44 protein-coding genes (2 of these 44 cut by a window edge) are annotated in these 57,671 nt (G+C 64.6%); 24 read left to right on the top strand and 20 right to left on the bottom strand.

All coding sequences use genetic code 11. The features are described from left to right. Positions 1-614, top strand: partial view of an SDR family NAD(P)-dependent oxidoreductase gene (locus RBT42_RS06970; protein ID WP_320363481.1) — the 3' portion only. 181 nt of this gene lie to the left of the window's left edge; only the last 614 of its 795 coding nucleotides appear in the window; the start codon falls outside the window, past its left edge; the stop codon is at positions 612-614. Here the strand turns inward: RBT42_RS06970 and RBT42_RS06965 are convergent. The 3 genes from RBT42_RS06965 to RBT42_RS06955 all read right to left on the bottom strand — a co-directional run bounded on the left by RBT42_RS06965 (position 590) and on the right by RBT42_RS06955 (position 5,816). Next, the gene (locus RBT42_RS06965; protein WP_320363479.1) at positions 590-1,498 is read right to left on the bottom strand and encodes a phosphate/phosphite/phosphonate ABC transporter substrate-binding protein; all 909 of its coding nucleotides are present in this window, start codon (positions 1,496-1,498) and stop codon (positions 590-592) included. The two genes, RBT42_RS06970 and RBT42_RS06965, sit on opposite strands and share 25 nt — an antisense overlap. Then, positions 1,495-3,852, bottom strand: coding sequence for a putative bifunctional diguanylate cyclase/phosphodiesterase (locus RBT42_RS06960; protein ID WP_320363476.1), 2,358 nt, complete (start codon positions 3,850-3,852; stop codon positions 1,495-1,497). Before RBT42_RS06960 ends, RBT42_RS06965 begins: the two co-directional genes overlap by 4 nt. A gap of 119 nt (positions 3,853-3,971) precedes the next feature. Beyond that, positions 3,972-5,816, bottom strand: a complete 1,845-nt coding sequence (locus tag RBT42_RS06955) for a TolC family outer membrane protein (protein WP_320363474.1) — start codon at positions 5,814-5,816, stop codon at positions 3,972-3,974. Between the two features lie 347 nt (positions 5,817-6,163). Between RBT42_RS06955 and RBT42_RS06950 the strand changes: the two genes are divergently transcribed. After that, positions 6,164-6,727, top strand: coding sequence for a transglutaminase-like cysteine peptidase (locus tag RBT42_RS06950; RefSeq protein WP_320363472.1), 564 nt, complete (start codon positions 6,164-6,166; stop codon positions 6,725-6,727). 13 nt (positions 6,728-6,740) lie between these two features. Then, positions 6,741-8,657, top strand: coding sequence for an EAL domain-containing protein (locus RBT42_RS06945; RefSeq protein WP_320363471.1), 1,917 nt, complete (start codon positions 6,741-6,743; stop codon positions 8,655-8,657). Positions 8,658-8,738: 81 nt separating this feature from the next. On the opposite strand, the gene RBT42_RS06940 is transcribed toward RBT42_RS06945, so the two are convergent. From RBT42_RS06940 to RBT42_RS06920, 5 genes are all read right to left on the bottom strand, one after another. Then, positions 8,739-14,867, bottom strand: a complete 6,129-nt coding sequence (locus RBT42_RS06940) for a tandem-95 repeat protein (RefSeq protein ID WP_320363469.1) — start codon at positions 14,865-14,867, stop codon at positions 8,739-8,741. Between the two features lie 317 nt (positions 14,868-15,184). Beyond that, on the bottom strand, positions 15,185-16,627 hold the full coding sequence (locus RBT42_RS06935) for an HlyD family type I secretion periplasmic adaptor subunit (RefSeq protein WP_320363467.1): 1,443 nt from the start codon (positions 16,625-16,627) through the stop codon (positions 15,185-15,187). A 19-nt stretch (positions 16,628-16,646) separates the two neighbouring features. Continuing rightward, complete coding sequence (locus RBT42_RS06930) at positions 16,647-18,827, bottom strand: type I secretion system permease/ATPase (RefSeq protein WP_320363465.1); 2,181 nt, start codon at positions 18,825-18,827, stop codon at positions 16,647-16,649. Between the two features lie 21 nt (positions 18,828-18,848). Next, entirely contained in the window at positions 18,849-19,394 is a 546-nt protein-coding gene (locus RBT42_RS06925; protein ID WP_320363463.1) for an NUDIX hydrolase, read from the bottom strand. Positions 19,395-19,456: 62 nt separating this feature from the next. Then, on the bottom strand, positions 19,457-20,056 hold the full coding sequence (locus RBT42_RS06920; protein ID WP_320363461.1) for a chorismate--pyruvate lyase family protein: 600 nt from the start codon (positions 20,054-20,056) through the stop codon (positions 19,457-19,459). 35 nt (positions 20,057-20,091) lie between these two features. On the opposite strand from RBT42_RS06920, the gene pgeF reads away from it, so the two are divergent. Further along, entirely contained in the window at positions 20,092-20,934 is an 843-nt protein-coding gene (gene pgeF, locus RBT42_RS06915; RefSeq protein ID WP_413785866.1) for a peptidoglycan editing factor PgeF, read from the top strand. Here the strand turns inward: pgeF and RBT42_RS06910 are convergent. Further along, positions 20,866-21,201: a hypothetical protein gene (locus tag RBT42_RS06910; protein WP_320363459.1), complete on the bottom strand. Its 336-nt coding sequence runs from the start codon at positions 21,199-21,201 to the stop codon at positions 20,866-20,868. The genes pgeF and RBT42_RS06910 overlap by 69 nt on opposite strands. A gap of 225 nt (positions 21,202-21,426) precedes the next feature. Here RBT42_RS06910 and RBT42_RS06905 point away from each other — a divergent pair, with 225 nt between their 5' ends. The 3 genes from RBT42_RS06905 to phbB are packed head-to-tail and all read left to right on the top strand — an operon-like array spanning position 21,427 to position 25,353. Further along, positions 21,427-23,355, top strand: coding sequence for a class I poly(R)-hydroxyalkanoic acid synthase (locus RBT42_RS06905; RefSeq protein ID WP_320363457.1), 1,929 nt, complete (start codon positions 21,427-21,429; stop codon positions 23,353-23,355). Positions 23,356-23,402: 47 nt separating this feature from the next. After that, entirely contained in the window at positions 23,403-24,581 is a 1,179-nt protein-coding gene (locus tag RBT42_RS06900; protein ID WP_320363455.1) for an acetyl-CoA C-acetyltransferase, read from the top strand. Positions 24,582-24,615: 34 nt separating this feature from the next. Then, positions 24,616-25,353, top strand: a complete 738-nt coding sequence (gene phbB / locus RBT42_RS06895; protein ID WP_320363453.1) for an acetoacetyl-CoA reductase — start codon at positions 24,616-24,618, stop codon at positions 25,351-25,353. A 157-nt stretch (positions 25,354-25,510) separates the two neighbouring features. Here the strand turns inward: phbB and RBT42_RS06890 are convergent, their stop codons facing one another. Beyond that, on the bottom strand, positions 25,511-25,846 hold the full coding sequence (locus RBT42_RS06890) for a hypothetical protein (protein ID WP_320363451.1): 336 nt from the start codon (positions 25,844-25,846) through the stop codon (positions 25,511-25,513). 123 nt (positions 25,847-25,969) lie between these two features. Further along, a complete protein-coding gene (gene lexA / locus RBT42_RS06885; RefSeq protein WP_320363449.1) occupies positions 25,970-26,674 on the bottom strand; it encodes a transcriptional repressor LexA in 705 nt (234 codons plus the stop codon). Positions 26,675-26,784: 110 nt separating this feature from the next. On the opposite strand from lexA, the gene RBT42_RS06880 reads away from it, so the two are divergent. Next, on the top strand, positions 26,785-27,813 hold the full coding sequence (locus RBT42_RS06880; protein WP_320363447.1) for an asparaginase: 1,029 nt from the start codon (positions 26,785-26,787) through the stop codon (positions 27,811-27,813). Positions 27,814-27,963: 150 nt separating this feature from the next. Here RBT42_RS06880 and RBT42_RS06875 read toward each other — a convergent pair whose 3' ends face one another. Further along, positions 27,964-28,713 carry an SDR family oxidoreductase gene (locus RBT42_RS06875; RefSeq protein WP_320363445.1) on the bottom strand — a complete coding sequence of 250 codons (750 nt, stop codon included), beginning with the start codon at positions 28,711-28,713 and terminating at the stop codon, positions 27,964-27,966. Between the two features lie 78 nt (positions 28,714-28,791). Between RBT42_RS06875 and RBT42_RS06870 the strand changes: the two genes are divergently transcribed. From RBT42_RS06870 to RBT42_RS06860, 3 genes are read left to right on the top strand one after another with little or no spacing between them, the layout of a single operon-like run. Next, a complete protein-coding gene (locus RBT42_RS06870; protein ID WP_320363514.1) occupies positions 28,792-29,997 on the top strand; it encodes an efflux RND transporter periplasmic adaptor subunit in 1,206 nt (401 codons plus the stop codon). A gap of 4 nt (positions 29,998-30,001) precedes the next feature. Further along, a complete protein-coding gene (locus tag RBT42_RS06865) occupies positions 30,002-31,984 on the top strand; it encodes a MacB family efflux pump subunit (RefSeq protein ID WP_320363443.1) in 1,983 nt (660 codons plus the stop codon). Between the two features lie 34 nt (positions 31,985-32,018). Then, positions 32,019-33,437, top strand: a complete 1,419-nt coding sequence (locus tag RBT42_RS06860) for an efflux transporter outer membrane subunit (protein ID WP_320363441.1) — start codon at positions 32,019-32,021, stop codon at positions 33,435-33,437. Here RBT42_RS06860 and RBT42_RS06855 read toward each other — a convergent pair. The 4 genes from RBT42_RS06855 to RBT42_RS06840 form a co-directional block, all read right to left on the bottom strand. Then, entirely contained in the window at positions 33,425-33,697 is a 273-nt protein-coding gene (locus tag RBT42_RS06855; RefSeq protein WP_320363439.1) for a DUF2789 domain-containing protein, read from the bottom strand. The genes RBT42_RS06860 and RBT42_RS06855 overlap by 13 nt on opposite strands. Positions 33,698-33,786: 89 nt before the next feature. Next, entirely contained in the window at positions 33,787-34,665 is an 879-nt protein-coding gene (locus RBT42_RS06850) for a universal stress protein (protein ID WP_320363437.1), read from the bottom strand. A 61-nt stretch (positions 34,666-34,726) separates the two neighbouring features. Beyond that, positions 34,727-35,518 carry a PaaX family transcriptional regulator C-terminal domain-containing protein gene (locus RBT42_RS06845; RefSeq protein WP_320363435.1) on the bottom strand — a complete coding sequence of 264 codons (792 nt, stop codon included), beginning with the start codon at positions 35,516-35,518 and terminating at the stop codon, positions 34,727-34,729. A 117-nt stretch (positions 35,519-35,635) separates the two neighbouring features. Beyond that, positions 35,636-36,151, bottom strand: coding sequence for a hemerythrin domain-containing protein (locus RBT42_RS06840; RefSeq protein ID WP_320363433.1), 516 nt, complete (start codon positions 36,149-36,151; stop codon positions 35,636-35,638). 144 nt (positions 36,152-36,295) lie between these two features. Between RBT42_RS06840 and moaA the strand changes: the two genes are divergently transcribed. From moaA to RBT42_RS06825, 3 genes are all read left to right on the top strand, one after another. After that, complete coding sequence (gene moaA, locus RBT42_RS06835) at positions 36,296-37,276, top strand: GTP 3',8-cyclase MoaA (RefSeq protein WP_320363432.1); 981 nt, start codon at positions 36,296-36,298, stop codon at positions 37,274-37,276. Between the two features lie 62 nt (positions 37,277-37,338). Next, positions 37,339-39,381, top strand: a complete 2,043-nt coding sequence (locus RBT42_RS06830; RefSeq protein ID WP_320363431.1) for a type IV pili methyl-accepting chemotaxis transducer N-terminal domain-containing protein — start codon at positions 37,339-37,341, stop codon at positions 39,379-39,381. Beyond that, positions 39,378-40,133 carry a response regulator gene (locus RBT42_RS06825; RefSeq protein WP_320363430.1) on the top strand — a complete coding sequence of 252 codons (756 nt, stop codon included), beginning with the start codon at positions 39,378-39,380 and terminating at the stop codon, positions 40,131-40,133. The genes RBT42_RS06830 and RBT42_RS06825 overlap by 4 nt, the downstream gene beginning before the upstream one ends. 80 nt (positions 40,134-40,213) lie before the next feature. Here the strand turns inward: RBT42_RS06825 and RBT42_RS06820 are convergent, their stop codons facing one another. The 3 genes from RBT42_RS06820 to RBT42_RS06810 are packed head-to-tail and all read right to left on the bottom strand — an operon-like array spanning position 40,214 to position 43,509. Then, positions 40,214-41,080, bottom strand: a complete 867-nt coding sequence (locus RBT42_RS06820; RefSeq protein ID WP_320363429.1) for a putative selenate ABC transporter substrate-binding protein — start codon at positions 41,078-41,080, stop codon at positions 40,214-40,216. Positions 41,081-41,096: 16 nt separating this feature from the next. Beyond that, the gene (locus RBT42_RS06815) at positions 41,097-42,779 is read right to left on the bottom strand and encodes a PhnE/PtxC family ABC transporter permease (RefSeq protein WP_320363428.1); all 1,683 of its coding nucleotides are present in this window, start codon (positions 42,777-42,779) and stop codon (positions 41,097-41,099) included. Continuing rightward, on the bottom strand, positions 42,754-43,509 hold the full coding sequence (locus tag RBT42_RS06810; RefSeq protein ID WP_320363427.1) for a phosphonate ABC transporter ATP-binding protein: 756 nt from the start codon (positions 43,507-43,509) through the stop codon (positions 42,754-42,756). Before RBT42_RS06810 ends, RBT42_RS06815 begins: the two co-directional genes overlap by 26 nt. 273 nt (positions 43,510-43,782) lie before the next feature. On the opposite strand from RBT42_RS06810, the gene RBT42_RS06805 reads away from it, so the two are divergent. From RBT42_RS06805 to RBT42_RS06760, 10 genes are all read left to right on the top strand, one after another. Beyond that, positions 43,783-45,045: a nitrate/nitrite transporter gene (locus tag RBT42_RS06805; RefSeq protein ID WP_320363426.1), complete on the top strand. Its 1,263-nt coding sequence runs from the start codon at positions 43,783-43,785 to the stop codon at positions 45,043-45,045. A gap of 21 nt (positions 45,046-45,066) precedes the next feature. Beyond that, a complete protein-coding gene (locus RBT42_RS06800) occupies positions 45,067-46,518 on the top strand; it encodes a NarK family nitrate/nitrite MFS transporter (RefSeq protein WP_320363425.1) in 1,452 nt (483 codons plus the stop codon). 33 nt (positions 46,519-46,551) lie between these two features. Next, the gene (locus RBT42_RS06795; RefSeq protein WP_320363424.1) at positions 46,552-50,376 is read left to right on the top strand and encodes a nitrate reductase subunit alpha; all 3,825 of its coding nucleotides are present in this window, start codon (positions 46,552-46,554) and stop codon (positions 50,374-50,376) included. Then, positions 50,373-51,896 (top strand): nitrate reductase subunit beta, encoded by a 1,524-nt coding sequence (narH, locus tag RBT42_RS06790; protein ID WP_320363423.1) that lies wholly within the window; start codon positions 50,373-50,375, stop codon positions 51,894-51,896. Before RBT42_RS06795 ends, narH begins: the two co-directional genes overlap by 4 nt. A 2-nt stretch (positions 51,897-51,898) precedes the next feature. Continuing rightward, positions 51,899-52,621 carry a nitrate reductase molybdenum cofactor assembly chaperone gene (gene narJ, locus RBT42_RS06785; RefSeq protein WP_320363422.1) on the top strand — a complete coding sequence of 241 codons (723 nt, stop codon included), beginning with the start codon at positions 51,899-51,901 and terminating at the stop codon, positions 52,619-52,621. Further along, on the top strand, positions 52,618-53,319 hold the full coding sequence (gene narI / locus RBT42_RS06780) for a respiratory nitrate reductase subunit gamma (RefSeq protein ID WP_320363421.1): 702 nt from the start codon (positions 52,618-52,620) through the stop codon (positions 53,317-53,319). Before narJ ends, narI begins: the two co-directional genes overlap by 4 nt. A 13-nt stretch (positions 53,320-53,332) precedes the next feature. Then, the gene (locus RBT42_RS06775) at positions 53,333-54,124 is read left to right on the top strand and encodes a peptidylprolyl isomerase (protein WP_320363512.1); all 792 of its coding nucleotides are present in this window, start codon (positions 53,333-53,335) and stop codon (positions 54,122-54,124) included. A 4-nt stretch (positions 54,125-54,128) separates the two neighbouring features. Further along, complete coding sequence (locus tag RBT42_RS06770; RefSeq protein ID WP_320363420.1) at positions 54,129-54,830, top strand: carbonic anhydrase; 702 nt, start codon at positions 54,129-54,131, stop codon at positions 54,828-54,830. 171 nt (positions 54,831-55,001) lie between these two features. Beyond that, positions 55,002-55,697: a Crp/Fnr family transcriptional regulator gene (locus tag RBT42_RS06765; RefSeq protein WP_320363419.1), complete on the top strand. Its 696-nt coding sequence runs from the start codon at positions 55,002-55,004 to the stop codon at positions 55,695-55,697. 164 nt (positions 55,698-55,861) lie between these two features. Then, entirely contained in the window at positions 55,862-56,122 is a 261-nt protein-coding gene (locus tag RBT42_RS06760; protein WP_320363416.1) for a hypothetical protein, read from the top strand. A gap of 12 nt (positions 56,123-56,134) precedes the next feature. On the opposite strand, the gene RBT42_RS06755 is transcribed toward RBT42_RS06760, so the two are convergent. After that, positions 56,135-57,671, bottom strand: partial view of a methyl-accepting chemotaxis protein gene (locus RBT42_RS06755; protein WP_320363414.1) — the 3' portion only. Its footprint extends 32 nt past the window's final position; the window shows 1,537 of its 1,569 coding nt (coding positions 33-1,569); its start codon lies off the right edge, out of view — the gene reads right to left on this strand; it ends in the stop codon at positions 56,135-56,137.

The raw sequence follows: 57,671 nt of genomic DNA, 5'->3' as shown, positions 1-57,671 counted from the left end.
CCGATGTGAGCAGCGAGGCTGACACGGCTCGTTTCATTGAGGCCACGGTGAGCGCGTTCGGGCAGTTGAACATTGCGGTCGCCTGCGCTGGCATCATCCGTGACGGCACGATGCTGGCGCTGGACAAGACCACGGGCAAGGTCTCGCGCAAGATGGGCATGGACAAGTGGAAGCCGGTGATCGATGTGGACCTGACCGGCACCTTCCTGACGCTGCGTGACGCGGCCGAGGCCATGGTCAATGGCGGCTGGAAGGGCTTGCTGGTGCCGATTTCGTCGGTCAACAAGATCGGCCAGATCGGGCAGTTGAACTACTCGTCGGCCAAGTCGGCCGTGGCGATGATGCCCAAGATCATCGTGGGCGAGTTCCTGCTGCGCGGCATCCGCAACATTCGTTGCGTGGGGATCGCCCCGGGCTACACCGCCACGCCCATGCTCACAGGCATGAACCAGGATGCGCTGAAGGCCATCTTGAAGGACGTGCACATCGACCGCCTGATCGAGCCTCAGGAAATTGCCGACATGATCAGCTACTGCGTGCAGAACGAGGCGCTCAACGCGACCACGATCGAGATCACCGGTGGGCTGTGCTACCCGGGCGGCATCGCCAAGTGAGCCGACTGATCCGGATAGAGCATCCGGATCTCCCGGTAGTCCTCGTCGGTGACGGGGACGAAGCCGGTCATACCCATTTCATGCAACATGCGGCGTAGCGGCTCCGCGTTACCGAGGAAGACCTGTCGGATCTGGTCTTGCAGGGCGGGGCACAGGGCCTGTCTGACGACGAAGGGGTCGTAGGGGATGGGTTTGGACCGCCACAGAATGCGGATCTCCTCGATCCGCAGGGCACCGCGTCGTACCGCGTCGTCGATGGAGGTGCTGGAGACAAAGGCTGCATCGACCCGTCCGCTGCGCACGGCTTCCAGTGAGCGGTCGTGGGAGCCTGCGAAGGTGATGCGGGAGAAGTAGCTTTCCAGCGTGACCCCCGTCAGGCCTTGCATGGCTTTGCGCGGCAGGATGGCGCCTGAGGTGCTGGCCGGATCGGTCAGGCTCAGCGTGCTGCCACGCAGCTGCCCCAGGTCTTTGGCAGGGTGGGCGTGACGCGTAATGAGCACTGAGTGATAGGCGCGAGAATCGGGTGTCGCTGGACCCTGCTGCAAGCGGAAGGATGCGACGGGTTTGATCTTCGCTCCGCGGGACATGGCAATGGCGTACGAGGCCGGCCCCATTTCGGCGAGGTCGATGTCACCAGCCAGCAGCCCTTCGATCACCGCACCGTAGGAGGTGGCTGGCACGGCCTGGACGCGGCGGCCGGTCGCCTGCTCCAACCCCTTGATCAGCGGACGATATTGGCGCGCCTGGGTGTTGGGGTCTTTGAGAGGAACCAGGGCCAGCTTCAGCGGCCGAGGGCTATCGCACTGCGTTGCGTGGCGGGGCGCAGCCTGTGCTGGGGCCAGCCACATCAGGACCAGCGAGAAGAGGGCAAGCAGTCGAATCATGTGGGGGCGAGTGACGGGCGGTTGAGCAGCGAGCTGGCCTCATCGGCGGGCACGGGGCGGCTGAAGAAGTAACCCTGTACCTGATCGCAGCCAGCGGTTTTGAGGTGCACCAGTTGATCGACCAGCTCGACGCCTTCGGCCACCACGCACATCTTCAGGTTGTGGGCCAGGGTGATGATGGAGCTGACGATCACAGCGTCGTCCGGGCTGTTGCGGATGTCGTGGATGAAGCCGCGGTCGATCTTGAGGCAGTGGATGGGCAGGGTGCGAACGTAGGCGAGGCTGGAGAAGCCGCTGCCATAGTCATCGAGCGCGATGTGGATGCCCAGCTGTTCCAGCTGATGGAGCACGGTGTTGGCGACATCCATGGATTCGACCAGACAGGTCTCGGTGATCTCCACCTGCAGCAGGGTGCCGTCCAGCTCGTAGCGGGTCAGCAGTTGTGCGATGCGCTCGGGAAGCAGGCTATCGTGCAACTGGATGGCCGAGACGTTGAAAGCGATCGGGACGAGTCGCTGCCCTTGTTTGCGCCAGCTGGCCAGCTGCTGGCAGCAGGCTTCGGCGACCCAGTCGCCCAGCTCCAGGATGGCGCCGGTGCGCTCGGCCAGGGGGATGAAGTCGTTGGGGTAGATCAGGCCGTGCTCGGGGTGTTGCCAGCGTACCAGGGCTTCGAAGCCGCTGATCTGGTAGTCACTCAGGTTGACCTTGGGTTGGAAGTGCAGCACCAGCTCGCCCTCTGCAATGGCACGGGGCAGGCGCTGTGCGAGGTTGAACAGGCGGGCATCGGCAGGGTTCAGGGAGGCGTCGTAAAACGTGTAGTGACCGCGGCCCGCGCGCTTGGACTGGTACATCGCCGCGTCGGCATTGCGGCACAGCGCGTCGGTGTCATGGCCATCGCGGGGAAAGAGGGCCACGCCGATGCTGGGGCTGGCTTGAATCTCGTGGCCATCCAGGTCGAGGTAGGGCTTGCACAACTCGCTCACGATCTTGGCCGCGACGACAGCCGCATCGTCCGCGCGCTCCAGCGCGGTCAGTAAAATGGCGAACTCGTCACCGCCCAGGCGCGCAATCAAGTCTGAGTCGCGCAAAACCGTGCGCAAGCGTTTGGAGACCGCTTGCAGCAGCAGGTCGCCCACGTGGTGGCCCAGCGTGTCGTTGACCTGCTTGAAGTGGTCCAGGTCCATGTACATCAGCGCGTAGTGCTTGCGATTGCGCTTGGCCTGTTGCAGGTGGCTGCTCAGCAACTCGTTGAACATGCGCCGGTTGGGCAGGCCAGTGAGCGGGTCATGGGAGGCCATCACGAAGGCGCGGCGCTTTTCATCTTCCAGTTGCGTGATCAGGGCGCGGTTGTCGTGGTCGGCCTGCGCCAGGGCTGCGGTGTAGCGCGCCTGGCGGCGAATGCCCTGGGTGACCCAGAGGCTGGCGCCGAGGAACAGGGCGCTGACCAGGCTGAGCACGCCCAAGAAGCGGTCGCGGGTGGCCTGGTGCACGGCCAGGATGTCACCCATCTCGCGGCTGACCACCACCCGAAACGGCATTTGATGGGGCTGCTGGTAGTTGGACAGGTGGGTGCGACCGTCGCGGTACAGGTCAGCCTCCATGGCGCCTTGGGGTTGGTTGACGGGCAACAGGTTGGGGTTGCGCGCGCCCGCGCTTTGCAGCACCAGACCTTCTTGCCGCGCCTCGGCCACGACCTGGCCATCCAAGCGGAGGACCTGGATCCTGCCGGTACGCCCGATGTCGATGTGGTGGTAGAGACGGAGAAAGTAGCCGAGGTCGAGCACCAGAAGCAGCACCCCGGCAGGCTGGTCGCGCGGTCCCAGGACGGGGACCATCAGGGGGATCTGCCAAGCCTGCTCGTTGGCCAGGGGGAGCGGGGCCAAGCCCAGGCGAGCGACGCCCTGACTCGCAGGGGTGCGCAGGAACTCCGCCATGGCGGTGAGGAGTTCAGGCTCATCGCGCCCCGATGAACTGGCATACACCTGGCGCAACTGCTCGTCGTACAGCGCCACACGCAGAAAGATGCGGTCGGCTGCGATCATCGCACTGAGTCGCGCACCGGCACCCTTGTCCTGCCCATCGAGGCAGCTTTCGGCGGTGATCGCCATCAACCTGCCGCGGTCCAGCACCTGCGTGAGGTTTTCCGAGATGATGGCCGTGAGGTTCTGTTGCTGGACCTGGGCGTTGGCCCGCGTCAGCGCTTTCTCGGACTCCAGGCGCTGCCAGGTGAAGCTCCAGACCAGGGCCAGCAAACCCAGGGACACGCTGCCACTGACGAGCAGCAGGAGGCGAGCGCGCTGGGCGCCCAGAGCATCAAGCCATGCGCGGAACGGCGAGGAAAAATGAAGGCGCACGATGAGGACACAACCAGAAAACCGCGAGTCTGCGACGTTTGTGTGTCAAGACGTTGACATGCCCTGGAACGACAAAGCGCCCGGAAAGGGCGCTTTGCAGGGCAGGCGTCAGAGCGTGATCAGCGGTTGCTTTCCTTGATGATGACCCACTTGCCGTCGATCTGCTTCCATGTCAGGACCTTGACGCTGGCGTCCTTGTAGTTGCTGGAGTTGTACTTCTGGTTGAAGCGCGTCACGACGGTGTCACCCACAGCCTGCGTCTGGATGTTGTCGAGCGTCAGCTCGATTGGGCCGGTCTTGCTGACCAGACGGCGGCGCTCCTGGACCCATTTGGCAGAGGTACTGCGGGTGGGGGTGAACTCCTTGGCATAGAAGTTCAGGTAGCCGTCCACATCCTTGGCCATCCAGGTGTCGGCCCAGTCACGCAGGCGTTGCTGAACGCTGGACACGGCCGGTGTCGCGGCGGGGGCGGGTGCAGGGGGGGCGGCCACCACGGGGGCGGGCGCCAGCGTGGGGACGGCCAGCTTGCGGGCACGGGTATCGAGCTCGCTCAGGCTGGTGGCCTTCACGTCGACGGCGGTGACGGGGCAGCGCTGTGCCGCGTCGTCGGCGGCTTGCCAGTCTTGAACCAGTTCTTGTGTGCCATCGGCTTCGCGCGACAGGCCCAGCGTGCTGGTCAGGCTGTGGCGGGCCGCCTGGGTGCGTGCGTAGGCCAGTTGCAGGTCGGATTCGGCGTTGGCGTACGAGCGCTTGGCGGTGTAGAGCTCGTTCTCGGCGTTGAGCAGGTCCAGCAGGCTGCGCTGACCGATGTCGAACTGCTGACGGTAGGCGTCGCGGGCTTTCTCGATGGCCAGCACGTTGCGGTCCAGGGCCACCAATTGGTCTTGCAGCTTGCGGATGTCGTTGTGTGCAATGGCGACGGTCTGGCGCACATCGCGGCAGGCGCGGTCACGCTGGTCGGCGGCCTGGTTGAGCAGGTCGGCGTATTGGCGCACGCGGGCCTTGTCGCTGCCACCGTTGAAGAGGTTCCAGTTCAGCAGGATCTCGGCCGAGCTGTCACGCTTTTGGTCCTGGACGCCGTCGAAGTTCTTGCCCACGCCGGTGCGCACGCGCGCTTCGACGGTGGGCTGGTAGCGGCTTTCGGCACCCTGGGCCTGGGCCTGGGCGGCACGCAGGTTCTCAATGGCGGCGCTGATGCTGGGGTGCTTGGCGAGGGCCTGGTTGATGGTGTCGACGTTGGCGGACAGGATGCCCTTGGACAGCAGTTGGTTGTCGACCCCAGCCGTGCTGGCCGGAGGCAGGTCGCCCACGATGCGCAGATAGCGGGCGCTGACATCGTGCAGGTTGGCCTGCTCGGTCGTCAGGTTGGATTCGGCCAGGGCCAGGCGGGCATTGGCTTGTTCGGCATCGACGCCGCGGCCCACACCCGCCTTGAACTTCGTCTGCAGTTGGTCGAAAGCGTATTTGTGCTGGACGTAGTTGTCTTCGGCCAGGCTCACCAGCTTGCGATAGCGTTCGACATCCAGGTAGGCACGCGTGGCTTCCAGGGCCGTCTCTTCGGTGGCGCCCAGGAACTCGAAGTAGCGCGTCAGGCGGGCGTGACCCAGGCGGGAGACTTCCTTGCTGGTGGCCAGGCCGTCCCACAGGATCTGGCTGGCGCTCAGGGCCAGGCCGGTGCGGCTCAGGCTTTGCGAAGCCGGGGTGCGCGAAGTGATGCGGTCGTTGTCCCGGCCGACGCTGGCGCTGAGGTCCACGCTGGGCAGATATTGGCCACGGGCCACATCCACCTCGTTGGCCGCGGCGCGCAAGGCGTTCAAGCGGGCGGTGACGTCGGGATTGTTGTTGATGGCCTGCTGTACGGCAGCGGCGAGACCGGTGGGTTGCGTGCTCTGCGCATGGGCAGTGACGGACAGGATGGCCAGACTCAGCGAAGACAGGCTCAGCTTGATCGTTTTATGGTTCACGTAATCCTCTGTTTCTCGTGCGCAAACACCGCCAATCTGCCCTTACGGCTGCTTGGCTGCTCCATGACACCAGGGTGCTTGTGTCATGATTTGGACATTCTGGCATCAATTATTGCTTACAAGCACTTACACCATTGGGCGTTGACCCCTCCCCACCAGAATGGGGGGGAATGCTTTGGAATGCACAACCTGGCCGAGTTCTCCGTTTGCATGTGACTTCTTTTTTGCTGTCGCTTTGTTGCTGGGATCGTGGGTGGACGATCGTGCGGCGGTGCGTGCGGCCAGCCCTGCTCGCCGTTGGGCTGGTGTGGGCGGGCATTGGTAGCCATGCCTGGATGGCGGAGCGCATGTTGACGCACGCCCAGCGCATGGGGCCATCGGCCATCGCGCGTGCTCAGGTGCTGGCTCAGGAGATCGTGGAGGCGCAGGCCTTGGAAGAAGAGACCCGGCTCAAGGGGGTGAACACCTTCTTCAACCGTGCCATTCAGTTTCGCGATGACAAGGATGTCTGGGGGCAGCTCGATTACTGGGCTTCGCCGCTGGAGATGATGAACCGGGGGCAGGGCGATTGCGAGGACTTTGCGATTGCCAAGTACTTTGCCCTGATGGCGGCCGGGGTGCCCAGCGCGAAGCTGCGTCTGGTGTATGTGCGTGCGCAGATCGGTGCGGTGACGCAGGCCCACATGGTGTTGGCCTATTACCGAGATCCGCTGGCCGAGCCGCTGATTCTCGACAACTTGTTGGGCGACATTCGCCCGGCTTCGCGCCGGCCGGATCTCAAGCCCGTGTTCAGTTTCAACGCCGAAGGCATGTGGCAAGGGGTGGGTGCGGCGAGCGCCGGTGACCCCTCGGCCCGTTTGTCACGCTGGCGCGACATGTTAACGAAAGCCAAAGCCGAAGGCTGGTGGTGAGGATGGTGCAGGTATGTCATTGATTCGTCAGATCTGGTTGCTGCTGCTGGGGACGCTGTTGCTGGCGTTTCTGGGCAGCTTTGGGGTGTGGATGGCTTCATCGCAGGGCTACCTGGAGACGCAGTTGCGCATGAAGAATGCTGACAACGCGCAGGCCTTGGCCTTGAACCTGTCGCAGCAAAAAGGCGATGCCATTGCGATGGAGCTGGCGGTCATGGCCATGTTTGACACGGGCTATTACCAGCGGATCACCTTGAAGGACGCCAGGGGCAAGGTGGTGTTCAATCAGGAGTCAGATGCCGGTAGCAAGCAGTCGGCAGTGCCCGCGTGGTTCGTGGACCTGATGCCCGTGGTGTCTGCGCCGGGTGTGGCGCAGGTGTCGGATGGCTGGCGTGCGCTGGGTTCGGTGGAGGTGGTGAGCCATTCGGCCTTTGCCCACGCGCAGTTGTGGGAGGGGGCGCTCAAGACAGCGGGCTGGCTGGCCTTGTTGGGTGGCATCTCTGGCGTGCTGGCCACCTTCGGGGTGCGGGGCATCCGTCAACCTCTGGAGGCGACGGTGGGCCAGGCGCAGGCGCTGATGGAGCGCCGCTTTATCACGGTCAAGGAGCCCAGGGTGCCGGAGCTGGCGCGCCTGTCTCAGGCCATGAACGGTGTGGTGCTGCGCTTGAAGACGCTGTTTGACGAGCAGGCCACGCAGGTGGAGACGCTGCGCAAGCAGGCGCACTGCGATCCGCTGACGGGGCTGTCGCACCGCGCCCATTTCATGACTCAACTGGCCAGTGCCCTGCGGAACGAGGAAGGGGCTGGCGCCGGCGTCTTGTATTTCCTGCGGGTGAGTGATCTGCAGGGCTTGAATCACAGCCTGGGCCACATGCAGACCGATGCCTTGTTGCAGAAGTTGGGGCAGGCCCTGACGGAAGCGACACAGTCATCAAGCGGGGCCAGTGTGGGGCGCTTGAACGGTGGTGATTTTGCCGTGTGCGTGTTGGGGGTGGATGCCTTGCGGGCTGTGGCTCCCGAGGTGTGTGTGAAAGCTTGGCAGAACGTGCTCAAGGACGAGGGCGTGGATGCCTCGTTCACCCTAGGCGGTGTGACGTGGACGCGCGGCATGTCAGAGCCCCAGGTGCTGGCTGCAGCAGATTCGGCGCTGGCGCGTGCGGAGGCACGGGGCCCATTTGCCGTGGAGATGGGGCACAGCGACGAGGGCGTCGCACAGGCGCTGGGCGAGGATGGCTGGCGCCTGAGTCTGCAGGAAGCCTTGAGCGAACGTCGGGGCCGTTTGGTGGTCTTCCCGGTGATTGACCGTGCAGGGAAGCTGGTGCACCACGAGTGTCCTTTGCGCCTGCAGCTTGAGCGCGGTGGGGCGTATGAAGTGGCATCGACCTGGTTGCCGATGGCACTGCGTACGGCACTGATGTCCCAGATTGATGCGTTGGCTGTGACCCTGGCCTTGGAGGCGATTGCCAAAGATCAGGTGCCTCGGGGTGTCAACGTGTCGCCGGCATCCTTGCTGGACAGTGGCTTTGTGCCGCGCGTACGCGCCTTGTTGATGGCCGCTCCCAAGGCCACACGCTTGCTGTGGCTGGAGGTGGCCGAGAGCGCAGCCGTGGAGCGGTTCGAGTTGGTGCGGGAGTTGTGCAAGCAGCTGCGACCCCTGGGCGCGCGCATTGGGCTGGAGCACGCGGGCGAGCGCCTGACGCGCATCGAGTTCCTGTTCGAGGCCGGGCTGGACTATGTGAAGCTGGATGCGTCTGTGATCCAGGGCGTGTCGCGTGACGCGGCGCGAGCGGCGTTCGTGCAGGCCACCGTGGGCATGCTGCATGGCCTGGGCCTGCAGGTTTATGCCGAAGGGGTGAGTGAGGGGGCGGATGTGCCGGTGTTGTTCCAGTTGGGGTTGGATGGTTTGACAGGGCCGGTGATGAAGCTGTGAGTGACCCCTTGGCCGCTCAAGGGCACCATGAGCAACGGCCCCCGAAGGGGCCGTTCTTGTTGGCGACTTCTACTTCAAGCGTCAGTCCGTGATGAGCTTGCCCGCTGCGAGCAGGTTTTGAATGATCTGATCGCTGGTGAGCGAGTTGTTGTTGCTCAGATCAACGCCCTGCAGGGTGATGGTCTGGTCGTCTTTGGATGGTGTGTAGCCACCCGATCCGTAGGCTCCGGTGCTGCTGATGTGCAGCAGGGTGTTGCTGCCCACAGTTTCGAAGCGCAGGAAACTGTCGAGGTTGCCAACGTTCGTGCCGGCGTGCAGCTCGCCTTGCAGCAGGTCGCGCAGATCCAGCACATCGCCCCCAGCGGACAGGGCCGCGGTGTTGAAGTCGGTGATGACGTCGTTGTATGGGTTGCCAGCCGTGCCAGCATCACTGAACTCCCAGCGGAAGACGTCGTTGCCATCGCCTCCAGTCAGGGTGTCGTTGCCTTTGCCTCCGACCAACTTATCGTGACCCAGTCCACCATTGAGCTTGTCGTTTCCGACACCTCCGTAAAGCACGTCGTTCCCGGCATCGCCGTTCAGGGTGTCTGCCCCAGCACCACCGTAAGCGATATCGTTGCCGGCGCCAGCGTTGATGGTGTCATTGCCAGCGTAGCCTCGGAGCAGATCGTTGCTGCTTGTCCCGTTGATGGTTTGGCTGTCCTCTCCACTCGTCGTGTAAGTGTTCGTGGTCTCCGCAATGGTGACGCTGAAGTTTTGTGATGCGCTGGCGGTCTCACCTGTCGCTGTTTCTGTCGAAGTGGCTGTGACAGTGAGGTTCAACGTTCCTTGGTAATTTTCAGGGGCCAAGAGATGCAGGTCTGCGATTTGGGCAGCCGTAAAGGTCCAGGTGCCATCGCCATTGTTCGTGCCCGCATCAAACTTGATTCCCGCAGGTACGCCGCCAATGGTGACAGTCAGCGCCTCGGAGCCATCGGTATCTCGCAGCGCTGCAATGATGGGCAACTCCACAGGCACCGTGTAGCGAGTGGCGTCGCCTGCCAGTTTGAAATGCAGGTTGTTGAGGGACAGGGAAGAGTCTTTGTAGCTGTCTCCGCTGTTCAAGACCAACCATTGGAAGGTGTGGCTTCCATCCATGGTGGAGGTGTAGCTGAAGGAGCTACTCGAGGTCCTCTGCGGGAACTTGGCTTCTGACGAGTCCACCAAGATGGATTGCTTGTTGCCCAGCGGATCCGTGACCAACAGCACGACGACGTCATTGAAGCCTCTGGACACTTCGGAAGTGTCGTCTTCGCCATTGGTAAAGGAATAGTCCCAAGTGACCGTTGTACCCGTGTGCAGGCTGAAGTGCGACTCTGAGACTTTCCCGTCAATGATGTTGACGAAGCCTGGATCGGTGACGTTCAGGCCCTTGGGGTCAAATCGGTTGTCGAGGTAGCCACTGGCGACACCCAGTTCGAGCTCCAGGTTCGCTTGTGAGACGCCTGCACCCTCCTCGTATCGTTGCACGGTGGTGTCTGAAGCGCCTGTCGAGATGGTTGTATTGCCCTCCAACAACATGTGTATGTTGTTGATGGCGTTGATGGTAGGCACATCGGCGACTGGTGTGACTTTCAAGGCAAGCAGGCCCGTGCTGGTGCCCGAACCATCGGCAGCCGTGTAGATCACAGATGGGACCGAGCCACTCCAGTTGGGTGCTGGAGTGAAGGTGTAGTCACCGTTGGAATTGATCGTGATCGTGCCAGCCGCAGCGATGTTGGCAACGCTGCCTGCAGCGTAATTTGTCCCATTGACCGAGAACTGCGTGACCGTGAGCGCACTGCCTTCGACGTCGCTGTCGTTGCTCAGCACGTTTCCTGTCGCCACAGTGTCTTCGAGGATGGTTGCGCTGTCCGACGTAACGATAGGTGCATCGTTGACCGGGGTGATGCCGACGTTGACGGTGACGGTGGTGGTGCCGCCCTTGGAGTCGGAGACCGTGACGGTGAAGCTGTCAGAGCCGTTGTAGTCAGGGTTGGGCTGGTAGGTCCAGGTGCCGTCCGGGTTGACGGAGACGGTGCCGTTGGTCGGCTGGGTGCCCGGGGCATAGCTGAGCGCATCGCCATCGGCGTCAGAGGCCACGACCTGGCCGGAGACCGGCTGGTCCTCTGGGGTGGTGACGCTGTAGCTGCCCGAAGCGGGGTCGTAGTTCGAGCTGGGGTCATTGACCACCGGTGCATCGTTGATCGGCTTGACCGTGACGCTGACGGTGGCGGTGTTGCCCTCGGCGTTGGTGTAGGTGAAGCTGTCTGCGCCGCTGAAATTGGGCTTGGGCGTATAGGTCAGGGTGCCGTCGGCGTTAATGACGACGGTGCCGTTGCTGCCCTGGGAGACGCTGGCGACCGGGCTCTTGGTGCTGTCGATGTCGGAGTCGTTGGCCAGCACGTCGATGATGACGAAGCGGTCCTCGTCGACCGAGGCAGTGTCACCGGCCACGACGGTGGCATCGTCGACCGGGGTGATGCCGACGTTGACGGTGACGGTGGTGGTGCCGCCCTTGGAGTCGGAGACCGTGACGGTGAAGCTGTCGTTGCCGTTGTAGTCAGGATTGGGCTGGTAGGTCCAGGTGCCGTCCGGGTTGACGGAGACGGTGCCGTTGGTCGGCTGGGTGCCCGGGGCATAGCTCAGCGCATCGCCATCGGCGTCAGAGGCGATGACCTTGCCGGAGACGGGCGTGTCTTCGTCGGTGGTGACGCTGTAGCTGCCCGTGGTGGGGTTGTAGCTGGAGCTGGGGTCATTGACCACCGGCACGTCGTTGATCGGCTTGACCGTGACGCTGACGGTGGCGGTGTTGCCCTCGGCGTTGGTGTAGGTGAAGCTGTCTGCGCCGCTGAAATTGGGCTTGGGCGTGTAGGTCAGGGTGCCGTCGGCGTTGATGGCGACGGTGCCGTTGCTGCCCTGGGAGACGCTGGCGACCGGGCTCTTGGCCGAGTCGATGTCGGAGTCGTTGGCCAGCACGTCGATGATGACGAAGCTGTCCTCGTCGACCGAGGCAGTGTCACCGGCCACGACGGTGGCATCGTCCACCGGGGTGATGCCGACATTGACGGTGACCGTGGTGGCGCCGCCTTGGGGGTCGGTGACCGTGACGGTGAAGCTGTCCGAGCCGTTGTAGTCAGGCTTGGGCTGGTAGGTCCAGGTGCCGTCCGGGTTGACGGTGACGGAGCCGTTGGAGGGGCCCGTGCCCGCAGCGTAGCTCAGCGCGCCGCCTTCCGGATCGGAGGCGAGGACCTGGCCGGAGACGGGCTGGTCTTCGTCGGTGGTGACGCTGTAGTTGCCGGAGTTCGGGTTGTAGTTCGGGCTGTTCGGATCGATCACCGGCAGATCGTTGACCGGTGCCACATTGACCGTGACGGTGGCGGGCTCGGAGGTCAGGGCGCCATCGGAGACGGTGTAGGTGAAGTCAGCCACGCCGGTGAAATCGGCGTTGGGCGTGAAGGTGACGGTGCCATCGGCATTGAGCACGACCGAGCCACCCTTGCCAGCGGTGACGCTGGCGATGGACAAGGTGGTGCTGTCGATGTCGGTGTCGTTGCCCAGCAGCTGAGCGGCGCTGTAGGTGGCCGCGGTGTCTTCGACAGCGGTGAGACTGTCCGGATTGGCCACCGGTGCGTCATTGACGGCGTTGACGCCGACATTGACGGTGACGGTGGTGGCGCCGCCTTGGGGGTCGGTGACCGTGACGGTGAAGCTATCCGAGCCGTTGTAGTCGGGGTTGGGCGTGTAGGTCCAGGCGCCATCGGTGCCGACGGTGACAGAGCCGTTGGTTGGCGGCGTGCCAGGTGCATAGCTCAGCGTGTCGCCATCGGCGTCGGATGCGAGGACCTTGCCGGAGACGGGCTGGTCTTCGTCGGTGGTGACGCTGTAGTTGCCGGTGTTCGGGTTGTAGTTCGGGCTGGTGGGGTCGACCACCGGCTTGTCGTTGAGGGGATTGACCGTGACGTTGACCGTGGCGGTGTTGCCCTCTGCGTTGGTGTAGGTGAAGCTGTCCGCACCGCTGAAATTGGCCTTGGGCGTGTAAATCAGTGTGCCGTCGGTGTTGATGACGACGGTACCGTTGCTGCCCTGTGTGATGCTGGCCACCGGGCTCTTGGCCGAGTCGATGTCGGCATCGTTGGCCAGCACGTCGATGACGACGGCGCTGTCCTCGTCGACCGAGGCGGTGTCGTTGACCACAACGGTGGCATCGTCCACGGGGGTGATGCCGACGTTGATGGTGACGGTGGTGGTGCCGCCTTGGGGATCGGTGACCGTGACGGTGAAGCTGTCCGAGCCGTTGTAGTCAGGCTTGGGCTGGTAGGTCCAGGTGCCGTCCGGGTTGACGGTGACGGAGCCGTTGGTTGGCGGCGTGCCAGGTGCATAGCTCAGCGTGTCGCCATCGGCGTCGGATGCGAGGACCTTGCCGGAGACGGGCTGGTCTTCGTCGGTGGTGACGCTGTAGTTGCCGGTGTTCGGGTTGTAGTTCGGGCTGGTGGGGTCGACCACCGGCTTGTCGTTGAGGGGATTGACCGTGACGTTGACCGTGGCGGTGTTGCCCTCTGCGTTGGTGTAGGTGAAGCTGTCCGCACCGCTGAAATTGGCCTTGGGCGTGTAAATCAGTGTGCCGTCGGTGTTGATGACGACGGTACCGTTGCTGCCCTGTGTGATGCTGGCCACCGGGCTCTTGGCCGAGTCGATGTCGGCATCGTTGGCCAGCACGTCGATGACGACGGCGCTGTCCTCGTCGACCGAGGCGGTGTCGTTGACCACAACGGTGGCATCGTCCACGGGGGTGATGCCGACGTTGATGGTGACGGTGGTGGTGCCGCCTTGGGGATCGGTGACCGTGACGGTGAAGCTGTCCGAGCCGTTGTAGTCAGGCTTGGGCTGGTAGGTCCAAGTGCCGTCCGGGTTGACGGTGACGGAGCCGTTGGCGGGGCCCGTGCCCGTGGCGTAGGTCAGCGCGCCGCCTTCCGGATCGGAGGCGAGGACCTGACCGGAGACGGGCTGGTCTTCGTCGGTGGTGACGCTGTAGTTGCCGGAGTTCGGGTTGTAGTTCGGGCTGTTCGGATCGATCACCGGCAGATCGTTGACCGCTGCCACATTGACCGTGACGGTGGCGGGCTCGGACGTCAGGCTGCCATCGGAGACGGTGTAGGTGAAGTCAGCCGCGCCGGTGAAATCGGCGTTGGGCGTGAAGGTGACGGTGCCATCGGCATTGAGCACGACCGAGCCACCCTTGCCAGCGGTGACGCTGGCGATGGACAAGGTGGTGCTGTCGATGTCGGTGTCGTTGCCCAGCAGCTGAGCGGCGCTGTAGGTGGCCGCGGTGTCTTCGACAGCGGTGAGACTGTCCGGATTGGCCACCGGTGCGTCATTGACGGCGTTGACGCCGACATTGACGGTGACCGTGGTGGCGCCGCCTTGAGGGTCGGTGACCGTGACGGTGAAGCTGTCCGAGCCGTTGTAGTCAGGCTTGGGCTGGTAGGTCCAAGTGCCGTCCGGGTTGACGGTGACGGAGCCGTTGGCGGGGCCCGTGCCCGTGGCGTAGGTCAGCGCGCCGCCTTCCGGATCGGAGGCGAGGACCTGACCGGAGACGGGCTGGTCTTCGTCGGTGGTGACGCTGAAGTTGCCGGAAGCGGGGTCGTAGTTCGGGCTGGTGGGGTCGATCACCGGAGCAGCATTAGCAGTTGCTTCGCCATTGATCGTCCCGCTGAGGAAGGGCTCGGTCGCGGGATCCACCAAGGCAGTTCCAAACTCAAACTCTTGTGCCCCAACCGATTCCTGCACCCGTCCCACGCGCAGGCCTTCGCCGAGCGCACCGGTTGCCCCACCGGACAAGCCAGCCGCAGGCGCATCCTCCTCGCTGGTTTGATTCAAGCGCGCAATGGCTTCGTCCAGATTGGTCTGCCCCTGAGCCAACAAGGTCGCGCGTACTTCAGCCACGTCGCTGCCTTCGCCCACACTCAGGGCTTCACCCACAGGGAGTCCGTCCGCAGGTGTCATCCACAACTGGCCATCGGCTACCGCCAACTGGAGGCTGGCGCCCACCGCAGCGATCACCGCGTCTCCCTGTTGCAGCGCGTCTCCGACTTTCAAGGCGCTGGCGGTCTTGCCGCCTGCGCGAATCACGCCAACCGAGCCCTCAATCTTGGAGACAACACCTGCAGGAATGGGGGCGGAAACGGACATGCGGACCTCTGACTGTTACATCTGTATCAATCCGAGGATACCCTATTCGAGGGGTGGGTATGCGTGCTTGACGTGCGGCATTCGTGATGCAGTTCATGCTGGACGCAACACTTTTCGGCATTTGGCGCTCTGCGCCCTGGTTCGGTCCAACTCCGACGACTCGACGCCGCTTGGACCCGGGGAGCCTGCCGCGCAAAAAATCCAAAAGCGTCGCCTCTCTGTGACCAAATAAGCAAAAGGCACCCGAAATGGGTGCCTATGCGCAGTTCTTGCTGAGCGCCTTCTCGGTGCCCGCAGCCCGTGTCTTCAGCCTTGCGTCAGCGTTCCCTCAGCGCATACGCATGCGCCTTCAGCACGGGCTTGAGCAGGTAAGACAGCACCGTCTTCTTGCCCGTCAGCACGTCCACCTCGGCCGTCATCCCCGGCAGGATCGGCATCTTCTCGCTGAAGTTGGCCGCCTTGGTGCGCACCCGCACCACATAGAAGGTCTTCTGTCCGCGCTCGTCCGTCACCGTGTCCGGGCTGATGTTTTCCACCACCGCATCCAGCCCGCCGTAAATCGAAAAGTCGTAGGCGCTGAACTTCACTGTGGCTGCTTGTCCCGGGTGAATGAAAGCGATGTCACGCGGCTCGATCTTGGCCTCCAGCACCAGTGCGTCGTCCAGGGGGACAATTTCCACGATGTCCTTGCCTGGCGTCACCACGCCCCCCACGGTGTTGGCCAGCAGCCGCTGCACGCGACCGCGCACCGGCGATTTCACCTGGGACTTGTCCACCTTGTCCACCAGCGCCACGGCACCTTCGTTCAAGGCACTCAAGCGGGCCAGCACCTCTGACAATTCCTTGCGCACCTCGTTGCGGAAGGACAGGTCGGTCTCCTGAATCTTGCGCGTTGCCTCCAGGATCGCGGCCTGCGCCCGCGCGCTTTGTGCGCCGGCTTGCTCCATGTCGCCGCGTGCGCGCGTCACATCGCGCTCCAGGCGCAGCACGTCGACTTCTGAGACGGCGCCCGTGGCCAGCAGCGGCCGGGTCTTGTTCAACTCCTGCTGCGACAGGTCGAGGCTGCGCGCAGCCGACTCCCGCTTGAAGCGGGCTTCGCTCAACTCCTGGCGACGCTGCGCCAACTGCTGCTCGCTGATGCCGATCAAGGCACTCAATTCCGAGCGTCGGGCGTCATACAACTGGCGTTCCTCGTCGACGATGCGCTGCGCTTCGGCATCGTCGGCCGCCACCTCGGGAGGGGAAAAACTGGTGCCTTCGGCCAAAGCTTTCAGGCGGGCTTGCTTGACCTGCAGCGCAAACACCTGCGCCGCGCTCTCACGCACCCCAGACGTGGCCCGGGTCTCGTCAATCTTCAGCAGCAACTGACCCGCTTCGACGACATCGCCTTCTTTGACCATGATCTGCGACACCACGCCGCCGTCCAGCGACTGCACCACCTGCAATTGGCGCGACGGAATCACCTTGGCCTCGCCCTTGGTGACCTCGTCGATCTCGGCCAGCGCCGCCCACACGATCAGCAGTACCGTCACCAGCAGGGCAGAGCGCACCAGCGTCTGGGCGCGGAAGGTTGCGCTGCGCGACATCACCGCATCGGCTTCCACTTCGAAGGCATGCATGCCTGCTTGCGAGGCCGCCTCCGGGGTGACCCGGGTGCCGCCCAGTCGGTCCAGCAAGCGGTCGGTCCACGGGGCCAGGCGCACGCGCAAGCGCTCCAACCCATCCACCAGTTTCTGGCCCATCTTGAGCAAGGTCTTCATCTCTGTGCTCCTGGCCTGATCACGCTGCGCGCGAAATGCGACCGGCTGCCAGCGCCTGCATGATGCGCTCGCGCGGGCCATCGGCCACGATCTTGCCCTGGTCGACCACGATCACGCGGTCCACGAAAGACAGCATCGACGTCCGGTGCGTCACCAGCACCACCGTCTTGCCTTCGGTGAAGGCCTGCATCCGCTGCGTCACCAGGGCCTCCGTCGAAAAGTCCATCGCGCTGGTCGGCTCGTCGAGCAAGAGCAGCGGTGCGTTGTGCAACACAGCCCGAGCAATGCCCACGCCCTGGCGCTGCCCGCCAGACAGCAACTCGCCGCGCTCGCCCACCGGCATGTCAAAACCCTGGGGGTGGCGCTGCACGAATTCGCTCAGGCCGGCAATGTCGGCCGCCGCAACGATGGCATCGTCACGCGCATGCGGCATCCCGAAGGTGATGTTCTCGCGCAGCGAGCCGTAAAACAGCGTGATGTCCTGCGACACACAACCCAGGTTGCGTCGCACATCGGCCGGGTCCAGCTGACGCATGTCGATGCCGTCGAGCAAGATGGCGCCCGCGGTCGGCTGGTACAGCCCCATGATCAGCTTTTGCAGCGTCGTCTTGCCCGAGCCCACCTTGCCGATCAGGGCCACGCGCTCACCGGGGTTGATCTTGAAGCTCACATCGTCCAGCGAATTGCCCTGCTGGCCCGGGTAGGCGAAGGACACATGACGGAACTCGATCTCGCCCTTGAACTCCGGGCGCTGAATAAAGTGGCTGCCCTCGGGGCGCTCGACCGGCTGCGCCATGATCTGCTCCAGCGAGGTCATCGCCGTGCGGGCACCTTGGTACTGCATCAGCAGGCCCACGATCTGACCGGCAGGCGCCAGGGCCCGGCCCGCCAGCATCGTGGCGGCGATCATGCCCCCCATCGTCAACTGCCGCTCCGAGATCAGATACACCCCGATCAGGATCACGCACACCGACACAAACTGCTGCAGCGTGGCGGTGGAGTACATCGCCGTGGCGGACATGCTGCGCATCTTCACGTTCAGCGCGGACAGGTACTGGTTGGCCCGCTCCCAACGCGACTGGATCAGGCTTTCCGCCCCCTGGGACTTGATCGTCTCGATGCCCGTCAGGCTCTCGATCAGCGTGGCATTGCGTTGCGCCGCCGCCTGGTAGGAGCTTTGAGACAACTCATGCAGGCGATGCTGGAACACATAGGCCGAGACCAGAATCAGCACGAACACCCCGACGACTGGCAGCACCAGCCAGGGCGAAATCCAGGCCATCACGCCCACGAACAGGAGGGCGAAGGGCAGGTCGATCAGGGCCGTGACCGTGCTGGAGGCGATGAAGTCGCGCACCTGCTCGAAGCCCCGCAAGTTGGCCGCGAACGAACCCACCGACTGCGGCCGGTTCTCCAGACGCATGCCCAGCACCCGCTCCATCAGCGTGGCCGAAATCTGCACGTCGATGCGGGCGCTCGCCTCGTCCACAAAATGACTGCGCAACAGGCGGATGAACAGGTCACTGCACAACACCAGCGTCACGCCGATGGCCAGCACCCACAGCGTCTCGGTGGCGTGGTTGGGCACCACGCGGTCGTAGACGTTCATCGAAAAAATAGGGAAGGCCAGCGCAAACAGGTTGATCAGCAGCGCGGCCCACAACACGTCGCGATACACAAAACGCTGAGCCAGCACCGGGCCCCAGAACCAGTGGCCCGAACGGGTGGCCTTGACCTCGGGCGTGCGCTCGTCAAAGCGGAAATGCGGACGCGCAAACAGCACCACGCCAGTGAAGCGGGCCTGCAAGGCCTCGGTCGTCAGGGTGATGGCGCCCTGGCCGGTCTCGGGCAGCAGGATGCGCCAGTGCGCTTCACCTTCGCGGCCCAGCAGCACGCACGCCTTGTTGTCCTGCAAGATCAGGATGGCGGGGAGGGTGAGGGCGTCGATCTGCGCCAAAGCCAGGCGCTGCACCCGTGTCGCCAGCCCGGCACGTGCTGCGGCGCGTTCGGCCAGCGCCAAAGGCAGGGGCTCTTGCGGCTGCAGCGGCAGCCCCGCCGACAAGGAGGCCCGTGTGGCTCCCTGCCCATGCAGGCGCGCCACTTCGATCAGGCAATCGAGCAGCGGATCCGGGCTGATCAGATCATCACGCACGCGCGGGGCGCTGGGAGGCACGGAAACGTTTTCCAGAGGTGCGTTCATGACAACGGATGGGAAGCAGGCTCACCGAAGATCAGCACAGTAGATGTCAAATTGCCCCCGTTTGCGGTCTTCAAAGTAGCGCTCCAGTGTCATCCTCACGGTTCTGAAGGCCAGATCGGCCCAGGGAATCTCGTGTTCGTGAAACAGGCGGGCTTCCATCGTTTCCGGGCCTGGCGAAAAAACGGTGTCCAGCAGGCGGGCGCGGTAGAAGAAGTGCACCTGGCCGGCCGTGACCACATTCAAGACGCTGTAGAGCCCTTGCATCTCAATGTGCGCACCGGCTTCCTCATCGGTTTCCCGGGCGGCGCCTTCATCGGTCGTCTCGCCCAGCTCCATGAAGCCGGCCGGCAAGGTCCAGAAGCCCTTGCGCGGTTCGATGTTGCGCTTGCACAGCAAGACCTGATCACCCCACACGGGCAGGGTCCCCACCACATTGAGCGGGTTGACGTAGTGGATGTGACCGCAAGAAGGGCACACCGCGCGCTCGCGGGTGTCGTCGGCGGGCACTTTGTGCTCCACCGGGGTGCCACAGACCTGACAGTGCTCGATTCGGCGTGAAAACAGCATGTTGGCAGTGTAGGGCAACAAGCCAGGGGCGCAGACGCTGTGGTGCCTGCTGCACATCCAGTTCAGCGTGGGGTCATCAGGGGGGGGACCCAGGGTGCAAAACCCTCCAGGACCTGCAGGGGCTGCCCGCGGCGCCAAAACACCGAGCGCCGACACCAGACCGGTGCAGGGCCGCTCTCCGCCATCCCCAGGCGCTGCCATTCGCGCACGATGTGCTCGCGCTCGGGCGAGTGCCGGGGCAAGCGCTCGCCCACCAGCGGATCACGCTGCACGTGGCGACGCGTGAACAGCAACTCGGCCAGCGGGCGCGTGCCCAGCCCCTTCATCGCCTGCCAGGGGCCTTTCGCCGCAGACAGGGGGGTGACACTGCGGGCCCAGACGGCAGGACGCCCGTCAATCCGCAGCACCACTTCACGGACATGGCCCTCTGACGTGCCCAAAGCCTCGCGCTCCTGCGGCCACAGCGCCTGGCGCCCTTGGTAGGTGACCTGGAGGGTGACCGAGCCATGGGCCCGCAGACGGGCCGTGAGCGAGCCCGGAGCCTGCAGCCAGCGGCGCAGCGACGCCGACACGCAGCCCAGCGGCGGGCGCTGGCCGAGCGGGCGCGAAGACGGTGTGCAGCGGTGCGAACGACTGACGCTGGAAGCAGGGCGAGGTAGCATCGGGGCTGGATCATAGCGGCCTTGTCTGACCTTCCATGTCTTTGCCCCCTGAAACCCCAGCGCATCCTTCGCCATTGCCGTCCGGCTGGACGGTGGTGAACCTGGGTGAGCCGGTGCGCGCCCTCATGAGCGCCCGCGCGGGCGGTGTCAGCCAGCCCCCTTATGACGCCTGCAACCTGGGTGACCATGTCGGAGACGACCTCATGGCCGTGGCGACCAACCGGGCCAAGCTGGCCGCCCACATGCAGGCCGAACCCGTGTGGCTGACCCAGGTGCATGGCAACCGGGTGGTGCGCTTGAGCCGCACGCCCGATCCCGCTGACCCCGACCGCGTGTGCCTGACACCGGGCATCCCCCAGCCAGAGGCCGACGGGGCGTTCACGACCGAGCCGGGCTTGGCCTGCACCGTCATGGTGGCCGATTGCCTGCCGATCTTGCTGGCCGCGCCGGGCGGCCGAGGTGTGGCCGCGCTGCATGCCGGCTGGCGGGGCTTGGCGGGCGCCGGGGCCATGCAAGGGCAGGGCATCGTGCACTCAGGGGTGGCGGCCTTGTGCTCGGCCACTGGCTGCGCCCCGGGCGAGTTGCGGGCGTGGCTGGGCCCGTGTATCGGGTCGCGGCGCTTTGAGGTGGGGGCCGATGTGCTGCGCGGCTTCGGACGCGAGCCGGATCAAGGCGCCGTGGACGCGCGTTTCGTGCCCAATGCTCCGGGCAAATGGCTGGCCGATCTGCCAGGCCTGGCCCGCGACATCCTGCAGGCCCTGGGCGTGCACGGCATTCAGAGCGATGCCGACTGCACGGTCAGCGATGCATCACGGTTCTTTTCGTTCCGTCGCGAGCCTGTCACCGGGCGTCAGGCTGCCAGCATCTGCCTGCGTTAAGCCTTCGCCGCCCGCTGAGACACCCGTCTGACCGTCCTGGGTCCGGGACTCGGCGGCCTGCTGCGCGCGCCACTCGGCCTCTTCGGCAGCACGGCGCGCACGCCGACGGGCGGGCGTTCCCATCAGGTACAGAACCAGTGCCAGTGGCCCCACGCCGTACATCACGAATGTGATGATGGCGCCCAGGATGGAGCCCTGGGTGCTGGTGGCCTCGGCCAAGGCCATCATCACGGCGACATACATCCAGGCGATTGCAACAATCCACATCAGAGCTACTCAAAAAAACGGAATGACCAAGGGTAAACGAGGGGTCCTGGCACAGGGATTGCGTCAGGTGATGGAGGCAAGATGGGAATATCGGCCATGCGAACGCATCGCGCGGACCGAACGATGGCCGATTGGCGTGTTTGCAACATTGTGACGTTGTCAGCGTAACGCCACATGATTCGGCCATCATGTCGTGAAGAAATAGCGAGTTCAAACAGGAGACGTATGGCTGTACCTCACAAGCCGCGTGCCGCACGCGGTGCCGCAAAAGACACTTCCGCCCCCCAGGCCGAGACCACCGCAACGTCCGCGCCCCAGGCTTCGGCGTTTGAACAGATGGGTGCGGCCTTCCGTTTGCCAGGTGTGGACTTTGAGTCGCTCAAGACACAGTGGGAAGCCCAGTTGAGCAAATTGGCTGGCTTCTCGCCCGAGCTGTTCCAGTCGTGGCTGCAGCAGTCGCCCACGGCTGGTTTGAAAGTGCCGGGCCTCACGCCCGTGAAGCAGGCCGTCGAGGCCGTCAGCCAGAGCGTCTCCGGTGACCTGCAGTCGCTGGCCGCCCTCAAGGTCGATCCGGATACGCTCAAGACCATCCAGAGCGAGTACCTGCAGCGCGCCACCGAGTTGTGGAACCAGGCTCTGACCCAGCCCGAAGCCCTGACCGTCAAGGACCGCCGCTTTGCCGCCCCCGAGTGGAGCCAAAGCCCGGCGAGCGCGTTCACCGCGTCGATGTACCTGCTCAACGCCCAGACCATGCAGCGCCTGGCCGACAGCCTCGCCGGCGCTGAAAAAGCCCGTGAGCGCGTGCGCTTTGCCGTGCAGCAGTGGTCGGCCGCCATGTCGCCCAGCAACTTCCTGGCGCTCAACCCCGAAGCCTTGAAGAAGGCCGTCGAGACCAAGGGCGAGAGCATCCAGCATGGCATCCAGCACCTGCTGGGTGACATTCGCCAGGGCCACCTGTCGATGACGGACGAAAGCGTGTTCGAGGTCGGCAAGAACGTCGCCACCACGCCCGGCACGGTCGTATATGAGAACGGCTTCTTCCAGCTGATCGAGTACACCCCGATCACGGCCAAGGTGCACGCCACCCCCTTCCTGTTCGTGCCGCCGTGCATCAACAAGTACTACATCCTCGACCTGCAGCCTGACAACTCGCTGGTGCGCCACCTGCTGTCCGAAGGCCACCGCGTCTTCATGGTCAGCTGGGTCAACCCCGACGAGAGCCTGGCCAAGTCCACCTGGGACGACTACATCGAGCACGGCGTCATCCAGGCCATCGACGTGACCCGCGAGATCACCGGGGTTGAGCAGATCAACGCCCTGGGCTTCTGTGTGGGCGGCACGATGTTGGGCACTGCGCTGGCCGTGCTCGCTGCCAAGGGCCGCAAGCCCGTCGCCAGCCTGACCCTGCTGACGTCCTTCCTGGACTTCGCGCACACCGGCATCCTGGACATCTTCATCGATGAGGCCATGGTGCGCATGCGCGAAATGACCATGGGCCCGGACAGCCCGCAAGGCGGCGGTCTGATGAAGGGCGGCGACCTGGCCTCCACCTTCGCCTTCCTGCGCCCGAACGACCTGGTGTGGAACTACGTGGTGGGCAACTACCTCAAGGGCGAAATGCCCCCGGCGTTCGACCTGCTCTACTGGAACAGCGACAGCACCAACCTGCCCGGGCCCTACTACGCCTGGTACCTGCGCAACACCTATCTGGAAAACAATCTGATCAAGCCCGGTGCCGTGACCGTGTGCGGTGAACCGCTCGACCTGCGCCGCCTGGACATGCCAACCTTCATCTACGGCTCGCGCGAAGACCACATCGTGCCCTGGGAATCGGCTTACGCCTCGTCCCAGGTGGTCACGGGCCCGCGCACCTTCGTGCTGGGCGCTTCCGGTCACATCGCCGGGGTGATCAACCCGCCCGCCAAGAAGAAGCGCAGCCACTGGGTGACCGGTTCGAAGGTCAAGCAACTGCCGGCCGACGCCAACACCTGGCTGGCCAGCGCCGAAGAACAACCTGGCAGCTGGTGGACCGTGTGGTCCGACTGGCTGCGTGAACATGCCGGCCCGATGGTGGCTGCACCCAAGCAAGCAGGCAGCCGTAAATACCCTGCGATCGAAGCTGCGCCAGGACGATACGTTCTGCGCAAAGCCTGACAACGTGCCCGCACAACGGGCACCTATCTTGACTGAAGGAGAAGATCTTGACTGACATCGTCATTGTTGCCGCCGCGAGAACCGCCGTGGGCAAATTTGGGGGTTCCCTGGCCAAAACCCCGGCCAGCGAATTGGGCGCCATCGTGATCAAGGACCTGTTGCGCCGTACCGGGCTGACGGGTGAGCAGGTCAGCGAAGTCATCCTGGGTCAGGTCCTGACCGCCGGCTGTGGTCAGAACCCTGCGCGCCAGGCCGTCATCAAGGCGGGCCTGCCCCAAGGCGTTCCCGCCATGACCATCAACAAGGTCTGCGGTTCGGGTCTGAAGGCCGTGATGCTGGGCGTGCAAGCCATCCGTGACGGCGACGCCGAGATCGTGATCGCTGGCGGCCAGGAAAACATGAGCCTGTCGCCCCACGTGGTGCCCAACTCGCGCGAAGGTCAGCGCATGGGCAACTGGCAGATGGTCGACTCCATGATCAACGATGGTCTGTGGGACGTGTACAACCAGTACCACATGGGCATCACCGCCGAGAACGTGGCCAAGCAGTACGGCATCAGCCGTGAAGAGCAGGACGCCCTGGCCCTGGCGTCGCAGCAAAAGGCCGCGGCCGCGCAAGACGCCGGCAAGTTCAAGGACGAGATCGTGCCGGTGGTGATCCCACAGAGGAAGGGCGATCCGCTGGTGTTCGACGCCGACGAATACCTGAACCGCAAGAGCACCGCGGAAGCCCTGGCGGGTCTGCGTCCGGCCTTCGACAAGGCAGGCAGCGTCACCGCGGGCAACGCTTCGGGCATCAACGACGGCGCCGCCGCTGTGGTGCTGATGACGGCCGAGAAGGCGCAGCAACTGGGTCTGAAGGTGCTGGGTCGCATCAAGTCCTACGCCAGCGCTGGTCTGGACCCAGCTTACATGGGCATGGGCCCGGTGCCTGCGTCGCGCCGTGCGCTGGAGCGTGCCGGCTGGCAGGCTTCCGAACTCGACCTGCTGGAAATCAACGAAGCCTTCGCCGCCCAGGCCTGTGCCGTGCACAAGGAAATGGGCTGGGACACCAGCAAGGTGAACGTCAATGGTGGCGCCATCGCCATCGGTCACCCCATCGGTGCGTCGGGTTGCCGCATCCTGGTGAGCTTGCTGCACGAGATGCAACGTCGCGACGCCAAGAAAGGCATCGCCTCGCTGTGCATCGGCGGTGGCATGGGCGTTGCTTTGACCATCGAGCGCTGACTCGGGTCATCACACAAACAAAGAGGAGCACAGCATGACTCAGAAAATTGCTTACGTCACCGGCGGGATGGGCGGCATCGGAACGGCCATTTGCCAGCGCCTGCACCGCGATGGCTACAAGGTGATTGCTGGTTGCGGCCCGAGCCGTGACTACACCAAGTGGCTGGATGAGCAAAAGGCCCTGGGCTACACCTTCTACGCTTCGGTGGGGAACGTGGCCGACTGGGACTCGACCGTCGAGGCCTTCAAGAAGACCAAGGCCGAGCACGGTCCCATCGACATCCTGGTGAACAACGCCGGCATCACGCGTGATGGCATGTTCCGCAAGATGACCAAGGCCGACTGGGATGCGGTGATGGACACCAACCTCAACAGCATGTTCAACGTCACCAAGCAGGTGATCGACGACATGGTGGACCGGGGCTGGGGCCGCATCGTCAACATCAGTTCGGTCAACGGCGAAAAGGGTCAGTTTGGTCAGACCAACTACTCGGCTGCCAAGGCCGGCATGCACGGCTTCACGATGGCCTTGGCACAGGAAGTAGCCAGCAAGGGCGTGACGGTCAACACCGTCTCGCCGGGCTACATCGGCACAGACATGGTGCGCTCGATCCGCCAGGACGTGCTCGACAAGATCGTGGCCACGATTCCCGTCAAGCGCCTGGGCACCCCGGACGAGATCGCCTCGATGATCTCGTGGGTGGCCAGCGATGAAGCGGGCTTTGCCACCGGCGCTGACTTCTCGGTCAACGGCGGCTTGCACATGGGCTGATGCGACTGGCCGGCCTGAGAGGCTGGGTGGCTTTAGATGCCCGGGTGGCTTGAACCCCGATCCCATCCCGCCGTGCAGCGATGCCGGCGGGATTTTTTTAGGTCTCAGCTTCGCGTGGCGCTCGGGGAAGCCGGGCTTGGGAGGGAGCGAGGGGGACTCAGGCGGCCGCTTCTTGTTCGCGCACCAGGCGGTCGAGGGCGGCGCAGACTTCGGCAAAGCGCCCGGCGATCACGGTGCGACGTGCGTCGCTGGGGTCGGTGCTGATGCGCACGCGCGTGCCACTGACCATGGGGGCGCGAAGCGGGATGACCTGGGCCGTCCCCCCTTGGCGGGTACTGCTGGCCGAGGACGGCGGCGCACCCCAGGGCGTGATGGGTCGAGGCTTGACGGGGCGTGTGGCCGGTGCAGAGGCTGGACGCGTTCCGTCGGGCGAGGGGGGGGCGTTGAGGTGGGTCTCGCGGACGTGGAAAGCACGGGCCAGGTGATGAATCATGTTGAACTCCCAAAGACAGCGTTGAAGTTCGGCAGGATTCCAATGAAGGATCACCACACGGGATTGCATCATCGGCCTGATGATGCGAATGCCCGCCACCCGCGTGGTGAGAAAGACAGTGGCTCAGTTCAGAGGTTGGTTGCGGATCAGACCCACGGCCAGTCCCTCGAGCTCAAACTCGGGGTGGTCAGGGGACACCACGATGGGTTCGAAATCAGGGTTCTCGGGCAGCAGGGTGATGCCCTGCGGCGTGCGCTGAAAGCGTTTGACGGTGACCTCGTCACCCAGGCGGGCCACCACGATTTGCCCGTTGCGGGCTTCGCGGGTGCGTGCGACAGCCAGCAGGTCGCCATCAAGGATGCCCGCGTCTTTCATGCTCATGCCGCGAACGCGCAAGAGGTAGTCGGGGCGCTTGGCAAACAGGCTGGGCTCGACCGCGTAGCTTTGTTCAATGTGCTCTTGCGCCAGGATGGGGTGGCCGGCGGCCACGCGCCCGACCAGCGGCAGCACGAGTTGCTCCAGCCCGGGAAGCGGCAGGTTGAAGGACAGGCCCGATGACTCGGTGTCGCCACGCTTGCGCGTTTCGTTCACGGTGCGCAAGGTGCCCGCCTTCAGGCGAATGCCGCGCGAGGTGCCGCCCACCAGTTCGATGACCCCTTTGCGCGCCAAGGCCTGCAAGTGTTCTTCGGCGGCATTGGCCGAACGAAACCCCAGTTCGGCCGCGATTTCGGCACGCGTAGGGGGCGCACCTGTTTTGGCGATGGCACGCTGAATCAGCTCAAAAATCTGTTGCTGGCGGGGCGTGAGTTTGGGTTTATCGTTCGTCATCGCGGGTCGTGCCTTGTAGAGAGGGTGTCGACGTTGACTGTCATTCTATACAGGGCTGTTTGTTTGTCCAGTATTTTGTTTGTGGGTTGGGTGCGACGATGCGGCGGGTGGTGATTCTGGGAACGGGGGGCACCATTGCGGGCACGGCTCAGGATCCGTCGCGGCAATGGGACTACCGGGCTGCGCAGCTGTCGGTGTCGCAACTGGTGGAGGCCGTGCCGGCTTTGCGGGGTGTGCCGCTCGAAACCGTACAGGTCGCTCAGGTCGACAGCAAGGACATGAGCTGGTCGGTCTGGCGCGCCTTGGGTCGTGCCTTGCACGAGCACCTGGAGCGTGACGAGGTGGCCGGTGTGGTCATCACACATGGCACCGACACGCTGGAAGAAACCGCCTACCTGCTTCAGGCTCTGCACGATGGTGCCAAGCCGGTGGTGTTGACCGCCGCCATGTTCCCGGCGACCTCGCCTCAAGCCGATGGTCCGACCAACCTTCGGGATGCGGTGCGGGTGGTGCAAGAGGCGTCGCGTCGCTGCCTGGGGGGCGTGGTGGCCGTGATGCACGGGCGGGTCTGGTCGGCCAGCGCTGTGCGCAAGTCGCATAGCAATGCGCCCGATGCCTTCGATGGCGGTGATGCGCCGCCGTTGGTCAACTTGAGGCGGGAGCCAGTGGAGTCCGACGAGGATGTGGTCAAAGCCCTGGCGAAATTGGGCTTTCGGGCGCAACGGGCAGGGCCGGCTGAGCCCGCCGAGGAGTCCTGGCCGTCGGCCTGGCACCCTTGCGGTCGTTGGGGCTGGGGTTATCTGGAAGCAGACCCGCCACGGGTCGAGATCGTCTGTAGCCATGCCGACGCCGACGGCTGGATCGTGCGGGCCATGCTGGCTCACGCGCAGACCTCAGCAAGACCCCTGCGTGGCATCGTGGTGGCTGGCACTGGACACGGCACCATGCATGCAGGCTTGACCGAAGCGTTGCGCGAGGCCGTGCGCCAGGGCGTGACCGTGTGGCGCAGCAGCCGTGTGGCACGAGGCGGCGTGCTACCGCGGGAGGGGGACGAGTGGCCGGGGGTGCCGTATCTGACGGCGGCTCAAGCCCGTGTGGCGCTCACGCTGTCGCTCTTGGGGGCTTCACGCAAAGAATAGATTGGGGGCGTGGGCTGTGTCCTGACTGTGGTGACCAGCATGTCAGGACAGGCTTTGCTCCCTCCGGGTGCGTCACTGACGACTCGGAACATCAGGCAGTGTGCCGGGTCGGTGTGAAAGCCTGATGACAGTGATTGCGCGCGGGCTGACTCAGCGCCCGCCGGTCACATCCACGATCGCACCCGCCGTGTAACTCGCTGCATCCGAGAGCAGCCAGGCAATCGCCTGAGCCACTTCTTCCGGATGTGCGGCCCGTCCCATGGGCAAGCTCGGCCCCAGGCGATCGGCCCGGTCGGGTTCGCCGCCCGTGGCATGGATGCCGGTGGCCGTGATGCCCGGGCGCACCGCGCACACGCGCACGCCTTCCCCGGCCACTTCCTTGGACAGGCCTTGCGTGAACACGTCGATGGCGCCTTTGCTGGCCGCGTAGTCCACGTACATCGCGGGCGAGCCGCTGCGCACCGCACTGCTGGAGACGTTGACGATCACGCCACCGCGACCGCCGTGGCGGCTCGACATGCGCTGGACGGCTTCTCGCGCGCACAGCATGGGGCCCACCACGTTGACGGCGAACATGCGTGCCAGGCGCTCGGCGCTCATTTCGTCCAGGCGCGCGGTGCGGTCGATGATGCCGGCGTTGTTCACCAGGCCCGTCAGCGGTGGCAGACAGGCATCTGCCTTGGCGAACAACGCAAGGATGTCCGCTTCGGAGGCCATGTCGGCCTGGGCGATGATGGCGTGGGGTGCGCCCAGTTGCAGGCATTCATCGGCCACGGCCTGGGCCAAGTCGGCCCGGTGGGCGTAGTGAATGAGCAGTGCGTGGCCTTGTGTCGCCAGCAAACGCGCGGTGGCGGCGCCAATGCCTTGGCTGGCGCCGGTGATGAGGGTGACGTTATGCATGGGTTTGACTTTACATTTCCTTTACGGGCGGAACGCAGTTGAGACACCGTCCACCAGGACACTGTGAACATGAGCACAATGAAACGCAATCGATGGTTGTCGGGCTGGCGCCTGGCGGTGGGGGTGGCCTTGGTGGCGGCCGCAGGCTGGGGCATCAAGTTGGTGTACTTCAAGCCGCCCAGTACACCTCAGGTCATCACCGCCGAAGCCGTGATGGACGACATCGAGGACACCGTGCTCGCCAGCGGCACCATCGAGGCCTCTCAAGAGGTCAGTGTGGGGGCCCAGGTATCCGGCCAGATCAAGCGCCTGCACGTGGCGCTGGGCGACAGGGTGACCAAGGGTCAGTTGGTGGCCGAAATCGACTCCACCACGCAGACCAACACGCTGCGCAATGCCGAGGCCCAGGTGTCGCTGTTGAGCGCTCAGCGTCAGGCTCGCCAGGCCCAGCTGCGCCAGGCCGAGCTGAGCTACCAGCGCAAGAAAGACCTGTTCCAGCTGGACGCCGGCTCCAAGGCCGACCTGGACGACGCCGAGGCCACACTGGCCACCACCAAGGCCGAGATCGCTGCGCTGGACGCGCAGATCCGTCAGGCCAATATCTCGGTGGACACCGCCCGCGTTAACCTGGGCTACACCCGCATCATGGCGCCGATCGACGGCGTGGTGGTGGCCGTGGTGGCCGAAGAAGGCCGCACCGTGAACGCGATGCAGTCGGCGCCCACCATCATCAAGCTGGCCAAGCTGGACAAGGTCCAGATCAAGGCACAGATTTCCGAGGCCGACGTGGTGCGTGTGAAGCCTGGCCTGCCGGTGTACTTCACCATCCTGGGCGAGCCACAGCGCCGCTACGAGGCCAAGCTGCGCGCCATCGAGCCCGTGCCCGAGTCGGAGCAGACCGATACCAAGACGACCACGGCCAGCACCACGAGTGCCGCCATTTATTACAACGGCCTGTTTGATGTGGACAATCCGGAGGGCAAGCTGCGGGTGGCCATGACGACGCAGGTGTTCGTGGTGCTCAACCGCGCGGACAAGGCCTTGGTGATTCCGGCCACGGCCTTGGGCCAGCGCGACCGCAAGCAGGGCACCTACGAGGTGCGGGTGCTCGAAGGTGAAGGCAAGGACGCGCAGGTGCGCACGCGCCAAGTCAAGGTGGGGCTGAACAACCGTGTGCAGGCCCAGGTGCTCGAAGGCCTGAAGGCCGGTGAAAAGGTCGTGGTGGGCGAGGGCGGTGCCAATGGTGCTGGCTCCGGTACGCCCCGTATGCCACGGATGTTCTGACGCCATGAGTGAATCGCATTCCATCGGCCAGAAGGCCCGACCTGCCTTGCTGGAGGTGCAGGACCTGTGGCGGGAGTTCCCGTCTGGCGAGGGCACCGTGGCCGTGCTCAAGGGGATCAACCTGCGCATCGAGGCCGGCGAGATGGTGGCCATCATCGGCGCCTCGGGTTCGGGCAAGTCCACCTTGATGAACATCCTCGGTTGCCTGGACCGGCCCACCCGAGGACTCTACAAGGTGGCCGGCCAGGCCACGGGCGACCTGCCACCCGATGAACTGGCGCGCTTGCGCCGCGAGCATTTTGGCTTCATCTTCCAGCGCTACCACCTGCTGAGCGACCTCAGTGCGCTCGGCAACGTGGAGATCCCCGCGATTTACGCGGGTCACAACACCACCGACCGACACACCCGGGCCGCCGCCTTGCTCGGCCGCCTGGGACTGGGCGAGCGCATCGAACACAAGCCGGGCCAGCTGTCCGGCGGCCAGCAGCAGCGCGTCAGCATTGCGCGCGCTCTGATGAACGGTGGCGACGTCATCCTGGCCGACGAGCCCACAGGCGCGCTCGATACGGCCAGTGGCGACGAGGTGATGCGCATCCTGCGTGAGCTGCACGCCGACGGGCACACGGTCATCATCGTGACCCATGACCCCAAGGTGGCGGCCCACGCGCAGCGCATCATCGAGGTCTCGGACGGCGAGGTGGTGTCCGACCGTCGCCAGGGCGAGGGCGATACGCCGAGTGCCGTCAAGCGCGAACGCACGCAGTCCGCCCCCCATCCCTGGCGCGCCAACTGGGATCGCTTCACCGAGGCTTTCACCATGGCCTTGCGCGCGATGGCGGGGCACCGTCTGCGCACGCTGCTGACCATGCTCGGCATCATCATCGGCATTGCCTCGGTGGTGTCGATGGTGGCCCTGGGTGAGGGCTCGCGCCAGCGCATCCTCAAGGACATCAGTGCGATGGGAACGAACACCATCGACGTCTTCCCAGGCCAGAACTTTGGCGACCGGACCGCCGGGCGCATCCGCACCCTGGTGCCGGCCGACGCGGAGGCGCTGGCCAACCTGAACTTTGTGGACAGCGCCACGCCCAGCGTGAACACCAGCGTGACGCTGCGCCGCGGCAATGTGGAGGCCACGGCCAACATCAACGGTGTGGGCGACCAGTTCTTCCGCGTCAAGGGCTACACGCTGGCGAATGGGCAGGCGTTCGACGCCAGCGGTGTGCGCCGCCAGACCCAGGAGGCGGTGATCGACCCGAACACGGCCAAGGCCTTGTTCAAGTCGGACGAGAACCCGGTGGGCGAGGTGATCTTTCTGGGCAGCGTGCCGGTGCGCGTGGTGGGCGTGACGGCGCCGCAGGAAAGCGGCTTCATGGTCAGCGACAACCTGAACGTGTGGGTGCCTTACACCACGGTGATGCGGCGCATGCTGGGGCAGCAACACCTGCGCAGCATTACGGTGCGCATCAGCGACACGGCACCGTCTGCGGCGGCCGAGCAGGGCATCGTCAAGCTGCTGACCCAGCGCCACGGCACGAAGGACTTCTTTGTGCGCAACAGCGACAGCATCCGCCAGACCATCGAAAGCACCACGCAGACCATGACGCTGCTGATCTCGTCGATCGCGGTGATCTCGCTGATCGTGGGCGGCATTGGCGTGATGAACATCATGCTGGTGTCGGTGACCGAGCGCACCCAGGAGATCGGTGTGCGCATGGCGGTGGGGGCGCGCCAGAGCGACATCCTGCGCCAGTTCCTGATTGAGGCGGTGCTGGTGTGTCTGCTGGGCGGCATCCTGGGGATCGGGTTGGCGCTGGGCATCGGCGCGGTGTTTGCCCAGATCGGTGGCACCTTCCAGATGGTGTATTCCGTGAGCTCCATCGTGGCCGCCTTCGGGGTGTCGTCCCTGATCGGCGTGGTGTTCGGCTTCCTGCCGGCACGCAATGCAGCCCGACTCGATCCCGTCGATGCCTTGTCGCGGCAGTGAGCCCGCAGGGAAGCAGGCAGCAAAGAACATGACCATGAAATCAGTACAGAAGAACGCCATTCCCTCCGTGCACCGCGCATCGCCTGTCTGGTTGGCCCTGGTGGCCGCGCTGGCCTTGAGCGGCTGCGCCACGCGTGGCAATGTGCCCCAGCCCGACCTGCAGGTGCCGGGCGCCTGGCAGCAGGGGGGGGCACAGACGGCCTCCGCCACGCTCAGCCCCTGGTGGCCGGAGTTGAACGACCCGAACCTGACGCAGCTGATCGAGCAGGCGCTGGCGCGCAACAACAACCTGGCACAGGCCGCCATCAAGGTGCGCCGGGCCCAGTTGGTGGTCGGGCAGGTGGCCAGCGACCGGTTGCCCAGTGTCAGCGTGCGCGCCAACACCAATGCCTCGCAGCCCCTCGAGGGCGGGTCCACCTCGCGCAACCACTCCCTGACCGCCAGTGCCAGCTGGGAGGTGGACCTGTGGAACCGACTCGGTTCGTTGCGTGACGCGGCCGAGTGGGAGGCCCAGGCCACCGAGCAAGACCGCCAGGCGGCCGCCATGGCTCTGGTGGGCACGGTGGCGAGCCAGTACTGGCAGGTGGCCTACCTGAACCAGCGTGTGGCCGCCAGCGAGCAAAGCATCGCCTACGCCCGCCAGACGCTGCAATTGGTGCAAGGCCAGTACCGCGCCGGCAGCGTGTCGGGCCTGGAGGTGGCGCAGGCCACACAGGCCCTGGCCAGCCAGGAAGCCGGCCACACGCAGTGGCTGCAACAGCGCGTGCAGGCTCGCAATGCCTTGGCCATCTTGTTCGACGGCCCGCCCGGCGTCGCCCTCAACGAGGCCATGCGCCTGCCCGAGGGTGCTTTGCCCACGGTGGCCGCCGGCTTGCCGGCGTCGGTGCTCAACCGCCGCCCTGATCTGAGTGCGGCCGAGTTGCGCTTGCGCAAGAGCCTGGCCAATGTGGACGCCACCCGCGCCAGCTTCTACCCGGCACTGACCCTCACCGGCAGCGTGGGCGGCAGCAGCACGGCCTTGTCCGATGTGCTGCGCGACCCGATCGGCACCCTGGGGGCCGGCTTGCTGCTGCCTTTCGTGCAATGGCGTGACATGTCGCGCAGCGTCGCCATCTCCGAGGCCGATCACGAGATCACCGTGCGCGCCTACCGGCAGACCTGGTACGAGGCACTGGCCGACGTGGAAGACGCCTTGTCTGCACGGGTGCAATACGAGACCCAGGGCGAGCGCCTGGCCGAGGCACTGAAGGCCGCCCAAACCTCCGAGCGCCTGGCCGAGGCCCGTTACCGCGCTGGCGCCACGGCGCTCAAGACGTGGCTGGACGCGCAGGAAACCCGCCGTCAGGCCGAAAACAGTCTGGCGCAAAACCGTCTGAACCGCCTCAACGCCCTCGCCACGCTCTACCAGTCCCTGGGCGGCGGACTACAGCCAGCGCCCGTTCAGGGCGAATGAGTGGGCGGCGGGCCCAGATGCGGCCCGGGGTGGCGCAGGCTGGCGTCGAGGGTGTCGATCAACTCGGCCCAGTCTGAGTCGTCCTGCAACTCCTCGCTCAGGAAGCGGGCTTGCTCGGGGCGCCAGAACGGAGCTTCGGGCAGGGCCACCTCAGGCGGCAAAGGGCGATGCATCGCGATGAAACGCGACACATCGGCACGCGTGTCGGGCAGGCCCAACTGGCGGAACAGCTCACTGAGGGTGTGAACAGCGGAGTCCATTGCGGCACCTCCTGTGCGTGGCGGATCCCCATTTGTACTGCGTTGAATGTGTCGCGTCAACCCAACGGCCAGGCTTGGCCGAGCCCAGATCAGCGCAGCACCAGCACGCTCGTCGGGATGCGCCGCAGCAGGGTGGACGTGGTGGTGCCCAGCAGTTTCTCGCGCCAGCCCTTGTGCGTGAAGGCCCCCATCACCAGCAGCGGCAGTTGCTGGATGGTCAGATGGCGGCCCAGCACCTGCGTCACGTCACCGGATTCGATCACGATGTGTGTGCTGAATCCGGCGTCGGCCAGGCGTTGCGCGGCCTGGGCCATCTCGGCCTGGATGTCGGGGTTGCGGTTGCCCACATGCACCAGGTGGCAGGGCATGCCTTGCAAGAGTTCCAAGTTGGCCACCGCGTCGACCAGTTGCAACGACTCTGCCCCGCCGTGATAGGCCAGGGCGAAGGCCGAGGGCGGCGTGAAGTGGGAGCGGGTGACGACCAGCAGCGGTTGCGCCACCGCCTGCAAGGCCTGCTCCAGGTGGTGCGAGCCCTGCCGCCACGGGCGGTCCAGGTGATGGGAGTGCAGGCCCATCACCACCAGGCGCGTTTCGGCATTCAGGTCCAGCAGGGCGTCGGTGAGCTTGCCCTGACGCAGGCTGAGCTCGACCATGGTGTGACCCAGGTGCAAGGCGCGTGCGCGCACCCCTTCGAGCAGCTGCTGGCTGTGCGACTGACCGCCGATGATGTGGGTGCCCGGCATGGCGTCCAGTGCCTGCGTGCGCGTGGGGCCAGTGTCGTAGCCGGTGAGGTCGCTGAAGCGGGTCTCGCCCGTGTGTGCCTCGCCCTCGTCGATCACCTGCAGGAAATTCAGCGGGGCATGCAGGCGGTGAGCCACCCAGGTGGCACCGTCGCACACGGCCGAGGGGTGGCCTTGCGCATCGACGCAGGCCAGCACGGTGTTCATCGTGAGCGCAGGCTGGAACATGCCTGCGATTGTAGGTGCGCGCGATGACCAGCTGGGCGCGGTCATCAGCATGGCGCGAACGTCACAGGCTCATCGAGGGCAACAGCTTGCGCCAGATCTCGTGGCCGGTCTGGTCGAAGGCGAGCACGCATTGCGTGAAGTCGCGGCGCGCCTGCATGTCGACCAGGGGGTCAGGCAGCAGCGGATCGAAAATCAGCTGACGGATGGCTTCATTGCCCAGCAAATAGCATTCGCGCGCGGCCACGTCGAGCTCCAGCTCGTGCCAGCGGCTCAGCCACTGCTCCAGCTTCTGGCGGGTCTGGACATAGCCCTGGGTCAGGCCCTGACCCTGCCACAGCGTGCGCGCCTGGGCATCCAGCTCGGCATCGAGATCGGTGGCGGTGAACACCGGGGCCGCACGCTCCAGTCCGAGGCGGTGCAAGCGCTCCCGCACGGTGGCGGTGTGACCCTTGATGTTGTCAGGCCGAACGTACAAACCGCTGTCCAGGGCCTTGAAGCCCAGCAGGGCCAGGGCGCGATCGCGGCGGCGCAGGGCCACACGGTCACTGCGACCCAGGGCGCCGGTGCTGACCATGATCCAGGCGCCCGACCAGTCGGTGACGCGCTCTTCGCGGTGGCGCCAGCCCGAGAGGTCTTGCGCCAATTCTGCAGCCTGAGGCCCCAGCTTGTAGGTGCCACGCCCGGCCGATTCGATCATCCCTGCCGCGGCCAGGCGAACCAGGGTGACGCGCACGCTGTTTTCGCGGATGCCGAACAGCGCCGCCGAGGTCACCGCATCCGCCGCGGTCACGGGCCGCCCTTCGGCGGCTCGCATCAGGTTGAGGATCAGGGATTTGGGTGCGGGAGAGGACATGAAGGCAATGCGCAAAAACGCCCATACAGGGGATGGTGCGCATCATACTTTCTGTCACGAGTGATTCTGTATGCGGTAAACGCTCAGCATCATCGATGCCCCGGGCGCGAGCTGGCCTCAGTCAGGCGTGCGTCGGCGGACCATCGCGTCACTGATCTGATGCAGCTGATCGGGGCTCAGTTGGGCTGCGGCGGGGTAGATCTCCGTCTCTTCGCGGGTGGCATGAGCGGGGTAGGCCACGGCGAATTCGTCGATCTCGGTCGGCGCCGGGCAGGCCTGGCCCTCGGCCGTGGCGCTCAACCAGGGGCGCAGGGCTTGCCACAGTCGCCCCAGGCTCTCGTGCTGGGCTTCCAACTCGCCGATGCAGCGGGTCAGCTCGGGCTGGCCCAGCGTTCGCAGCGCCGGAAACAGGTCGCGGTCTTCGTCGTCGTGGTGCAGCGGAGCGGCCATGTCGAAGTAACGCAAAATCGACCGCGCGGCCTCCTGGGCCTGATCGTCCGGGCCCCGCTCGGCGAGGTGGGCGCGCAGGCGCAGCGTCAGGCCGGCAAAGCGGCGAACCTTGTCATGGCAGGCCTGCAGCAACTCGATCGGATCGTCGATGCTGGGGGCCACGGGTTGGAGCAGTGGGCGCATGTCGCATTGATAGCACGTCCGGGCCCGTGGCCAAAGCCCACAATGAACTAGTCCTTCCGATCGATAGGCAAAATGGTGTCGAGTCTCTAGAGTGAACGTCAAGCTGCCGTCCGTCCATCTGGGCGACCACCGAGCCCCCACACCATGACCCGTCTGATTGATTCATTCCAGCGCCGCATTGACTACCTGCGGGTATCGGTCACCGACCGGTGTGACCTGCGTTGCACCTACTGCCTGCCCAAGGGCTTCAAGGGCTTTGAGGAGCCTGCACACTGGCTGCGTCACGACGAGATGTCCCGTCTGGTGGGGCTGTTCGTGGGTCTGGGGGTTAGCAAGGTGCGGTTGACGGGCGGCGAGCCGCTGTTGCGGCGCGGTGTCACCGACTTGGCCCGTCAGATTGCGGCCTTGCCGGGTCTGCGCGACCTGTCGGTGTCGAGCAACGGTACCCAACTGGCCCGTCATGCGGCCGGCTTGCGCGAGGCGGGCGTTCGGCGCCTCAACATCAGCCTCGACTCGTTGGATGCCGATTGCTTTGCCCGCATCACAGGGCGGGATTGCTTGAACGACGTGCTCGATGGCCTGCGTGCCGCCCGCGAGGCCGGTTTCCAGCCGATCAAGCTCAACATGGTGGTACAGGCCGACGTCAACCTCGACGAGGTGCAGCGCATGGTGGCCTTTGCCATCGAGCAGGGTTTCGTGCTGCGCCTGATCGAGCCCATGCCTGTGGGCGACACCGGTCGGGCCACCCGGGGGGTGGACCTCAGCAAGCTGGGTGAACAGTTGGCCGCGCAGCATGGCCTGGTGCCGGAGATCATGGGGCAGGGTGCCGGGCCGGCGCGTTACTGGTGCACCCCCGACCGGCAGATGAGCTTGGGCGTCATCACCCCCATGTCGCAGCATTTTTGCGAAGCCTGCAACCGGGTGCGCCTGGGGGTGGACGGCACGCTCTACCTCTGCCTGGGCCAGAACGACCAGGTGCCACTGGGTCGCATGATGCGCGAGGGTGCGAGCGATGCCGAGCTCGTGGCGGCCATCCAGGCCGGCATCCTCGCCAAACCCGAGCGGCATGAGTTCAATGAGCGCCCACAGCAGATTGTGCGTTTCATGTCACAGACCGGGGGGTGAGCATGTGGCGGCCCCATCATCCTGAGTTGTGTCCCGGGCCTGCGCCCTGACGGAGCCTGTTTTTGCCGATTTACCTGAAAGACGAGACCGCCGCCGATGCACCGCCCGAGAGCCTGCATCGGCGTTTGCGTTCGCGCCTGGACGGCATGGCGTTGGCCACCAAGCTGATGCTGATCGGGGGCGTGTTCCTGGTGTTGGCGCTGGCCTCCATCGGCCTGACCCTGTGGGTGACCTGGCAATTGGAAGGGGGCGCGGCCGCCGTCAACGAGGCCGGGCGCATGCGCATGCGCAGCTACCAGTTGGCCTTGAGCTTGCAGCAAAAGCCGGTGAACGCACCGTCGCAGTGGACCACCGAAGTCTCTGATCAACTGCACGCTTTTGACCGCAGCGTGACCTTGTTGCGCCGTGGCGATTCCTCACGCCCTCTGGCCGTGCCCTGGGATGACGCAACCCGGGCGCAGTTCCAGCAACTGGTGAGCAACTGGCAGACGCTGCGTGCCCAGGCCTTGGCCATCGCTGACGGGTCGGCCGCACCGGGTAGCTTGAATGCCCATGTGCAAGGGTTTGTGGCGCAGGTCGATCTGTTCGTCTCTGCCGTCGAGCGCCACCTTTCCGGCTGGACGACGCTGCTGCGCACCTTTCAGCTTGCCATGATGGTGCTGGCCATCTTGAGTGCCCTGGCGCTCATGTATGCGGGTTATGTGTTCATCCTCGAGCCCGTCTCGCGCCTGAAATCAGCCTTGCGTGACATCGAGGGCGGGGACTTCGCCACCCGGGTCATCGTTGAAACCGGCGATGAGATGGGCTCCCTGGCCGAAGGCTTCAACAGCATGGCCGAGAACCTGCAGTCGCTGTATGGCAACCTGGAAACCAAGGTGCGCGAGAAGACCGCCAGCCTGGAAACCAAGCAACAGCGCCTGAGCGCCCTCTACGAGGTGGCGGCCTTCGTGGCCAGTGCCGAGACCCTGGAGGAGCTGGCGCACGGCTTTGCGCGCCACATGCGTCGCATTGCGCAGGCCGATGCGGTGGCCATCCGCTGGTCGGACGTGGCCAACGAGCGCTATGTGCTGCTGGGCAGCGACTGCCTGCCCCACGTCATGGCCGAGGAAGAGCAATGCGTGCTCTCGGGCGACTGTTTTTGCGGCGCCAAGGTGGAGTCCGGCACCATGCCCAGTGTGCGCGTGATCCCGATCCTCGATGCGTCCCGCAACCTCAACAGCCAGGCGGCCAGCCGGCGTGTGCATGACCATTGCGAGCGGGCGGGCTACGCCACCCTGATCACCGTGCCCTTGGGCCTGCACATGCGGGTGTTGGGCGAGGTCGAGCTGTTCTACCGTGGCCAGCCCTCCTTGAGCGAAGAGGAAAAGGCCTTGTTCGAGGCCTTGGCCAGCCATCTGGCTGGTGCCATGGAGAGCTTGCGGGCCGCCGCGCTGGGGCGCGAGGCCGCGGTGTTTTCCGAGCGCCAGCTGCTCGCTCAGGAGCTGCACGACTCGATTGCCCAGTCGCTGGCCTTCCTGAAGATCCAGATGCAGTTGCTGCGCGATGCCATGGCACGCCAGGACCAGCAGGCCATCCATGACACGATGGACGAGCTGGACGTGGGGGTACGCGAGAGCTACAACGACGTCCGGGAGCTCCTGTTGCACTTCCGGGTGCGCACCCACGTCGATGACATCGAGCCGGCCTTGCGCGAGACCCTGTCGAAGTTCGAGCACCAGACCGGGCTGCGCACGCAGTTGTCGATACAAGGGCAGGGCCTGCCGCTGCCGCCCGACGTTCAGATCCAGGTGCTGCACATCGTGCAGGAGGCCTTGTCCAACACCCGCAAGCACGCCCAGGCCACTCAGGTGTGGATCAATGTCCAGACCCAGCCGAGCTGGTGCGTGCAGGTCCGCGACAACGGCCGGGGCTTCGACGTCGAGGCCGGCCCCGCTGATCACACCCATGTGGGCCTGAGCATCATGCATGAGCGCGCCCAACGCATTGGCGCCGATCTGCGCTGCGAATCCGGGCCCGATGGCACGCTGATCGAATTGCGCCTGCCCAACCTTGTGGCCAGCCGCTCTGGCGGCCCCATCACCCAACCCGGTGCCCTGACATCATGACCGATCCCCAGCCTGTCCGCCTGATGGTGGTGGACGACCACAACCTGTTCCGCCGTGGACTGATTGCCTTGCTCTCGCGCGATGCGCGCGTTCAGGTGGTGGCCGAAGCGCGCGACGCGGGCGAGGCGCTCAAGCTTGGTGCCCAGCATCAGCCTGACGTGATCTTGCTGGACAACCACCTGCCGGGGGTCCACGGTGTGGAGGCCTTGCCCCAGCTGTGCGCCACCGTGCCCAGGGCGCGCGTCGTCATGCTCACCGTGAGCGAGGACGCCAATGACCTGGCGCAAGCCCTGGCGCGTGGCGCGGCGGGTTACCTGCTCAAGACGGTCGAGGGCGAGGAACTCGTGGAGGCGGTCATGCGTGCCCAGCAGGGGGAGTCGGTGTTGTCGCCCGAGATGACCGGCAAGCTGATGGCCGCCTACCGCGACGTGTTGAGCCATGGCTCGCCCAAACTGGATTCGGCGCCGGCGGCCCTGGCGCCGGACATGCTGGGGCAGGGGGCCGCCCAGGAGGCGGTTGCGCCAGATCGGCCCAAGGAAGAGCCGTCTTCGCCGGTCTCGCGCCTGTCCCCGCGCGAGAACGACATCCTGCGCGAGATTGCGCGGGGGGCCAGCAACAAGGAAATCGCCCGCACGCTGCAGATCGCCGAAACCACGGTCAAGATCCACGTGCAGCACATTCTGCGCAAGCTGAACCTGACTTCGCGGGTGCAGGCTGCCGTGTTTGCGGTCACCGATCCACACCAAGGTTGATCGGCTCTTGCGGCTCAACTTCGACACCCCACGCGACTGAACCGCAGGTGCATCACATGGGCGTTGTCACGCCCGCGTGATCACTTGAGCAGACCGGTCGAGCGGCCGACTTGCTCGATGACCAGGAAGTCTTCGGGCTTGGCCGGCACGAACTTCTTGGCACCTTGCAGGTCCAGAACTGCCTTGTCGCCGGGCTTGCTGGCGTCCAGGGCCAGGAAGGCCTTGCCAAACTTCTGCACGGTGGCAGCCGGCAGGTCCTTGCGGGCGGTCCAGACGTAGTCCACAAAGGGCGGTGTCGTCCAGATGACCTTGACCTTGGACTGGTCAACCTTGTTGGCGGCCAGCATGCGGTTCCAGACCTCGATGTTCAGCGCGCCGACCTGCACCTTGCCGGACTCGACCATCTTCACGGTGGCATCGTGGGCGCCGCTGTACAGGGGCGCGCCCGAGAAGTCCTTGTCCGCATCGATCTTGAACTGGGTGCTCAGGAAGTGGCGGGGGAAGAGGTGACCGGAGGTCGAGCTCTTGGCGCCAAAGCTGAAGCTCTTGCCGCGCATCTGCTCGGGCTTGCTGATGCCCGAGGCGGTGTTCGCAATGAACACGCTTTGGAATTCGCGGTCAATGTCGCGCATCACCACGGGCTTGGCGCCGGCCATCACCTTGGCCTGCACATAGGTGAAGCCGCCCAGCCAGGCAAAGTCGATCTTGCCGGCGGCCAGCGCCGAGACGGCCGCGCCGTAGTCGATGACCGGCACATAGACGACCTTGACGCCCAGGTTCTTTTGCAGGTGGTCCACCAGCGGCTGGTACTTGCGTGCCAGTTCGGTCGGGTTTTCGTCGGGGATGCCGGAGACGCGGATCACGTCCTCCGCGTGGGCGGTGGCGGCCAGCAGGGGGGCGAGGGCGAGCACGCCAAGGCGGCCGAGCTGGGTCAGACGTTTGAACATGGGGTGTTTCCTTGTGTCAGGCAGGTTGAAAGAACAGGGCGGAGGAGGGCGGCTGGCCTGCGCTTTGCGGGCCGCTGCGCAGCAGACGCGCACGCAGGTGGTCGCCGATGGCGTCGACCAGGGACACCACGGTCACCATGGTGAGCAGCAGCAGGGTCAGGTCGCGGGTGTGGAACAGGCTGATCGCTGTGTTCAAGGCATCGCCAATGCCGCCAGCGCCTACAAAGCCCACCATCACGGTGGCGCGCACATTGCATTCGAAGCGGTAGAGGGTGAACGCTGCCAGGCGCGCCCGGATCTGCGGCAGGACACCGAAGAGGAAGGTGCCCAGCGGGCTGGCGCCCTGCGCCTGCAGAACCGCGGCCGGGCCGGGTTCGACCTCTTCCATCACATCGCAATACAGGCGCCCCATCACCCCCATGTTGTGCAAGGCAATGGCCAGAATGCCGGCCAGCGGGCCGCCGCCCACCCACACCACAAACACCAGTGCCAAGGTCAGCTCGGGCATGGCCCGCGTAAGCTGCAGCAGGCCACGGCTGCCCCATTTGAAGCCCTGGCCAAGAGCCTGGGCCAGCGGGGCGCGGCGCACGGGGTCGGGGAGGTAGCTGCCCGTCATCAAGGGGGCCACGGTCAAGGGGGCAAGCACAAAGGCGACGAGGGCCGACAGCACCGTGGCCACCCAGGCCATCATCAAGGTGTCGCCCGTCAGGGCCACCACAGACGTGATCAGGGGCAGGTCGGGCCGCATGTCGTCAAACGAAAACAGCGTCAGGCCGGGAGCTGACCCCAGGTCCGACCAGGGGATGTCCAGGCGCCACAGGGCCAGGGTGGCGCCGATGCCGGCACACGCCAAGGTCCAGCGGGCACCGCGCTGGCGCAGTTGCTGGCTGACGACTTCCAAAATGAGCACAAAAGCCAGGACGGCCAGCAAGGTGGTGGCCAGCTTGTCGTACTCGAAGTAGCGAATGCTCAAGGCGATTTCGCTGCCCAGACCGCCGGCCCCGACGACGCCCAGGATGGTGCCGTTGCGGATGTTGCACTCCAGGCGAAACAAGGCATAGGCAATCCACTGGCGCCGCACGGCAGGCACGACGGCAAAGACCAGGATGCCCCAGCGCGAGGCACCCGTGGCGCGCAGCGCCTGCACGGTACGCGGATCGACCGCCTCGGCCAGTTCCGCATAGAGCTTGCCGATGCCGCCCCCGGAGGTCAGGGCGATGGCCAGCACGGCTGCGCCGGGGCCCAGGCCGAGCAGGCGCACAAAGATGTACGCCCAGACGATCTCGGGCATGGCGCGCAAAAAACCCAGCGTGAAGCGGGCCAGCCAGCGCAGGGTGGCCGCGGTCACGCGGACCAGGGTGGGCGCGTGTCGAGGAGGGTCGGGCAGGTCCGGCACCTGGATGGCCACGTAGGCCAGGCTCACGCCGAGGACGACGGCCATCACGGTGCCGAGCAGGCCGATCAGCAGGCTCTCGATGGACAGCATCAGAACGCGGCCCAAGAAGTCGGGCGACAAATCCGGATGCAGGAGGCCTCCCAGGATGGCGCCGGCATTGCCCAGGCCGTTGCGGTCAAACAGCTTGCTCACCTGCGTGCCGGTCAGGGCCAGGCAGAGCTCCGCCGAGAGCAGGACGAGCAGCCACAGCGCCCAGCGTCGCCAGGGCTGGACGCGGTCAAATCCGCTCGCCGCTGCCTGCATACAACTGATCCAGTTGGCTGGACGAGACCTGATCGGGGGGCAGGTCGAACATGATCTGGCCGTTGCGCAGGCCAATGACCCGGGTGCAGTCGCGCTTGACGATGTCAAACCAGTGGGTGCAGAACACCAGTGCCATGTGGCGGGCCTGGGCGGCCTCGATGATCAGACGGGTGACGGTACGGGCCGTGTGCGGATCCAGCGAAGCTGTGGGTTCGTCGGCCAGCAAGATGGCCGGATCGGCGATCAGGGCGCGGGCGATGGCCACGCGCTGCATCTGACCGCCGCTGAGCTCGCCCGCCTTGGCCCACTGGTGCTCGGCCACGCCCAGTTGCGCCAGAACCGCGTGCACCCGCTGGCGCTCGATCGGCCACAGCGCGGCCCGCAGCACCTTATGCCACGGCCAAGTTGAAAGTAGGCCGCCCAGCACATTGCTGTGCACGGTGGACTGGGGCACCAGCAGGCTTTGCTGCTCGACGATGCGGCATTGCGAGCGGTAGCGCTGGAGCTCAGTCCAGCCGAAGTCGTGCAGGGCGCGGCCATTGACCTCGATGACCCCGGCGGTGGGGCGCAGCGAACCGGCCAGGAGCTTGATCAAGGTGGACTTGCCGCCCCCACTGGGCCCGATCAGGGCGACGCGCTCACCGGCGGTCAGGCTCAGGGTGATGTGCTGGAGCGTGGGGCGATCTCCCCAGTGCCTGCCCACATCGCGCAGATGGAGTTCGGGCGTCATGTCAATGCGAGCACGGCGCTCGCCAGAGAAAGAAGGAAGAAGACATGCGCAAGAACAGGTCGCGTGACAAAGCCGTCAATTTTACGACCTCGTGTTTCCGAGCTCGGATGCTGTGCCAGCTGAACATGACGTTGGGGGGACGATTTGCGTAACTGATCCAGATCAAATCCGATGTCGGACTACTCCTTTTGACCGATTCCGCCTGACCAACGGAAGGATGTTCACAGCAGGGTTATTTTTGAACACTCTGAGACATAGAAATAGGAGCTTTCCATGTCTCAGAGAGGTAAGGCCTTATCGGTTCTGGTCGTGAGCACACTGGCCTTCATCGTGTGCTTCATGGTCTGGATGATGTTCGGCGTCATCGGGATTCCCATCAAGAAAACCCTCGGTCTGACGAACGCGCAGTTCGGCCTGCTGACCGCCATGCCCGTGCTCACGGGCTCTCTCGTCCGGGTGCCGTTGGGTGTCTGGACCGACCGCTTCGGTGGTCGCATCGTACTGTTCATCACGATGATGCTGTGTGTGGCGCCCATCTACCTGATGGCCTACGCCACCCAGTACTGGCAGTTCCTGGTGCTGGGCATGTTCGTGGGCCTGGCTGGCGGCTCGTTCTCGGTCGGTACGCCTTATGTGGCCCGTTGGTTCCCGAAGGACCAGCAAGGTTTCGCGATGGGCGTGTTCGGTGCGGGTAACTCGGGCGCTGCGGTCAACAAGTTCATCGCGCCGGTCATTCTGGTCGCCGCAGGCTGGACCATGGTGCCGCAGGTCTACGCGGCCATCATGCTGGGCACGGCCCTGCTGTTCTGGTTCTTCAGCTACTCCGACCCCACCCATCTGGTCCAGTCCAAGGCCAGCTTCAGCGACCAGCTCAAGCAACTCAAGGACCCGCGCGTTCTGAAGTACTGCCAGTACTACTCCATCGTGTTTGGCGGCTATGTGGGCCTGAGCCTGTGGATGGTGCAGTACTACGTGGGCGAGTATGGCCTCGACATCCGTGTCGCCGCCTTGCTGGCTGCCTGCTTCTCACTGCCCGGTGGGGTGTTGCGCGCCATCGGTGGCTGGCTGTCGGACAAGCACGGCGCCCACAAGGTCACCTGGTGGGTGTTGTGGGTGTGCTGGATCTGCCTGTTCATTCTGAGCTACCCGCAGACCGATTTCACCATCACCACGGTCAACGGTCCCCAGACCTTCCACATTGGCCTGAACGTCTATGTCTTCACGATCGTGATGTTCACCCTGGGCATCGCGATGGCCTTCGGCAAGGCCAGTGTCTTCAAGTACATCAGCAACGACTACCCCACCAACATCGGCGCCATCTCCGGCATCGTCGGCCTGGCCGGTGGTCTGGGTGGTTTCGTGCTGCCGATCATGTTCGGTTACCTGCTGGACCTCACCGGTGTTCGCTCCAGCGCCTTCATGTTGCTCTACGGCGTCGTCTGGGTCTCGCTGATCTGGATGTACATGACCGAAGTTCGCTCTCGTGACGTGGTGGGCGGTGAGCCCCAGCACGCTCCCGTCGGCAAGCGCGCCTGATTTCTCCCTCAAGGACACATCATGTCAACCATCAAAACCTCGGCGGGCAAGGCCCGTCCGGGCACGACCCTGACGGTCTGGACCCCAGAAGACAAGGCCTTCTGGGAAGCAGAAGGTCAGGCGATTGCCAAGCTCAATCTGTGGATCTCGGTCCCGGCGCTGTTCCTCGCGTTTGCCATCTGGCAGATGTGGAGCGTGGTGGCCGTGAACCTGCCGCTGATGGGCTTCAACTACAGCACCAACCAGCTGTTCTGGCTGGCTTCGGCCCCGGCGCTGTCGGGCGCCACGCTGCGCATCTTCTACTCCTTCATGGTGCCCCTAGTGGGCGGTCGTCGCTGGACGGCGATCTCCACCGCCTCGCTGCTGATCCCGGCCATCGGCATCGGCTTCGCGGTGCAGGATCCCACCACGCCGTATCCGACGATGCTGATCCTGGCGCTGCTGTGCGGCTTCGGCGGCGGCAACTTCTCGTCGTCCATGTCCAACATCAGCTTCTTCTTCCCGAAGGAGCGCAAGGGCTCGGCCCTGGGTGTGAACGCCGGCCTGGGCAACCTGGGCGTGTCGGTGGTGCAGTTCCTCAGCCCCATCATCATCTCGGTCGGCCTGTTCGGCGTGCTGGGCGGTGAGTCGCAGACCATCGTCAACAAGGCCGGTCAGTCGTCCGAGATCTGGGCACAGAACGCCGCCTTCGTGTGGGTGCCCTGGATCGTCATCGTGAGCCTGGCCGCCTGGTTCTTCATGAACGACATTGCCGATGCCAAGGCCTCGTTTGCCACGCAGGCAGCCATCTTCCGCAGCAAGCACAACTGGCTGATGTGCATTCTGTACCTGGGCACCTTCGGCTCCTTCATCGGTTATGCCGCTGGCTTCCCGCTGCTGATCAAGTCGCAGTTCAAGGATGTGAACCCGTTGGCCTACGCCTGGATCGGTCCGCTGGTCGGTGCGCTGATTCGTCCGGTGGGGGGCTGGTTGTCTGACAAGCTGGGCGGCGCCCGCGTCACCTTCTGGAACTTCATCGTCATGGCCCTGGCTGTGGTGGGCGTGCTGTTCTTCCTGCCCAAGGGCACCGGCAGTGCCTACGCCTTGTCCATCGGCCCCGCCGAAGGCAACTTCACCGGCTTCTTCCTGATGTTCCTGGTGCTGTTCCTGACCACCGGCATCGGCAACGGCTCGACCTTCCGCATGATCCCGGTGATCTTCCTGAACCTCAAGACCAGCAAGGTCAAGCGCAACGACGAAGCCGGCATGAACGCCGCCATCAAGGAAGCGAATACCGAAGCGGCCGCTGTGCTGGGCTTCACCGCTGCGGTGGCGGCCTACGGTGGCTTCTTCATCCCCAAGAGCTATGGCACTTCGATCGGTGCCACGGGCGGCCCGGAGCTGGCGCTGATGGCTTTCATCGCCTTCTACCTGCTGTGCATTGCGACCACCTGGTGGTACTACGCCCGCAAGGGTGCCGAGCAGCCTTGCTGATCTCTCACACGTGAATCTGACAGGAGTCAACACATGAGTCACTTTCTTGACCGCTTGACCTTCTTCGCTCAACCCAAAGAAGAGTTTGCAGAAGGCCACGGCGTCACCACGGGCGAGGATCGCACCTGGGAAGACGCTTACCGCAACCGCTGGCAGCACGACAAGATCGTGCGCTCCACCCACGGCGTGAACTGCACGGGCTCTTGCTCGTGGAAGGTCTACGTCAAGGGCGGCATCGTCACCTGGGAAACCCAGCAGACCGACTACCCGCGTACTCGCGACGACCTGCCCAACCACGAGCCCCGTGGTTGCGCCCGCGGTGCCAGCTATTCCTGGTATCTGTACAGCGCCAACCGCGTCAAGCACCCGATGGTGCGTGGTGAGCTGCTCAAGCACTGGCGTGCCGCACGTGCGATTGCCAAGTCTCCGGTGGACGCCTGGGCAGCCTTGATGAGCAACGCCGAAACCCGCCGCAGCTGGCAGAAGGAGCGTGGCCTGGGTGGCTTCGTTCGCGCCAGCTGGGACGAGGTCAACGAGATCGTCGCCGCGTCCAACGTCTACACGATCAAGCAATACGGTCCGGACCGCATCATCGGCTTCTCGCCGATCCCGGCCATGTCCATGATCAGCTACGCCGCCGGCACACGCTACCTGAGCCTGATCGGTGGTGTCGCCATGTCGTTCTACGACTGGTACTGCGACCTGCCGCCCGCCAGCCCGCAGATCTGGGGTGAGCAGACCGACGTGCCCGAATCGGCCGACTGGTACAACTCCAGCTACATCATCGCCTGGGGTTCGAACGTGCCTCAGACCCGTACCCCGGATGCCCACTTCTTCACCGAAGTGCGCTACAAGGGCACGAAGACGGTGGCGGTCACCCCTGACTACGCCGAAATCTCGAAGCTGGCCGACATCTGGATGCACCCGAAGCAGGGCACCGACTCGGCGGTCGCCATGGCCATGGGCCATGTGATCCTCAAGCAGTTCTACTTCGACCAGCGTTCGGCCTACTTCGACGACTACGCCCGCCGCTACACCGACCTGCCGATGCTGGTGATGCTCGACGAGCAGGACACCCCGGCTGGCAAGGCCCTGGTCCCCGGCCGCTACCTGCGCGCCAGCGACATGAGCGGTGACATCGGTGCCGGCACCAACACCGAATGGAAGACCTTGGCCTATGACGCCGACGGCTCCATCGTGGTGCCGAACGGCTCCATCGGCTTCCGCTGGAGCGCCGCGGGCCGTGCCGACGAAGGCAAGTGGAACCTGGAAACCAAGGAAGGCGTGAGCGACCGTTTGGTCGGTCTGAAGCTGTCGGTGCTGGAAGATGCCAACAAGGCGGAGAACCAGACCGCCGAAGTCAACAAGGTGGCCTTCCCGTACTTCGGTGGCATCGACACCCCGAACTTCCCGAGCAACAAGCAAGGCGACATCCTGCTGCGCAATGTGCCCATGAAGCGCATCACCGTGCAGGACAAGAACGGCCAGACCCGCGACGTGTGGGTCGCCACCGTGTTCGACCTGCAAGTGGCCAGCTATGGCGTGCACCGCGGCCTGAAGAATGCCGCTGGTCAACTGGTGGACGATGGCGCCAAGTCGTTCGACGAGAACGTGCCTTACACCCCCGCGTGGCAAGAGCAGATCACCGGGGTGCCGCGCGCCCAGGTCATCACCGTGGCCAGCCAGTTCGCCGACAACGCCGACAAGACCAAGGGCAAGTCCATGGTCATCATCGGCGCGGCCATGAACCACTGGTACCACTGCGACATGAACTATCGCGGCATCATCAACATGCTGATGATGTGCGGCTGTATCGGCCAGAGCGGCGGCGGCTGGGCTCACTATGTGGGCCAGGAAAAGCTGCGTCCGCAAACCGGCTGGACGGCACTGGCTTTCGCCCTCGACTGGTCGCGTCCGCCCCGTCAACAGAACTCCACCAGCTTCTTCTATGCGCACACCGACCAGTGGCGTTACGAAAAGCTGGGCGTGGAAGAGGTGCTCTCGCCCCTGGCTGACAAGAAGCAGTTCGGCGGCAGCATGATCGACTACAACGTGCGCGCCGAGCGCATGGGCTGGCTGCCTTCGGCACCTCAGCTGCAAACCAACCCGCTGAAGGTCGTCAAGGACGCGCAGGCCAAGGGCATGGACCCCAAGGACTACGCCGTCGGCGCCCTGAAGGACGGTTCACTCAAGCTGTCGTGCGAAGACCCGGACAATCCGCTGAACTGGCCGCGCAACATGTTCGTGTGGCGCTCCAACATCCTGGGCTCGTCCGGCAAGGGCCACGAGTACTTCCTCAAGCACCTGCTGGGCACCACCAACGGCGTGCAGGGCAAGGACCTGGGCGCAGGCGATGCCAAGCCACAAGAAGTCAAGTGGCACGACCAGGCTCCCGAAGGCAAGCTGGACCTGCTGGTCACGCTCGACTTCCGCATGAGCACCACCTGTCTGTACTCGGACATCGTGCTGCCCACGGCCACCTGGTACGAGAAGAACGACCTCAACACGTCCGACATGCACCCCTTCATCCACCCGCTGTCCGCCGCGGTGGACCCGGCATGGGAAGCCCGTTCTGACTGGGAGATCTACAAGGGCTTTGCCAAGACCTTCTCCGAAGTCTGCGTGGGCCACCTGGGCGCCGAGAAGGAAGTCGTGATGACTCCGATCATGCACGACACGGCCGCCGAAATGGCCCAGCCGTTCGATGTGCAGGACTGGAAGCGTGGCGAGATCGACCTGATCCCCGGCAAGACCGCGCCGCAGATCACCGTGGTCGAGCGCGACTACCCGAACACCTTCAAGCGTTTCACCTCGCTGGGCCCGCTGATGAACAAGCTGGGCAACGGTGGCAAGGGCATCGGTTGGAACACCGAGGACGAAGTCCGCGCGCTGGGCGAGTTGAACGGCAAGGTCCGCGAAGAGGGCGTCAGCCAGGGCTTCCCGAAGATCGAGTCCGACATCGACGCCACCGAAGTGGTGCTGATGCTGGCCCCCGAGACCAACGGTCACGTCGCCGTCAAGGCCTGGGACGCACTGGGCAAGCAGACCGGTCGGGATCACACCCACCTGGCCCTGCACCGCGAAGACGAGAAGATCCGTTACCGCGACATCCAGGCGCAACCGCGCAAGATCATTTCCTCGCCGACCTGGTCGGGTCTGGAAAGCGAGAAGGTGTCGTACAACGCCGGCTACGCCAACGTGCATGAGCTGATCCCATGGCGCACCCTGACCGGCCGTCAGCAGTTCTACATGGACCATGAATGGATGCGTGCCTTCGGCGAGGGCTTCGTTTCCTACCGTCCGCCGGTCGACCTGAAGACCCTGCATGAAGTGCAGGATCGCAAGCCCAACGGCAACAAGGAGATCGCGCTCAACTTCATCACGCCGCACCAGAAGTGGGGTATCCACTCCACCTACACCGACAACCTGTTGATGCTCACGCTCAACCGCGGTGGCCCGGTGATCTGGCTGAGTGAAGACGACGCGAAGCGTGCCGGCATCGTGGACAACGACTGGGTTGAGCTGTTCAACACCAACGGCGCCATCGCGGCCCGTGCGGTGGTGAGCCAGCGCGTGAACCCCGGCATGGTCATGATGTACCACGCTCAGGAAAAGATCATCAACACCCCGGGCTCGGAAATCACCGGCACCCGCGGCGGCATCCACAACTCGGTGACCCGGATTGTGCTGAAGCCCACCCACATGATCGGCGGTTACGCCCAGCTGAGCTACGGCTTCAACTACTACGGCACGATCGGTACCAACCGTGACGAGTTCGTGGTGGTCCGCAAGATGAACAAGGTTGACTGGATGGACGGCGAAGGTTCCGCCACCAGCTCGCAAGGAGCACACGCATGAAAATCCGCGCTCAAATCGGCATGGTCCTGAACCTGGACAAGTGCATTGGTTGCCACACCTGCTCGGTGACCTGCAAGAACGTCTGGACCAGTCGCCCTGGCGTCGAGTACGCCTGGTTCAACAACGTCGAAACCAAGCCTGGCATTGGTTATCCCAAGGAATGGGAAAACCAGGACAAGTGGAACGGTGGCTGGGTGCGCAAGGCCAACGGCAAGATCGAGCCCCGTCAAGGCGGCAAGCTCAGCTTGCTGATGAAGATCTTCGCCAACCCCAACCTGCCCGAGATCGACGACTACTACGAGCCCTTCACCTTCGACTACGAGCACCTGCAAAACGCGCCCAAGTTGAAGGCCGCGCCCACCGCGCGTCCACGCAGCCTGATCACCGGTCAGCGCATGGAGAAGATCGAGTGGGGTCCGAACTGGGAAGAAATCCTGGGCGGCGAGTTCAGCAAGCGCAGCAAGGACAAGAACTTCGACGATGTCCAGAAGGACATCTACGGCCAGTTCGAAAACACCTTCATGATGTACTTGCCTCGCCTGTGCGAGCACTGCCTGAACCCAGCTTGCGTCGCATCGTGCCCCTCCGGTTCGATCTACAAGCGCGAGGAAGACGGCATCGTCCTGATCGACCAGGACAAGTGCCGCGGCTGGCGCATGTGCGTCTCGGGCTGCCCTTACAAGAAGATCTACTACAACTGGAAGTCGGGCAAGGCCGAGAAGTGCATCTTCTGCTACCCCCGTATCGAAGCCGGCCAACCCACGGTCTGCTCCGAAACCTGTGTGGGCCGCATCCGCTACCTGGGCGTGCTGCTGTATGACGCAGACGGCATCCAGGCTGCGGCCAGCGTCGAGCACGACCGTGACCTGTACCAGGCCCAACTGGACCTGTTCCTGGACCCGAACGATCCGAAGGTGATCGAGCAGGCCCGCAAGGACGGCATCCCCGAAGCCTGGCTGGTGGCTGCCCGCCACAGCCCCGTCTACAAGATGGCCGTGGACTGGAAGGTGGCCCTGCCGCTGCACCCCGAGTACCGCACGCTGCCGATGGTCTGGTACGTGCCGCCGCTGTCGCCCATACAGGCTGCGGCCAACGTGGGCGACCTGGGCGTCAACGGTCAGATCCCCGACGTCAAGCAGTTGCGCATTCCGGTCAAGTACCTGGCCAACCTGCTGACCGCTGGCGACACCTTCCCGGTGACCCGCGCGCTGGAACGCATGCTCGCCATGCGCGCCTACATGCGCAGCCGCCATGTGGACGGCGTCGAGAACAAGCAGGTGCTGGACCAGTTCGGTCTGGACAAGCACACCGTCGAGGACATGTACCACGTGATGGCCATTGCCAACTACGAAGACCGCTTCGTGATCCCGTCGGCTCACCGCGAGTACGCCGAGAACGCGTTCGACCTGCGTGGGGGCTGCGGCTTCTCGTTCGGCAACGGTTGCTCGGATGGCGCCAGCGAGGCCAGCCTGTTCGGTGGCACCAAGAAGCGCACCATCCCCATCAAGTCGGAGGTGTGAACATGACGTCGTTTTTCCAACGTCAACCCGACGTCACGCCCAGCTACACGCTGCGGGCTTTGGCCCATCTGCTGAGCTACCCCGGCGCCGAGCTGCGCGCCGTGGTGCCCGAGTTGCAGCAGGTGCTGGCCAACGAGGGGGCGGTGAGCGACCAGCGCCTGGCTGGCCTCAACAAGCTGCTCGGCACGCTGATCCAGCAGGACCCGTTTGCCGTGGAGGAGGCCTACGTCGAGCTGTTCGACCGAGGGCGCGCCACCTCGCTGCACCTGTTCGAGCATGTGCACGGGGACTCGCGTGACCGTGGCCCCGCCATGATCGACCTGATCAAGACCTATGAGCAGGCCGGCTTGATGCTGGACCCCAACAAGGTCGGCGGCGAGTTGCCCGACTACCTGCCCGTGGTGCTGGAGTTCGTCTCCACCTTGACGGCCGCGCAGATGCGCGACTTCATCGGTGAGATCGCCCACATCCTGAACGCGGTGCACACGGCTCTGGTCAAGCGCCAGAGCCTGTATGCCCATGTGCTGGCCGCGGTGCTGGAGATCGGCAAGCAGGACATCGAAACCGTGGCCGTGGTGGCCGAGGAGGACCTGGACGAAAGCTGGGCCGAGCCTGAAGCCTTTGCGGGCTGCAGCAGCAAGGGCCAGCAAAGCCCCGATCAGCCTCAACCCATCCAGATCGTGCGGCGGACCGCATCGACCCAACAACGAGGAGCATCAGCATGAGCCTCTCTCATCAATTCATCTTCGGCATCTATCCCTACATCTGCGGCGCCCTGTTCATCTTGGGCAGCCTGATGCGCTTTGACCGCGAGCAGTACTCGTGGCGCAGCGAATCGAGCCAGATGCTGTCCACCGGCAGCCTGCGTGTGGGCTCCAACCTGTTCCACATCGGGATCATTGGCCTGTTCTTTGGTCACTTCGTGGGCATGTTGACGCCTCACTCCGTGATCCACGCGCTTGGCATCACGGCGGGGCAAAAGCAGATGCTGGCCGTGGTGGCCGGTGGCATTCTTGGCGTGATCGCCTTGATCGGCCTGATCCTGCTGATCCACCGTCGCCTGACCAACGCCCGCGTGCGCGCCACCTCGCGTGGCCGCGACTTCCTGGTGTTGTTCTGGATCCTGGCCACGCTGCTGCTGGGTCTGTCCACCGTGCCGCTGTCCGTGCAGCACAGCGACGGCGGCACCATGCTCAAGCTGATGTCCTGGGCGCAGCACCTGGTCACCTTCCAGGGTGATGCCCCCAGCTTCATCACCGACGTGTCGATCGTCTTCAAGATCCACATGTTCATGGGCATGAGCTTGTTCGCCATCTTCCCGTTCACCCGTCTGGTGCATGTGTGGAGCGGCTTCGCTTCGGTGGGCTACATCGCCCGTCCGTGGCAGGTCGTGCGCAGCCGCAAGATGGGTCTGAACAAGTAAGGGAGCCAGCATGATGAGCGTGAATCTGTCCACCGCAGGGGCGCGCCCCCTGCGCGTCGGTGACGTGCTGCTGGCCGATGACATCGCCAGCCTGACAGAAACCGAGTGTCGCCAGCGCGCCAGCCTGGAGTTGTTACGCCAGGCGGCCATCGACGCCGGTCTGCTCTCCGCCGACGATCCACAGCCAGTCGATGGGGTGATGTCCGAGGCGGCTGCCGAGGCCATCGACCTGTGGCTGGCGCAAAACCTGCGCGTGCCCGACCCCGATGAGGCCTCCTGCCGCCGGCATTACGCCGCCCATCCGTCGAAGTACGCGCTGGGTGAGCGTGTGCAGGCGCGCCACATCCTGTTTGCGGTCACGCCCGGTGTGGACGTGCAGGCGCTGCGCCAGCGTGCCGAGCAGGCCTTGCTGGACGTGCGTGCCGAGCCGCGTCGCTTTGCCGAGGTCGCCCGTGACCTGTCCAACTGCCCCAGCTCCACGCAGGGCGGTGATCTGGGCTGGTTGCGTGCCGAGGACTGTGCCCCGGAGTTCGCCCGCGAACTGTTCGCTCAGGACGAGGGTACGGCCAACGTGGGCGTTTTGCCCCGCCTGGTGCACAGCCGCTTTGGCCTGCACGTGGTCGAGGTGCTGCAGCGTGACCCCGGTCAGATGCAGCCTTTCGAAGTCGTGCAAGAAGCGGTGGCCCAGTCCCTGCGTCAGCAGGTGTGGGTGACGGCCTTGCGCCAGGCCATGCAGCTGCTGGCCGGTCGATGGGAGGTCCACGGCGTGGATCTGGACGCTGCTGACTCACCTCTGCTGCAGTAAACCCATGGATGACGAACTGCTCAAGCGGATCCGCCGCTTCAGAACGGACTACTTTCCCCAGTATCAGGGGCAGTTCAAGGCGTTGGTTGAGCAGGGGCAACACCCCACGATCCTGTTCGTGGGGTGTTCCGACTCCCGCCTCTTGCCCTACATGCTGACGGGGGCTGGCCCGGGTGAGCTGTTTCTCGTGCGCAATGTGGGTGCGCTGGTGCCGCCCTACAACGGCCTGCACGGCCTGCATGGCACGGCAGCAGCCATCGAATACGCGGTGCTCAACCTGCACGTGAGCCACATCGTGGTGTGCGGGCACTCGCACTGCGGCGCCGTGAAGGCGCTCTACGAAGAAGTGTCCCCGGAAGCCAAGAACCTCAATGCCTGGCTGGACCTGGCGCGCGAGGCCACCTTGCCTGTGCAAGTGTCGGAGGAGGCTTTGCGACGCACCGAGCAGCGCTCAGTGGTGCTGCAGCTTGAGCGATTGATGGACTACCCGATGGTGCGCCAGCGGGTGGAGAAACGCCAGATCGCCCTGCATGGCTGGCATTACGTCATCGAAGAGGGCGAGGTCCACGTCTTTGATGTCAAGTCGGGCAAGTTCGTCCCGGCCTCGGACGCGGAGCACAGTGGTACCGGGCCCTATCACGACATGGACGTCGACAGCAGTTCGATCTTCAACGAGGTCGACGCGTCCTGGTATCCACCTTGCTGACGCTCTGGTGCTCGCTAGAGTTTCCCCGGACCCTCTGAAGGGTGTATGTCATTCGGACGAGGGGGAAACCTGGGGGTCCTCCCTGAGGCGCGCTTTGCGCAGCATCAAATCCACACCTCTGACTTATACCCAAAATCCACCTCAGTTCACAGGATTTTGAAGGGATCCATCATGGTTTCACGTCGCTTGGATGTGGTGTCCTACCTGGGCAGCCAGGTATTGTTTCAGAACATGTCCGAGGCGGAGCTGCAGCGCATCGCCGCCGCATCGTGTGTTCGGCGCGTTCAGCGGGGTACCGAAATCTTCGCGGCTGGTGATGCATGCGAGGACCTGTATCTCGTCGTGGACGGGCTGGTGAAGCTCTATGCGAAGGGCCCCAATGGCCAGGAGAAGGTCATTGAGGTGGTGGGTGAGGGTGGCTGCGTGACCGAGGCGCTGCTGTTCAATGACCAGCCGCACAGCGTCAATGCCAGCGCCCTGGTCGACGTGCAGATGGTCGAGGTGCCCAAGGACGTGCTGATGAGCGAACTGAACCGCAACCCGGCGATGGCCTTGCGCTTCATCACCGACCTGTCTCGCCGCTTTGCGGGCCTGGTCCGTGACATTGAAGCCTTGACCTTGCACTCGGGCATCAAACGGGTGGTGGACTACCTGGTGCACTCGCCCGATGTGGGCCAGGTGCCTGCTTCACAGCGCGATGCCACGGTGTCCTTGCCGGCCAGCAAAGGCACGATCGCGTCGCTGCTGTCCGTCACACCCGAGCATTTCTCGCGCATCCTCCACGAACTGCAGGCCAACGGCCTGATCGCCGTGAACCGCCGGCAGATCCACATTCCGGATGTACAAAGGTTGGCGTGCTACGGGTAAGCGCATCGACCTGCCTCTGAAGGCATCGCGAACAGAGCCGCCAAGCTGGGTGCTTGGCGGCTTTTTCACTGGGTCAGCTGTGGGCAGACCTTGTGTCTCAGGCTTGAAACGAATGCGTCCTAGAATCGGACACGGTTGTACTCGACACGTTCAACGGAGCCCCCATGCTTTCAGAAGACAAAAAACAGGAGTTCATTGGCGCGCTCACGCAGAAGATCCGTGCCAATGGCCGGTCTGAAGCGTGCCCGATGTGCGGCAATGAGAAGTTCCTGATGGTCGATGCCTGCCTGGTCAATGTGCTGCAACCCGACGTCAAGAGCGTGACCCTGACCGGTGCCTCCATCCCCACGCTGGCCATCATTTGCGACAACTGTGGCTACCTGAGCCAGCACGCCGTGGGCGCGCTGGGGGTGTCGCCAACCTGAGGCCGGCTCCGCTCAGGCGAGCGCCAGGGGGCGCTCTTGCCGCAGTTTGAAGACGTCCACTGTTTGCACCAGCGCGGTGGACTGGCTCTGCAGTGACTGGGCGGCCGCGGCGGCTTCTTCGACCAGGGCGGCATTGCCCTGAGTCACCTGATCCATCTGGCCCATGGCCTGGTTGATCTGCTGGATGCCCGCTGATTGCTCTTCGCTGGCGCGGGAGAGGGCGTCCATGATGTGCGCCACTTCGCTCACGCTGGTGACAACGTCCTGCATGGTGCGCCCGGCTTGTTCGACCAGACGGCAGCCTTGCTGCACATCGCCGACCGACGATTCGATCAGCTTCTTGATCTCCTTGGCCGCATCGGCGGAGCGTCCGGCCAGACTGCGCACTTCGTTGGCGACCACGGCAAAGCCACGCCCCTGCTCACCGGCACGCGCCGCTTCCACGGCAGCGTTGAGCGCCAACAGATTGGTCTGGAAGGCGATGCCATCGATCACGCTGATGATGTCGGCGATCTGGCTGGACGAGGCACTGATGGCCTCCATGGTGTGCACCACATCGTTGACCACCTTGCCGCCGCGGCCTGCGACCTCGGCCGCGCTGGAGGCGACATCGTTGGCGTGACGCCCGTTGTCCAGATTTTGCTGGACGGTGGCGGTCAGTTGCTCGAGCGACGCGGCCACCTGTTGCAGCGAGCTGGCTTGCTCTTCGGTGCGTTGCGACAGGTCGAGGTTGCCCATGGCGATCTGGCTGGTGGCCGTGGAGATGGTCTCCGAGCCCTGACGCACGTTGTCCACGATGTCGACCAGGCTGTTGTTCATGGTTTGCAAGGCGGTGAGCAACTGACCCATCTCGTCGTGCGACTGGATGTCGACGTGGCCGGTGAGATCGCCCTGCGCCACTTTCTGGGCCAGGTTGACCGCTTGTGCAATGGGGCGCTGGATGGAGCGGGAGATCCGGTAGGCGGTCAGCGTGCCGACGATCAAGGCGGCGCCAGTCAGGCTCAGGATCAGGATCAAGGAGGTGTCGATGGCGGCCTGAGCGGCCTGGCTGCGCTCGCTCATCAGCCGGCTTTGCAACTGGGTGAGGGCGCTGATGGGCGCTTGCAGGGCATCGATGGCCGGCAAGGTGTCCTCGTTCATGGCGCGGATGGCGTCTTCATGCTGGCCGTCCGCAAGCAGTTGGCGCACGCGGTTGAAGGAGGCCACGAAGGCGGTCCGGCGAGCCTTGATCTCCTGCATCAGAGCCTTGGCCTCAGGCAGATACACCAATTCGTCCAGCGTCTGCATGGCTTCGTCGATGCTGCTCTTGTTGTCATTGATGGACTGGTTGAGCTGGGCGCGACGCTGCGGGTCATCGGTCAGCAGCAAGGCCATGGTGTGGCGTGCATTGGTGCGGGTGGTGGCATCCACGAAGGCGGCGGCCTCCGATTTGCGCCATTCCACCTCGATGATCTGCTTGTTGTTGTCGCTGATGCGCTGGAACTGCAGGCCCGCGATGATGGCGGCCATGCCGAGCATGAGCAGCAGCAGGCCGAAGCCGAGGGCCAGT

The sequence above is a fragment of the Aquabacterium sp. genome (genome assembly GCF_034003525.1).
In the GTDB taxonomy this organism is placed as follows: domain Bacteria; phylum Pseudomonadota; class Gammaproteobacteria; order Burkholderiales; family Burkholderiaceae_C; genus Aquabacterium.
This window is presented reverse-complemented; position numbering and strand designations above follow the sequence as displayed.

What these genes read in the sequence shown, in the direction of transcription:
- RBT42_RS06965 (WP_320363479.1), bottom strand. Translation starts at nt 1,498, where the DNA reads ATGATTCGACTGCTTGCCCTCTTCTCGCTGGTCCTGATGTGGCTGGCC.
- RBT42_RS06950 (WP_320363472.1), top strand. Translation starts at nt 6,164, where the DNA reads ATGTTGACGCACGCCCAGCGCATGGGGCCATCGGCCATCGCGCGTGCT.
- RBT42_RS06945 (WP_320363471.1), top strand. Translation starts at nt 6,741, where the DNA reads ATGTCATTGATTCGTCAGATCTGGTTGCTGCTGCTGGGGACGCTGTTG.
- RBT42_RS06940 (WP_320363469.1), bottom strand. Translation starts at nt 14,867, where the DNA reads ATGTCCGTTTCCGCCCCCATTCCTGCAGGTGTTGTCTCCAAGATTGAG.
- RBT42_RS06935 (WP_320363467.1), bottom strand. Translation starts at nt 16,627, where the DNA reads ATGAAGACCTTGCTCAAGATGGGCCAGAAACTGGTGGATGGGTTGGAG.
- RBT42_RS06930 (WP_320363465.1), bottom strand. Translation starts at nt 18,827, where the DNA reads ATGAACGCACCTCTGGAAAACGTTTCCGTGCCTCCCAGCGCCCCGCGC.
- RBT42_RS06925 (WP_320363463.1), bottom strand. Translation starts at nt 19,394, where the DNA reads ATGCTGTTTTCACGCCGAATCGAGCACTGTCAGGTCTGTGGCACCCCG.
- RBT42_RS06920 (WP_320363461.1), bottom strand. Translation starts at nt 20,056, where the DNA reads ATGCTACCTCGCCCTGCTTCCAGCGTCAGTCGTTCGCACCGCTGCACA.
- pgeF (WP_413785866.1), top strand. Translation starts at nt 20,092, where the DNA reads ATGTCTTTGCCCCCTGAAACCCCAGCGCATCCTTCGCCATTGCCGTCC.
- RBT42_RS06910 (WP_320363459.1), bottom strand. Translation starts at nt 21,201, where the DNA reads ATGTGGATTGTTGCAATCGCCTGGATGTATGTCGCCGTGATGATGGCC.
- RBT42_RS06905 (WP_320363457.1), top strand. Translation starts at nt 21,427, where the DNA reads ATGGCTGTACCTCACAAGCCGCGTGCCGCACGCGGTGCCGCAAAAGAC.
- phbB (WP_320363453.1), top strand. Translation starts at nt 24,616, where the DNA reads ATGACTCAGAAAATTGCTTACGTCACCGGCGGGATGGGCGGCATCGGA.
- RBT42_RS06890 (WP_320363451.1), bottom strand. Translation starts at nt 25,846, where the DNA reads ATGATTCATCACCTGGCCCGTGCTTTCCACGTCCGCGAGACCCACCTC.
- lexA (WP_320363449.1), bottom strand. Translation starts at nt 26,674, where the DNA reads ATGACGAACGATAAACCCAAACTCACGCCCCGCCAGCAACAGATTTTT.
- RBT42_RS06875 (WP_320363445.1), bottom strand. Translation starts at nt 28,713, where the DNA reads ATGCATAACGTCACCCTCATCACCGGCGCCAGCCAAGGCATTGGCGCC.
- RBT42_RS06870 (WP_320363514.1), top strand. Translation starts at nt 28,792, where the DNA reads ATGAAACGCAATCGATGGTTGTCGGGCTGGCGCCTGGCGGTGGGGGTG.
- RBT42_RS06865 (WP_320363443.1), top strand. Translation starts at nt 30,002, where the DNA reads ATGAGTGAATCGCATTCCATCGGCCAGAAGGCCCGACCTGCCTTGCTG.
- RBT42_RS06860 (WP_320363441.1), top strand. Translation starts at nt 32,019, where the DNA reads ATGAAATCAGTACAGAAGAACGCCATTCCCTCCGTGCACCGCGCATCG.
- RBT42_RS06855 (WP_320363439.1), bottom strand. Translation starts at nt 33,697, where the DNA reads ATGGACTCCGCTGTTCACACCCTCAGTGAGCTGTTCCGCCAGTTGGGC.
- RBT42_RS06850 (WP_320363437.1), bottom strand. Translation starts at nt 34,665, where the DNA reads ATGTTCCAGCCTGCGCTCACGATGAACACCGTGCTGGCCTGCGTCGAT.
- RBT42_RS06845 (WP_320363435.1), bottom strand. Translation starts at nt 35,518, where the DNA reads ATGTCCTCTCCCGCACCCAAATCCCTGATCCTCAACCTGATGCGAGCC.
- RBT42_RS06840 (WP_320363433.1), bottom strand. Translation starts at nt 36,151, where the DNA reads ATGCGCCCACTGCTCCAACCCGTGGCCCCCAGCATCGACGATCCGATC.
- moaA (WP_320363432.1), top strand. Translation starts at nt 36,296, where the DNA reads ATGACCCGTCTGATTGATTCATTCCAGCGCCGCATTGACTACCTGCGG.
- RBT42_RS06825 (WP_320363430.1), top strand. Translation starts at nt 39,378, where the DNA reads ATGACCGATCCCCAGCCTGTCCGCCTGATGGTGGTGGACGACCACAAC.
- RBT42_RS06820 (WP_320363429.1), bottom strand. Translation starts at nt 41,080, where the DNA reads ATGTTCAAACGTCTGACCCAGCTCGGCCGCCTTGGCGTGCTCGCCCTC.
- RBT42_RS06815 (WP_320363428.1), bottom strand. Translation starts at nt 42,779, where the DNA reads ATGCAGGCAGCGGCGAGCGGATTTGACCGCGTCCAGCCCTGGCGACGC.
- RBT42_RS06810 (WP_320363427.1), bottom strand. Translation starts at nt 43,509, where the DNA reads ATGACGCCCGAACTCCATCTGCGCGATGTGGGCAGGCACTGGGGAGAT.
- RBT42_RS06805 (WP_320363426.1), top strand. Translation starts at nt 43,783, where the DNA reads ATGTCTCAGAGAGGTAAGGCCTTATCGGTTCTGGTCGTGAGCACACTG.
- RBT42_RS06800 (WP_320363425.1), top strand. Translation starts at nt 45,067, where the DNA reads ATGTCAACCATCAAAACCTCGGCGGGCAAGGCCCGTCCGGGCACGACC.
- RBT42_RS06795 (WP_320363424.1), top strand. Translation starts at nt 46,552, where the DNA reads ATGAGTCACTTTCTTGACCGCTTGACCTTCTTCGCTCAACCCAAAGAA.
- narH (WP_320363423.1), top strand. Translation starts at nt 50,373, where the DNA reads ATGAAAATCCGCGCTCAAATCGGCATGGTCCTGAACCTGGACAAGTGC.
- narJ (WP_320363422.1), top strand. Translation starts at nt 51,899, where the DNA reads ATGACGTCGTTTTTCCAACGTCAACCCGACGTCACGCCCAGCTACACG.
- narI (WP_320363421.1), top strand. Translation starts at nt 52,618, where the DNA reads ATGAGCCTCTCTCATCAATTCATCTTCGGCATCTATCCCTACATCTGC.
- RBT42_RS06775 (WP_320363512.1), top strand. Translation starts at nt 53,333, where the DNA reads ATGAGCGTGAATCTGTCCACCGCAGGGGCGCGCCCCCTGCGCGTCGGT.
- RBT42_RS06770 (WP_320363420.1), top strand. Translation starts at nt 54,129, where the DNA reads ATGGATGACGAACTGCTCAAGCGGATCCGCCGCTTCAGAACGGACTAC.
- RBT42_RS06765 (WP_320363419.1), top strand. Translation starts at nt 55,002, where the DNA reads ATGGTTTCACGTCGCTTGGATGTGGTGTCCTACCTGGGCAGCCAGGTA.
- RBT42_RS06760 (WP_320363416.1), top strand. Translation starts at nt 55,862, where the DNA reads ATGCTTTCAGAAGACAAAAAACAGGAGTTCATTGGCGCGCTCACGCAG.